Genomic DNA, 57,671 nt, shown 5'->3' with positions numbered 1-57,671 from the left:
GTGTCGCGCTTCAGGGACTGCAAATCGTCGCGCAGCTCCGACGCTCGCTGATATCGCCGGCCCTTATCCTTCTCCAGCGCCTTCCCAGTGACTGCCTCAAACTCTGAGGGCAGTTCATGGTTCAGCGCCAGCGGCGACATTGGCTTCTTGTCGAGAATTGCCGCCAGTGTGAGCACGGAATTTGAAGCCGTGAATGGCCTCTGCCCCGTCGCCATCTCGTACAGCACCACACCAAACGAGAACAGGTCCGAGCGAGCGTCCAACTCCTCGTTCCGTACCTGTTCCGGCGACATGTACGCCGAAGTCCCTGCAATGATCTCTGGATTCGTGATCACCACGTCTCCGCTCGGCAACTTCGTTCTCAGGATCTCGACGCCATCAGGCCCAACCTTCTCCAGTTCGAGGTCGCGCACCGCGACCGGCTTCGCCAATCCAAAATCCAGGATTTTCGCCTGCCCCCGTTCATTCACAATGATGTTCGCCGGCTTGACGTCCCGGTGAACGATTCCCTTCGCGTGCGCGGCATCGAGGGCATCCGCTACTTGCACTCCGATATCCAGGATCTTCTCGAGTTGCAGCGGATGTCCGCCTTGAATCATTCGATCAAGGCTCAGCCCCTCCAACATTTCCATCACAATGTACGGGCGGCCCTCGTGCACTGCGAAGTCGTACACGGTACAGATACCCGGATGATTCAATGCTGAAGCGGCCTGTGCCTCGCGATTGAATCGCTCCAGAGCTTTGCTGTCATTGGCTAGATTGGCAGGAAGAAATTTCAGCGCCACCCGGCGGCCCAAAGTCTCGTCTTCGGCCTCATACACCACACCCATCCCGCCGCCACCCAGCTTCCGCAGGACGCGATAATGGGAAATCGTCTGGCCAATCACGACTCGGCCCCCCGGGTATTAAACGCGAATGTTAGCCCCACCGCAAAGACCGGTCAAACGAGGCTTGATGCTGTTCTGATCTCTTGCTTTTCTTGCTGTTGTTTTTGTCTTTTAGAGCAGAATTTCTCTGTGCCTCTGTGCCTCTGTGGTGAGATCTTCGCCTAAAACAAAACCGGCACCCCAAAAGGAGTACCGGTCTAAACCTGAAAGCGACTTACCGCTTTGGCCGATACGTATCCGTGCTCGTTCCGTAGAACACTTCCGCGGCTTCCATCACGGTCTCTGAAAGCGTAGGATGCGGATGGATCGTGAGCCCGATGTCCTTTGCCGTCGCGCCCATCTCGATCCCCAGCACACCCTCCGCAATCATGTCCCCCGCTCCCGGCCCGGTGATTCCGACGCCAAGTACGCGCTCCGACTTCGGATCGATGATCAGCTTCGTCACACCTTCCGTCCGATCCAGCGTTACCGCGCGTCCCGAAGCCGCCCACGGGAACTTTGCAATCGAAACCTCGCGGCCTTCCTTCTCCGCCTGCGTCTGCGTCAGGCCAGCCCATGCGATCTCCGGGTCCGTGAATACTACTGCCGGAATCGCGTACGGCTCGAACGCGACTTTGTGCCCGGCAATGTGCTCCACTGCCGTTCGACCCTCGTGCATGGCCTTGTGTGCCAACATCGGCTCGCCCGCAACATCGCCAATCGCGTAGATCGAAGGATCGGTGGTCTGTAGTTGCTTGTTGATCTTGATGAACTTGCCGTCGAGTTGAACTTTCGTGTTCTCCAGTCCCGGCACCTGCGAATTCGGCGTGCGGCCAACAGACACCAGCACGCGGTCGTACGTCTTCTCCTTCTCCTTCACATCGCCATCGAAGGTGACGTGTACGCCGTTCTTCTCTTCCTTCATCGACGCGACCTTGGTGTTCACCATGATCGCCTCAAACTGCTTCTCCAGTCGCTTGTGCAGCGGCAACACGAGATCGCGATCCGCGCCAGGCAACAATCCCGATAACATTTCAACCACCGAGACTTTTGACCCGAGCGCAGCGTAGACGGACCCAAGTTCCAATCCAATATACCCGCCGCCGACGACTAGCAAGCTCTTCGGCACGTCCGGGAGGTTTAATGCCCCGCTTGAATCCCACACCCGCGCGCTCTTCGGAAAGGTCGGAATCACCGCCGGCCGCGAACCGGTCGCTATGACGATCTTGTCGAACGTCAGGTTCTCCGAACCGCCCGCCGTCTTCTCCACCTTCAGCGTGTTCGAATTGACGAAGCTCGCGGTTCCCTGGATGTAGGTTACCTTGCGCATCTTCGCGATCTGCCCAAGACCGCCGGTCAGCTTGTTCACAACGTTCTCTTTGAAGGTGCGCAGGCGAGTGACATCGATTTTCGGAGCTCCGAAATCGATGCCCATGTTCGAAATGTGCTTCGCTTCTTCGATCATCGCCGCTACGTGCAGCAACGCCTTCGACGGAATGCATCCGCGATAAAGACAAACTCCCCCCGGATTCTTCTCCGGATCGATCAGCGTGACCTGCATTCCAAGGTCAGCCGCAAGAAAAGCGGCGGCGTACCCACCCGGCCCGCCGCCCATGACTGCAACCTTCAGATTCGTATTTGCCATGTAGTTTTCTCGAAATGGGTACCGGGTGCCAGGTGCCGGGTACCGGGTACGTTCTTCCCGGTACCTGGAACCCGGTACCCTTATCCCGTATTTCCCGCTATCCCTGTACCGAAAGTAAGAACGGCTGCTCCAGCGCTTCCACCACCCAGCGCAGGAACCGTGCCGCGTCCGCGCCATCGATCAACCTGTGATCGTACGAGAGCGAGAGCGGCAGCATCAATCTGGGCTCAAACTTGTCATTCACCCAACAAGGCTCAATCCGCGAACGCGACATCCCGAGGATCGCAACTTCCGGATGGTTCACGATCGGCGTGAAGTACGTTCCGCCGATGCCGCCCAGATTCGTAATCGTGAACGTGCCGCCTTCCATCTCTTCTGGCTTCAACGTCTTGTTCTTCGCCTTCACTGAAAGTTGCGAAAGCTCGGCCGCCAACTCGGTGATGTTCTTCTCATCGACGTTCCGAATCACCGGCACCAGCAGTCCGCGATCCGTATCGACCGCCACGCCAAGATGTATGTAGCGCTTATAAACAATCTCTTCACCCGCCATGTCGACCGAGGCGTTGAACTGCGGGAACACCTTCAGCGCCGAAGCGACTACCTTCAGCGCAATCGCTGTCACCGTCATCTTGCCGCCGGCAAGTTCCGCGCGCGACGAGTACTTCTTCCGCAGCTCTTCCAATTCGGTGATGTCGGCTTTGTCGTGCTGCGTAACGTGCGGAATCGTCGTCCATGCTTCCGCGAGGTGCTCGGCCGTCTTCCGCCGGATCGCCCGCATCGGGACCTTCTCGACCGGTCCCCACTTGCTGAAGTCCGGCAACTTCACCGCCGGACGCACACCCGGCACCGCGACTCCCGCGGCCGCCGCCGTGATCACCGCTTTCGCGTGATTCTTGACGTCGGCCTCGGAGATCCTGCCGTTCGGCCCCGTTCCCTGCACGTTGTAGATATCGACACCGATCTCGCGCGCCAGCCGACGAACCGAAGGCGACGCCGGCACAGGCGGACGATGCTCCGCCCCCGCACTCTTCACCACCTGCGACGCTACAATTGCATGCGCCGGTTCCTGCCGCGTATCGCGCGGGAACGCCTGCGCTTCGGTTTTTCCCTCGGCCGCACGCGCAATGTTGTAACTCGCGCGCGCCATCTCCGCGCTGCTCGTGTCCTGTGCGGCTCGATCCTCTACCTTCTTTTCAGCCGGCGGTGTGGTCGTCGCAGCACCCTCTCGCAATGTCAGGATGACCTGCCCAACCTTCGCCTTCTGCCCCTCACGAACCAGAACTTCCTTCACGGTCCCAGACACTGTCGACGGCACTTCCACCACAGCCTTATCCGTCTCCAGTTCGATCAACGTCTGCCCGTCGCTGATTGTGTCACCCGGCTTTACGGCAACGCGAACCACATCTCCCTGAACAATGTTCTCGCCCAGTTCCGGCAACTTGAACTCAAGCGCCGTGGCTCCTTTGCCACCGCTAGCCGGAACCGCCGGCGCAATCGCCTCCGGCCTCGGCTCTGTTTTTGTAGGCCCAGCCTCTGCTTTTGCAGGCTCAGCTGCCCTCGGCCGGGCACCCACAGGCTCAGTCCGCGGGATATCTTTCTTCGGTCCCGCTTTGTTCTCTTCTACCGCCGCCCCGGCCTCATCTCCCTCAACTGTGAAAATCGTTTGGCCCACTTTCAACTTCTGGCCCGCCTTCACCGCAATTTCCTTAACGGTGCCCACAACCGACGACGGCACTTCGATCACCGCCTTATCGGTTTCTAACTCGATCACCGGCTGTCCCTCGGAAACATTGTCCCCGGGCTTGACCATCACTCTTACCAAATCGCCCTGCTCAATGTTCTCGCCCAGTTCCGGTAACTTGAATTCAATTGCCACTGAGGTTCCTTTCACTAGGACACCACCGGGTGCGGCTTCTCGGGATTGATCCCAACATCCTGGATTGCTTTCTTCACTACGTCAGCCTTCACCTTGCCGTCCCTCATCAGCGCCGAAAGTGTCGCCAGCACAATGTGCTTCGCATCCACCTCGAAGAAGTCTCGCAGAGCGGCGCGCGACTCGCTCCGCCCAAAGCCGTCCGTCCCGAGCGAAATCATCTTTCCCGGCACCCACTTTGAAATCGACTCCGGCAGCATCTTCACATAGTCAGATGCCGCGACAACCACGCCGTCATCTCCGCCCAGGATCTGCGTCACATATGGCAACCGCTCTTTCTCCCCCGGATGCAGCATGTTCCAGCGCTCGGTCGAAATCCCGTCGATGTACAGGCATTTATAGCTGGTCACACTGTAAATGTCCGCAGCCACCCCGTACTTCTCTTCCAGGATCTTCTGTGCCTCCATCACCGACTGCATCATCGCACCGCTGCCCAGCAACTTCGCCCGCAGCTTCGCATCCTTTTTTTCGGATTTCTGGAACAGGTACATCCCTTTCAGAATGCCTTCGCGCGAACCGTCGGGCATCGCCGGCATCTCCCAGGGCTCGTTCATCACCGTCAGGTAATAGAAGACCGGCTCCTGCTCCACATACATCCGCCGAATGCCATCCTGGATGATCACCGCCAGCTCATATGCAAACGCCGGATCGTATGCAACCAGGTTCGGCACCGGATACGCCAGCAGGTGACTGTTGCCGTCCTGGTGCTGTAGTCCTTCGCCGTTCAGCGTCGTGCGTCCCGACGTTCCGCCCAGCATGAAGCCGCGGCAGCGCATATCGCCCGCCGCCCACACCAGGTCGCCCACCCGCTGCATCCCGAACATCGAGTAATAAATAAAGAACGGAATCGTATTGATCCCGTGGTTGGCATATGAAGTGCCGGCGGCAATGAACGACGACATCGATCCCGCTTCCGTAATGCCTTCTTCCAGGATCTGCCCGTCCTTCGACTCCTTGTAATAAAGAAGCGTGTCCATGTCGACCGGCTCGTAAAGCTGGCCGACGCTCGAATAAATTCCCACCTGCCGGAACATCGCTTCCATGCCGAACGTGCGCGCTTCGTCGGGAACGATCGGCACCACCAGCTTTCCGACTTGCGGGTCGCGTAGCATCTTCGATAGCATGCGCACGAACACCATCGTCGTCGAAACCTTGCGTCCCTCCGTCCCCTTGTAGAACTCCTCGAATACCTCTTCGCTCACTGGCTCCAGCTTCGGCGCCACAACCTTTCGCGCCGGCATGTACCCGCCCAGTTGCTTCCGCCGATCCTGCATGTACTGGATTTCCAGGCTGTCTTCCGGCGGCCGATAGAACGGAGCACCGTGCAGCTCTTCGTCCTTAATCGGAATCCCAAATCGCGAGCGGAACAGCGCCAGCTCTTCGTCATTGATCTTCTTCTGCTGGTGCGTGATGTTCTTGCCTTCGCCGCTCTCGCCCAGCCCGTAACCTTTAATCGTCTTGGCGAGAATCACCGTCGGCGATCCCTTGTGATCTGTAGCCGCCTTGTACGCCGCATAGACCTTGAGTGGGTCGTGTCCACCCAGTCGCATCTTCTCTAGTTGCTCGTCGCTGAGGTGCTCCACCATCTTCAGCAGTCGAGGATCGGTGCCGAAGAAGTTCTCGCGGAAGTAGGCGCCGCTCTCGACAAAGTATTTCTGATATTGTCCGTCGCAGACCTCGCCCATGCGCTTCACCAGCAGGCCCTCGCGATCCTTCGCCAGCAGCGCATCCCAATCGCTGCCCCAGATGACCTTGATCACATTCCAGCCGGTTCCGCGGAAGCTCGCTTCCAGTTCCTGGATGATTTTGCCGTTGCCGCGCACCGGCCCATCCAGCCGTTGAAGGTTGCAGTTGATAACAAAGATGAGGTTGTCGAGCTTCTCCCGTGCCGCCAGCGAAATCGCGCCCAGCGCCTCAGGTTCATCCGTCTCGCCGTCGCCGAGGAACGCCCAGACTTTCCCGCTCGTTCCCTTCTTCAGGCCGCGATTCTCGAGATAGCGGTTGAACCGCGCCTGGTAGATCGCCTGGATCGGCCCCAGTCCCATCGAAACCGTCGGGAACTCCCAGAAATCCGGCATCAGCCAAGGGTGCGGATATGACGACAACCCACCACCCTGAGCCAGTTCGCGACGGAAATTCTCCAACTTTTCCTTCGAGAGCCGACCTTCCAGGAACGCCCGCGAGTACATACCCGGCGACGCGTGTCCCTGGAAATAAACCAGGTCGCGATCGCCATCCTCAGTTTTCGCTCGGAAAAAATGATTGAAGCCGACTTCGTAGAGAGTTGCCGCGGAGGCATAAGTGGAAATGTGGCCGCCAATGCCCTCGGATTTCTTGTTCGCCCGCATCACCATCGCCAGCGCGTTCCATCGAACCAGGCTCTTGATGCGGCGTTCCAGCTCCTGGCTTCCCGGAAACGGTGGCTGCTTATCGGGCGGAATCGTGTTCGTATACGGCGTTGTCGCCGTAAACGGCATCCGGAAGCCGCTCTGGGCCGTATGCAATTCCAACTGCTGCAGCAGACGCCCGGCGCGCTCGGCGCCCTCATTCTGCAGGACGTAATCTAACGAATCCAGCCACTCACGGGTCTCCACCACCTCAAGACCCACGGCCTCGTTCCCATTACTGCCATCAGACTTGTTCACTCAATCAACCTCACCCAAGGTAGACCAAACAGACTATCTTAAATTATCGGACCGGTTTTTGCGCACCCGTTCCCGACTCCTAACTCCCTGCCAGCCTTATGGATGCACACTTCTCGGAGCACCGGCTCTTCGCCGGCCGTGCCCGTGTGTATGAAAGGTATTTCTCTTTGTTGATGCCCCGAAACCCACTCCGGTCGCATCTTTCTGATGCCAAAGTAACTCTATTCGGAGCGCCGACGCCCCGTCGGCCCAAAGCGACGCGAGGCGTCGTCCACGATAGTTCTCAAGTGAACGGTTAGTCTCTTACTGATTTCTGGTTCCCCCATTCAACTTCTTCACCAGCTCCGCCACATTCTCCGCAAAGTGCCGAACCGTAGCGACTCCCTCTTCGTCGTTCAACGCCTCGCCCGGCAGCCGCCCAAAAACCATGTTCCAGTAGCTCGATCCCGGCACGATCATGTCATTAATAAGGAAGAACATCAGCATCTCCTGCAGCGTCAGTGTCTGGCCGCCTCTCCGTGCCACCGCCACCGGGCCGCCAACTTTCCCCGTCAGATACTTGTCGCTGTTCCGTGAGACATATCCAATTCGCTGCAGGGCGCACATCACATCCCCGCGCGCCGTGCCGAAATACACCGGCGTCCCCACAATGAACCCTTGCGATCCGCGCAGCTTCCGAATGATCTCGTTCAGCCCATCATCCAGCCCGCACTCGCCCGTCTTCGCGCACTTCAGGCACGCAATGCACGACTCAATCTTCATCCCCGCCAGCGAAACGACCTCCGCCTCGACCCCATGCTCTTCAATGACCTTCGCGCACTCCCGCATCAACAGCGCCGTATTGCCGTTCTCTTTCGGACTCCCACTGATAAGCAGTACTTTCACCCCGCGCCTCCAAGTACATCGCCGTTTCCTCTTCAACTTACGCTGTGGAATACCGCGTGAAAAGAAACTTCATTCACTCACGGGCTCTACCTTCGAGTGGCATTTCAGCGCGAGAGCGGGCTGTTCGGCTGGAGGGTACCGTCTCGTGGGTACCCCGCATCTGCCGCGGTTAGCAGATGTGGGTCTGTCCGATCTCTTTCCTCACCACAAATTCGCCGCCACAGGAACCTGCGCCCGATCGACCAGCGCGATCGCATTCTCCTTGCACACCGCCCGGCAAACGCCGCACCCATAGCACCAGCGCTGATCGATCACCGCTTTCTTATTCGACGCGCTCCACGTCAGCGCGCCAAACTGGCACTGACGCATACATTCACGACACCCGTTGCACACATCCGGATCAATCTGTCCGACGTACTCTGCTCGAAACATCATCGGCATATTTCGAGACAGCGTGAACCGCATCGCCCAGCAATCCGAACGATCGCAGTTGCAGACGCCGCCGATGAACGGCGTCCCGAACGTCCAGATCGTGTGCGCCAATCCCTCCCGCTCATGTCTGCGAAAAGCCTCCAGTGCCTCTTCCCGCGTCAGCGTTTCCGCGCCCGACGTATACGGCCCACCATCGAATCCTTCAACAACTGTACCCAGAATCTCGGCCAGGCCGGTCTCCGGTGACACACTGATTCCGTAGCAATATCGCTTCTCCTTGCCCAATGTGTTGTAGCGGCAATAACACGCAACGCGCACAATCGAGTTCGTCAGGTTGAAAATCTTCTCGACATCCTCGATCGGCACCACCTGCCCGTAGTGCATCTTCTTCTGCTTCCGCGTGATCATGAACACGAACCACTCGCGCACGAATTTCGGAAGCTTCTGCAAACTCTCAGCTTTCCCGACCGCTTTCCCCACTGCCTCCGGATTCTCGTACATCATCTTGAGCAGGTTCCTCCGCTCGACATCACTCGCAAGATCCGCGGAGTAGTTCTTTGCTTCGAGATACCACTTTTTACCTTCTCCATGCTTCAGGCAGAATTCGCACATACTAGGCCTCCTGGCTGCTGCAACGCACAACAAAATATGGCCTGAGCCTGTTAGCCCTGGTTTTCGGTTGATGAATGTTTTCGAAGACAGCGAGCCCTGAGCCCTTAACCGTGGGGACATCCTTCTTATATATGCCGCCGATTTTGCATTTTCATTTCTCGGAAGACAAGCAGACCGGTCACCTTGACGGGTGATAACCGGAATTGAGTGTTGTTACGAGTCCGGCGTTCGGGCGAAGCTCCGCTCGCGCCCTAGTTGTAATGCAGCAGGTAGCCCGGCTCGAGCGGCAGTTTGCCGTCGATCTTCAGCACTGTTACGGAGCTGTTGATGGAGTAGAGATCAACGACGCCGATCGCATTCGGCATGCTGTTCACGGTTTTGATGACTTCGTCGTCCGTGGCGACGACGATGAAAGTCTTCTTGGCATTAGCAAGGAACGCCGGCAACTGCTCCAGCGCCTGGTTAAGAAGCTTGGTGCCGAAGATTTTTGTTTCACTCGAGCCCGGTGCTTTTATTACGAAAACTATCTCTTTACCGTCCGCCCATTTCGCTGGCGCCGTCTTCAACGCCTTTACAACCTCCACAGATTGCACGCCTTTCAGCGCCGATGACCTCGCGACCACTAATGCCACCTCCTTCGCCCATGCCGCGCCGGACAAACCGGCGAGCACAAGCGCGAAGGCGAACATTTTTGTAAGTCTTGAGGCGGCAATAGTCATGAATTTCCCGCAATGGTACAGCGACCCGGGGAGGGTAACGCAAGTTACAACCGTAATGCCTCAAATTGTTTAGACCTCTGTTATTGTCACCCTATTATGCGGAACAAGGTGTGCTTCGCTGTTTTCCTGACAGCGCTCGCAATCATTCCCTGCTTCGGCGCTGACGCGCAATCTACGCTACCCGTCCACTCAAGGTCTGCAGCCGCTCTCCGGTTCTATCGTCAAGGCATCGAGTTGCAAGGCAATCTCCGGCTCGACGAAGCGATGCGCAAATTTCGCTCGGCAGTAAAGGCGGACCCCGACTTCGCGATGGCCTGGGCAATGATCGCCATCTCCGACTCTTCACCCGCAGCTGCCGCACGCGCGCGCGAGAAGGTCAGCGAACTGGCGCCCAAAGCCTCAGAAGGCGAGCAGTTGATGATTCGCTGGGTCGTCGCTCGTGGTGGCTCCAACATGATCGCGGCTATCTCCGCCGCCAATGACCTCGTCTCCAGGTATCCCGGAGACAAGTTCGTCCTCTACGAGGTTGGCTCGTGGTACGGCACCGCGTTGAACCAGTGGGAGCGTGTTGCCGTCCTGCAGGAGAAAGCCCTGGCGCTCGATCCCAATTACGCACCGGCCCTGAACGAAGCCGGCTACGCTTACGCCTACCAGCACAAGTTCGTCCAGGCTATCGCAGCCATGAGGCGATACGCCGATGTCATCCCCAACGAACCGAACCCGCAGGACTCCTACGCCGAAATCCTGCGCCTGTCTGGACACTACGAAGAGGCCCTCACCCACTACCGCGAGGCCCTCAAAATTCTTCCAACCTTCTATTCCTCTCAGCAGGGCTTGGGCGACACCTACGCCCTGATGGGCGATCAGGAACGCGCCCGCGCCGAATATGCTAAGTGTTCCGGCGGGCAGATCGAGCCGAGTGTTTCGATTGTCTGCCGACAGATGGCGGCCTACAGCTACATTCGCGAGAACAATCTCGACGCCGCCAACAAAGAGCTTGAGACCTTCATCGCCGCAATGCACAAGGAAGGCCAGATAGCATTCGCCGTCAACGCCATCCTCGCCGAAGCATTCATGGCCAAAGATGTGTCATCTGCATTCACCAGTTTCGACCGAGCTATCGTCGAACTTCACGAGGATCACAACATGCCGCAGGCGCAGCAGGACGAACTGCTTGCACGCATCATGGCTCACAAGGTACGAGTTGCTGTTCTGGCCGGTGACACCGCCCTCGCCAAGCGCTCCATCACCGAACTGGAAGCCTTCAAGGAGTCTCCTGACCCCTTGATCCAGGCTGCATGGAAAGGCGGTAACGGCGCCTGGCTCTACTTTCAGAAAAAGTACGAAGACGCCATCTCTGAACTGCAGGATGATGCCGGGAATCCCTTTTCTCAGCTCATGCTGCTGAAAGCCTGCCAGGCGGCCGGCAATGACAAGGCAGCATCAGAATTGAAGGACTCTATTCTTACTCTGCACCGCCTCGACATTGACCTCTGGCTCGCGCAACAAGCCGTCAGGAGCTAGTCGCATCCAACTTCGGTACCCCAATGTCTGCGCGTCTGTCGCAGGTGGGGTCATTTACCTGCTCCGATCTCAGATTTTCCGCACCCACAAAGAAGGAGGGGACTGTCTCCAGTCCCCGTCGTTGTTAGCCGCCCGGGATCGGCGAATGGGGTTGAGGCAGCTCACAATTCCGAAAAGTTTTGAGCTACTTGTCTCACATATCCGGAGCAATCTCGCGCTCAACCACCTTCAGTAGCGTCGGCAATCGCTCATCCCAGTATTGCCAGGAATGCGCTCCCGGAAACTCGTGATACTCGAACGCAATCTTCCTCTGACCGAGAATCGCGACGAGTCTTCGGTTCGGTTCGGCAAACGTCACATCCTCGCTTCCGCAATCGATATACAAATAAGGTGTGCTTTGCGGATCGGCATTAGCCGCTTCGCGATATACGTCGTTCTCCGCTCGCGTTTTACTGTTCGCCGGTCCAAATGTCTGTGCCAGGCTCGCCTTCAGATCCGTTCTCTGCTCCAGTTCCGGCAACGCCGCGTTGAACGCCCCGCTGATGCTTCCCGCCATCTTGTAAATTCCGGGATGCTTCAGAGCCAAGTTCACCGCCGCATAACCACCCATCGAGAGCCCAGCAATCGCCCGCCGATGCGGTGCGCGAATCGCTCTCCAATGATGCTCAACTTCCTGTATGACATCTTTGACTATGTACTCTTCGAACTTGTCCCGCGGAACCGTCGCCGAATCGACATACCACGAATTGCCCGCATCCGGCATAACGATGATGATCGGCGCATTTTCCGCGTAATGCGTCAGGTTCGTCAGCGTGCTCCAGTTCTGGTAATCGCCGCTAAATCCATGGAGCAGGTAAAGCACCGGATAATATCGATCCGACTCAAAATATCCCTTCGGAAGAAAGATCCGATAGTGCATCTGCCGACCCAGCGAGTCGCTCTGGAACACGCGATCCTGCATCCGCGACTCGGACGCAATCGCCTGACTCGGTTCCAAACTCGCGGTGCTCTCCTCCTGCGCAAATACACTCCCAGCAAGTCCCATCACCAGAACTGCTACAATCGCTGCTCGATTCCTCATCGCAAATCTCAGTGCTCCTTCGTGGTTGGCTGTTGCAAGATCGAATCACACATACTGTCCCGCACGCGACAATACCACGACCGCGATTACCAGGATCGCAACTCCCGTTATCTGCAACCGAACCGGAGTCTTACCGGCATTCTTCCACTCGCCGGTAAGCCAACCCATTACGCTCGCCACAATGACGATCAGGGACATAAAGAATGGCCATCCGAGAACGGGTCCAAGTTCCCCAAGCTTGTTGCTCGCGACACCATACATAATTGTGCTGACAAACCAGAACAGCGCCATCACCAGCGCAAGAACCCAGTACGAACTGCTGCCCGAAACCGAAAAGTTTCCGCCGGTGTGATTTTTTCGCATCAGGTAAACGCAATACAGAACGTTCGGAACCGCCCCGGCGACCATCAACGGAAACCACACTGCATTGATCGTCCAGTTATGACTCGCCCCGGCTGAACTGGCCGCGCTGCTGAGCGCGCCACCGAATGCAACGCCGAAGTTCATCGCCGCCGCACCAAGCCCACTGAGAATCGCGCAGGCCAATCCCGTTCCGAAAGACATCTTGCTGTGGCGCTCAGTTCCAGCGGTTTTCTCTCGCTTCTTCCCTGCAATGGCACAAACCGCCACTCCCGCTACCACGAGGATCACGCCTGCGATGACACCTAGTCCCGCAGGAGTAAAGATCTTGTCCGGATGCAATTGGATCAGCGGAATCAAGCTGCCGATCGCCGCCGAAAGCCCGAGCACGATCGCAAACGCCAGCGCCACGCCAATCGAGTCAACCGCCAACCCGAATAGTACCTGCGCAATCCCCCACGCGAACCCGCACAACGCAACCAGCGTGACCGCTCGCGCTCCCGCCTGCGCATACACCGTCCCGAGACTCGGCACCGTGAGATATGCGGCCAGCGGCGGCAGAAGGAGCAGCGCGTAGACGCTCCACACCGCCCATGTGTTTTCCCACGCCCACTTTTTCGTGAACTTCATCGGGATAGTGAAGTTGGCGTTCATCACCCCAGCGACGATCAACAACAAAATGCCAGCCGTTGCATCCGGCATGGGAATCCTCCTTAGCGAGCTAACTGGCCTTAGCATACATATCGAGCAGAACCTCGCTTGTCATTTACGTCGAGGGCGGAATCACCGTTTCCACTCGCAATGTCAGCGTCTCGAACGGTTGCAGCGACAACTCGATATCCCCACCATCGCGGATTGGGATTTCTTCAAGTTTGTCTTCGAGCGCAGTGGCCCTCCATACGTGAGCAAACTTGAAGTAATCACTACGAATCCACACGTGGGGACAAACAGTACCCGATGTCTCCTGCAGGCGCAGCACTGTGCCCTTTCCATCCTCAGCCATTTTCCAGGTTGAGATGGCGACTTTCGGATTGTCAATTTCTACTAATCCAGCCTCTGTGAGTGGCAATTGCGATGGTCCAATACTCGCGGGTAATTCCGTGGTCTCCAGCGGCGTCATGGCCTCTGTGCCGAAACGCTCGGCTTCCACCGGTTTCGGACTCGTGCCACTGGTGATCACGTATCTGAAAGTGTAATCACCGCCCTGCCACGCCGGGAAATTCGTTCCCCAGTAATTGTTCATCAGCCATGAGAACACCGTGCTGCTTTTCGGCTTGAATTCTGCCGGCCAGTTGCCACGAACGATGTCACCGAATGCAACCAGCGGTGCATCGACCGGAACGATAGTCATGGAAACTCCGGCATCACTGACGTTCGCCCAATGCCGCGCCACGTACCACTCCCGGCTACCACCCGGTAATTCATCCTTTGCCGGATTCACCCACCCGATCTGGTTCCCATAAGTGAAGGAAGGAGTCACGATCTCCGCCGGAAACGCAATATAAGCGGACTCGCGTGTCAGTACGCGATTCTTGTGCAGGTCGTAGCGGATCTCGATCTTCTTCGCATTGTTATAAAGCGTAATCTCAGTACGAATTCGAGGCGTGTTCACCGAAGATGATTCGAGTGTAGCAACGATTCCAAACGGCGTCTGTTTAACATCAACAAGCTTGCCGTGTTCTGCCGGATGGACCGTAAGCTTCGGCGGGTTCAATCCCGCGCCAAAACGGTACAGACTGTTGTTCGGAATATCGTCTCCGCCCGTAACGTAGAGATAGCTGCCAAACTTGTACGGACTCTTCTGGTCGACGAGTTCCTTACCAAGCTGCTTGTCGAAAATGCTGGTGATCGCGCCCGACGCAGCATCGAGCGCCACACGATAATACCGATTCTCCAGCACATTCCGATCTGTGACAGTCCCGACCTCCGCCGGTTTCTGCTCTTCTGGCCTGAACGAATACAGCTTGTAACCCAACGCGGGAACATCACTGGCCTGGAAGCGAACTCGCTTGTATCCCTTGCCGAATCCCGGCAACTCGATTCCCTTCCCGACAAACAGGACTTGGTAAGGCACGGCGTTGTTCGTTGTATTGTCGAAAATCTCCATCCCATCCTGAAGATCGACATCAACCATTCCACTACGTTCCCAACCCAATGGATTGAAGACCATCAGCGAATTCTGCGGCGGCGACAGGAACCCGCCCAGTTGCGCGAAGCTCCTCTGGATCGATTCATCGATCTCTTTCTTCGCCTCCCGCACCCGCGATTCCTTCAGTGCTATCTGCTCTTCGCTCTGCTTGTTCTCCGGTTGCGAGGTCGCACCGACGTAGGTCCATGTGTGTTCGTCATAAAGCAACTCGTTTTCCCACGCCCTCTTCAGCAGCGAGCGATCCGGCCGCAGGATCGGGGAGAAGATTGTCGGCAGCACCGACATCTTCTCCGCCGTCAGAATTCTCTCCTGGTTCGCACGATGCATCGCCGTGTACTTCGCGTCCGACCCGTAGCCGTCTTCCCAGTACGGACCGAAGTCGCCGCGGTAGACAGGGAATTTCCCGCCGGCCTCCTTCTCTATCTGCGACATCGCGCTCTGCACCGTCCCGAATTCCAGGTGCGGATATGCATACTGCGCGTTCCACGTCGCGGGTAACTCCGCCTGCTCTTTCGCGAAGGGCGTGTTCTCCAATTGCGAGCCAAAGATGATGGTACTGTTCGCCGTGTAATCCGGACGTGTGTACGCCTGCAGGAAAACCGGGAGCGAATCCTCAACTGCCTCCATCCGCCACGGCCCGCCGAACAACGTATGCATCTGCAGATACGCGCGCGAATACCACATCAGGACGCGTCCGCCGTCCGGCCCTTCCCAGTAGAACGGAGACTTCTCGTTCCACCGCCCGAGTAGCATGATCGGCGCCCGCCAGCTATTGCTCGCACCCAGGAAGTACTTGATCCCCGCATCATGCAGAACTGACGCAAACGCCCACGTATACGAAGGCACGTCCACCGTCTGCGCCGCTTCCGGTTGTGGCAGATCGTGCTTCAACGCAAGCTGATGGCTGTCATAGAACGTACGAATCAGCCCTTCGAGCGACGCATTGCCAGTGTGCTGATTCGCAAATTCCGGCGGAATCACGACGTCGCCTTTGCGCACCGACTCAAAGAATCGCTGCTGCGCCTCCGGCGATCGCCCGGCGATGTATTGTTTCGCTACCCACGACCCATCGAGCGTCCAGCGAAAATCCGGTACTTTCTGGATCACATTCATCGCGTCATCCACCGACTGCGACTGCAACTCCGCCACTTTCGCGACGTAGTCGGTAAATCCGATATCGAGATGCTCGTGCGGAACGATGAACACCGTCCACTTCTTCGCCGGAGTTACCTCCGCACGCACAGTTCGGCTCAAACCCGAACCGCTCACGTGCACCGTTGCGGTGGTCTTCCCTATCCACTCCGGAATCAGGAACGCAAGCTTCCTTTCACCGAATTCTTCGTTGGCGCGCACTTCCTGTCGTATCTTGGTTTTCCCGATCGCCAGGGTTACCGTGCTGTCCGCGGGAAGCGCCCCGAAATCGGCGAACACATTCACTAACTCCTTCAACCCGTCCTTCTGCTGATAGAAGATCGTCGGCTCGATCAGTGCCGAAAAGTGACCGCGATCGTATTTCCCGGAAGGCGCATTCGTGAGTTCCAGCGCGTCATAAACAATCCCCGTATGTCCCGGCGCTATTGCTCCCAGGGAGTTTTGTTTCGTTGGCGGATCATCCATTGCTGTAAGGACAAGCTCGTTCTCGCCCTGCTTCAGCCAGTTCGCGGGAATCGAAATCGCCTTCGTATCTGCTGACGTTTGTGGAACGAACGTCCCTTCCCAGTCTCCGGCGGCGAAATCCAGTTTCGGATGGAAGTAAAAGAACCCTGCATGCCCATTTACACTCAGCTTCAGGTATGAGAGTCTCGGCGTCTCGTACAGCATCGCGATCTTCAGGAGATACACTCCGCGCGGCTCGGCCTTCAGGTTGAACCGAATCGTGAACGGATGAAGCCTTCCCCCCGTCATCCCGTTCGCCGGGCCTGGCTGGAAGCGCAGCCAGTCCTGGTCGGTGCTCTTGCCGACGATGTAGACAGGATCGTTCTTCGGGTTGGCGTAATCGATGCCCTGGCTGCGAAACTCGCCGGAAGAGTCGTTGAACTCGCCGACGCGCCACACCAGTTGCGAGCCTGATTCTTGCGCGCCTGCGCGCAATGAGAACGACGAGAGAACAACCGCGACTGCCAACAAAGCCCAGCTCTTTGGAGTCTTCATATATCGCTTCAACTTCTCGGAAATCAGAAGTTCGTACGAACGGAAGCCTTGACGGTCGCGCACTTTCCTTCTGACGACCCATGCGGGCGAATCGTGTACTCGCCCACCACTGCGGGAATGATAAACGTCTCCGCGTAATGGACAACCAGCGGCGGGAATGCGCCGGTCGGGCTCTCAACGACGGCTTCCCTTCCTTCACACAGGTTCAGCACGTTGACGCCTCCATTCGTGGAGTGCAGAACCGGCTTGGTAAACCAATGCCGTCGCGTCTCAATGAACTCGCGTTCGTGCAGACCCGTGCGTTCTTCGCACCAGCCGTCGCCTTGCTCCACTGGCTCAACCTGGTTAACGAGGTTCGTTCGAACCCACTCGGTAGTGCGATCCCACTGGAGATTTTGCAGCGCGTGCTCGAGATGAATCGGTCGCGGCAGTCCGTCAAGCCCCATGCGTCCCCAATCCCACATTTTGAACGTGAAGATGTACGGAGTCGCACTAATCTCCAGCACCATGCTGTTCTTGCCTGAGCAGTGCGGTGTTCCGGCGGGAATAAGAAAATGGTCGTGCTTCTTCGCTGGCCACTTGTTCACGTACTTCTCGGCGTCGAAGTCTATCCCGCCCCACTGCGCGTCGCGCAAATCTGCCGTCATCTGCTTCCGATCGATCCCTTCCTTCAACCCGAGATAAACGGTCGCATCTTCTTTGGCGTCGAGCAGGTAATAGCTTTCGTCCTGCGTGTAGTGAATTCCAAAGTTGTCCTGGATGTATTCCGTCAACGGATGCACCTGGAACGACAGGTTGCCGCCGTCCATTGTGTCGAGAAAATCGAACCGGATCGGGAATTCAGTGCCGAAGCGCGCGTGCACCGCATCGCCAAGCAACTCGCGCGGATGACGGAATACGACATCAATCGACGGGATTTCAACTGCAACGTCGCCGAAACCCAGCATGAGGCTGTTCTCTTCCGGAACGCAATCGAAGCACCAGGCGTAATTTTCGGCCTCGCGCGGAAGATCGCAGACCTCTTTCATCCACTGCCCACCCCATGGACCGGGGTCGAAGAACGGCACCACTCGAAAAGGCTGGTGCGCCGCTATCTTCAGGCCGTGCAACACCTCGGCGCCCGAAATCATCTTCGGCGTCGTGCGATCGTCCGTATCCAACAGAAAATCGATTTGCGGCAGAAGCGACTTCTTTAGCCGGTCGGCGACGCGCCAGTCAACGAAATATCCGCGCTTATACTTCAGCGACGCACGCTCGTCGGAGTTGTTGAGGCCGAGATTTGAAATCTCCCCCGCGCGCTGGCGCAACTGGATCTCCCACCGCGCCATATCGCAATAAACCAGCATGTCCCAATTCTCGGCGATGAAACCTGCGCCGGTACCGATGACCAGCACCAGTCCGGCTGCCTGGTCCAGTTTCGACCGCGCACTGGCAACTTCACCTTCGTCGAAAAAATCGGAGATTACAAAATGGTTCAGGAACCCGAAGACAGGGTCGTCCCCGAGATCGTGCTCGGTTACCACGCGGATCGCATCTTCCTGCAGATAGCATTGCCTGGCGCGAATCACTTGTAAGGGGCTCAGCGCCCGCGCCAGTTCCCGCTCAATCTCCTCTTCGAAACAGCCGGGATAACACTCGGCACAAACGATGAACCGCCCGGGCCGAACTCTCGACTTGAGCCGCTGCGCAATTGCCGCCCAACCAACTTCACAGCCCTCTCTCGAATTGGAAACCCGCACTACGGGATGCTTATCGTAATTCGACTTGGACATTTCCCCTCGGAACTCCGCGTTCGCACGTGCGAAGAAACATCACTTTCGTCCAGCGAACCATCTTCGTGAAGGAATTGGCCGGCGACGGCATCTTCACCGCCGCCGGCTTCCGATCCACTTAGAAGATGACCTTCAGCGACAACTGCGTCTGACGCGCCGTTCCGTTTCCGATCATGCCCTGCGAGGCGCCCGCTACGGTCGATGAGACTACGCCGAACTTGTCGTTGGGAACGCAGTTGCCCGGGGCAAAGCTCTTGCAGATGCCACCGTCAGGACTGCTGAAATTCGGATGGTTCAGAATGTTGAACAGGTCGACCCGGAACTGGAGCTTCGCTTTCTCCCTGATCGGGAAGTTCTTCATGCCCGACCAGTCCCACTGGAAAAATGCAGGGCCGCGAAGGTAATTGCGAGGAACGTTTCCAAGGTTCTCACCAGGCGTTCCGTCGTACCCGGGTGGTGGGGTGAATGCAGCGGTGCTGTACATCCCGTTTTGCCAAGTGCCGCCAGGCGCGATGGGATTCTGACCCGGGACGAGATTCGGACGCTCCGCATTGCCAAAGAAGCCGCCGACCAGGGTGACGTTCACCGGAAGCCCCGAGCGAGTCTGGATGACGTTGGATGTCTGCCATCCGCCCAGTACTCCGCGCATCAACATGTTGCGGTCCTTCAGTTCCGGCAAGTTGTAGACCATGCTGGCGGTCAGGTTATGACGTACATCGATGTCACCGCTGCCCCAATCCGAATTGGGATCGAATGGATTGGAGAAACTGCCGCCGGGAGCGAACACGTTCACCAGGTCGTCGAATTCGTGAGACCAGGTGTAGTTCGCTTCTAGCTGTAGATTTCCGAGGTTGTGCCGCAATTGCACCTGCAAGGCGTTGTACCTGGAAGACAGAATGTCATCGAGAAAGGCCTCATTCGCGAACTCCGAATGCGGGCGCGCCTGTGTAAACGGGTTTGCCGGATTCAGGTTGATCTGAGCGAACGAGACACCAGCCTGCATATGCTGCGTCTTGTTGCCGGTGTAATTGATCGTCAGGACCGTATCCTTCGCGACCTCTTGCTGGATTCCGAACATCCAGTTGGTTGAGTAAGGGTCTTTCGGGTTCCGCGGGAATGCATAGACGTTCTGTGTTCCGGCTACCAGCGGGGGGTTTGGCGACGGATACGCAACCGAGAAAGTCGGGTTTGGGTAGAATCCAATTGCGTGGAAGAGGTCGGCGTTATAGCTGGCGAGGTCAGGGATATTCGATGTCAAGTTGAAGCTGAGGTACATCGGCATATAGAAGAGACCGCCGTATCCGTGAATTACGGTCTTGCCGGTGCCGAATGGATCGAAGGAGAACCCCAGGCGCGGCGCGAAATCCGACTTCGGCGCGTTGTAAGGAGCCTGGGTATTTGGAAGAATCGTCTGGGTTGCAGGATCGAAGTTAGCAATCTGGTTCTTCCGTTCGCGCCAAACGGTGTTGTAGTCGTAGCGCAGACCAATATTCAGCGTCAGCTTACGCGTCACGCGCCAATCGTCCTGGACATAGAAATCCCAGTTGGAATTCCTGATTCCGACAGAACCGGGGAAGCCGATCTTCTGCAGGACGAACGGAACATTGTTTTCGAGATCGCTAAAACTACCGAAGCTGTAAGTCTGTTGCGGCCGGAGTGACTCGTTGAAGCGGTTGAGACGAATCTGCGCGCCGACCTTCAGCGAATGGGTTCCGATCACCTTGGTCACATTGTCGAACAACTCATACTGGGTGTACGGCGTGATTTGGTTGAACGAATTGGGACCGGGCAACGAACCGAGATCCGTGAAGAATCCCGAGAAGCCGACAAGCGGTGTTCCTGTGACAGCCGCATTCGGATCTGAAGTACTCGAGTTGGTATCGGAATAGAAGCGAGTCACCGAGAGGCTGAGCTGGTTCAGCAGTGTCGAGCTGAACGTGCGCGTATAGTCGATTTTCCCCAGTTGGTTGCGAAGCTTCTGGGGCGAAACCTGGCCAACGTTCGGGCCGGATGTGTAGACCGTCAAAGAATCGCTGATGTTGTAGCGGAAGAAGATTCGGTCGTTGTCCGACGCGTTGTAGTCGAGCCGGAGTGATCCAGTGTCTTCCCGCAGAGTGGTTGGTAAACTTACGGGTGCATAGACCAGTTCGGGAATGACATTGCCGTTGCCGTCCTTGACCTGACATGGGACGGGCGCCGGGTCGCCCATGCAGTTGACGGGAAGCGGCATCAACTGGCTCAGCAGGACCGGCTTCAGCAGGTTTGGCCCTCCATCAAAACCGGGCGTGCCGAAATTCGGCACGAAGTCAGCAAGATTGGAACGAGCATGCTGGCTGAGGGTTTCGTTGAAAGGCAGAATACGGTTAATCGTCTGCCGCACGCCCTCATAGTTCGCGAAGAAGAAGAATTTGTTCTTCACGATCGGGCCGCCAACGTTGCCGCCAAACTGGTTCAACCGCAGCGGTTGCTGTTTCGCGCCAGTATCGAAATAGTCTCGCGCATCCAGCGCGTTGTTGCGGAAGAACTCAAACAGCGTTCCGTGAAATTCGTTGGTGCCGGCCTTGGTGATGATATTCATCTGCGGACCGAGCGAGTGGCCGGTCTCCGCCGTGTAGCCGCTGTTGTTGAAATCAATCTCCTGGATGCTGTCGAGGCTGGAACGTGTCACGCGGGCAGCCTCTTGACCCTCTGTCGCGAGGAACCCGTTAATGTCACCACGCGTTGCACTCTGGCCGTCCACGGTGACATTCAGCCCGGTGAAGATGTTCTCAATACCGTTGACACTTCCCTGGAAGAAGCCTGTCGAGTTAATCGACCCAGGTGCAATGTTGAGGAAGCTGCTTACGTCTCTGCCGTTGATCGGCAGGTTGGAAACCTGCTCGGCATTGAGCGTCGTGCCCGAGGTACTCGACGCCGTGTCGACCGTTGTTGCCGTTCCCGTGACCACCACGTTTGTGGTCGCGGCCGCTACCGCCATCGTCAACTTCACGTGCACGGTGGCACCCACGTTCAAAACGATCTGCTGGCTTTTCGACTCCGTGAACCCGCTCGACGTCGCCGAGATAACGTAATTGCCGAACGGGAGTGCGGATGCCACGAAATTACCGTCGCTGTCGGTGTGCAGAGTTTTCGTCAGGCCAGTTCCGATATTCGTAACCGTAACTGCGGCGTTTGTCACCACCGCGCCTGACGGATCATGGACTGTTCCAGCAATTGTGCCGGTATCGAACTGCGCGAAAACTGGCAATGTGAACAAGAAGCAGAACAAGCTCAGAACGGCGGCGAGGCGCAATATTCGTATTGAGCCTCGAAGCTGCGCATTTTGTTTCGTGTGCATCATTTCTCGTCTCATTTCCCTTCCAGGGCATAGAACGGATCGCACCTGGAACCCCGGCTGCATGCTAGTGCTCCGCATGTGCGAAGTCAATCTTTTTTTGTTGCTTTTATAGCCTAAACGATCTTAATTTCTTTCTTTATGCCCCTCCGCGGGGGAGTTCATTGGAACTGATGAGGCCGCTCTGCGCCACCGAAGGACGAACCTCATTTTCGGCTGTCTTTGTGGCTGGTTCGGAATGAATCAAATATGGCTGCTTGAGAGCACAAGTGTATTCTGGCCGTGCTTCACACGTCTGGAACAGAACGCTGCTTTTGTCGGCAGATCTCGTACTACTATTCGGAGCATTTAATGAAGGCACTCGCCATAGACTTTGGAGGAACACACGCAACTTGCGGTCTCGTAGATGACCGTCAGATTCTCGCCCACGAAACCATCGACACCGATCGCGCAAAGAGTCTGATTGCTGTTCTGCCCAGAATTGCAGATACTTTCCGCTCTCTCCTGAAATCTGCTTCCCTCGATTTCAAAGACTGTGCGGGGATTGGCGTCGGAATGGCGGCTCTGATCGACGGCCGAATCGGCCAGGTATTGTCGACGAACGAAAAATATCCTGACGCGCTCGGCTTTGACCTGAACGGCTGGAGCCACGACACCTTCGACATTCCTCTGCGTCTCGAGAATGACGCGCGCATGGCCCTGCTCGGGGAGGTTTATGCCGGCGCCGCTCGCGGTTACGAAGATGCAGTGATGATGACACTCGGAACCGGAATCGGCGGGGTCGCCATGATTGAAGGTAAACTGCTGCGCGGAAAGCACGGGCAGGCTGGCTGCCTCGGCGGTCACATTCCGGCGGTCTTCAACGGCCGCGCGTGCAACTGCGGCGCAATTGGATGTGCGGAAGCCGAAGCCGCAGGATGGTCGTTACCGTTTGTCGTCAAGGATTGGCCGGGAATTTCGGGAAGCGCACTGGCGCAACATCCCGTGGTCGGATTCAAAGAGCTTTTCGAAGAAGCAAACCTGGGCGACAAAATTGCCACTGCAATTCGTGACCGTTGCCTGAATATCTGGGCCGCCGACGCTGTAGGATTAGTTCATTCGTTTGATCCCGAGATCATCGTCATTGGCGGCGGAGTGATGAAGAGTGCCGACATCATCATCCCGTATGTCGAAACGTACGTGCAGAAGCATGCATGGACGCCGTGGGGCAAAGTGAAAGTACGCGCGGCCGAACTGGGAAACAATGCGGCCCTGCTTGGCGCCATACCTTTGCTGAGCGAGAGCTAGTCCCAAGCGGAAAGTCGAGAGTCCAGGCTCGATCTCGCGGGCTTTCGACTTTAGCTCCTTTGGTCCGACTGATTTATCGCGGAATGTAGTCCAGCGGACGGTCTGTCACCGTCCCGACCAGGAAACAACCTATAACAACCAGCACTAGCACGATCAAAACAGGAAACATACCCTCCCCCAATTGTTGGCAACAATAGAAAGAATCCTTGCGGCCAACAAGGTGTCGAAGGTGTCTGGCACCATCTGGGTTACCTTGAAGCACCCATTGACGGGGGTAACATCCGAAACTGGGACGCTGGTTCCGCCAGATGTGCCGCTCCTCTCCTGAGTGTCTCGCGAAGGTTCCCGGACAAACGACGGTTCCTGGCGCGAATAGCACCTCTGGAGCCCCGACCGCATCCCACTTCTTATGACAATTCCGAAGCGCGAAAGCGAGTTTGAGAGTGGTCCGCCAAGGCGTCCAGCCACGCCGGGGGAACCGGAGGAGCGGACCGACACCGGTGCCGTACGTGCAGGTGACAAGGCATGGAAGAGCCGCTTTCCCGGATGGGAAACTTACGATGGTTGTCCGCGGGAGGCTCGCGTCGAGCACGGTGAGGACCCCACGCACGACTTCCGGTACGACACCAACCTCAACCCAAGTTCAGTGGTTCCCCGGCACCTTGGCCCAGTTGTTTACGTACTCGGCGCGGTACTCGGATTCTTGCTGCTGGTGTTCGTTGGCCTTCTGATGTTTTACCATTTCATGGCGCCAGGCCCACGCTCGCCGGAGGGAACAAAAAGGCTGATCCCCTCTGTCTCGACCAATGTCGCGGCAGTGCGCATAGCCGGCAAAGTTATGTTCTGAGGCAACGAGCAAGCGATCCACTCAGGAGATTTTCCTTTTGCAAGCCACGAGGTGAGTTAGTTTACGTCAGAACGTAAACATTCCTCGCAGGTCATCCAACCGCTCGTTCCGCGAGTTCAATGACGGCAGATTCCAATTCCATTGAATGAACTTCAGAATGGAAGTGTGATCCGCGACGTTGTGGTACACGATTCCCTTCTTCGCATACCGTGAGACCAGGATCATCGGCACTCGGATCCCGAGCCCTTGCGAGTCGATCTGCGGCGGCGCGACGTGGTCGTACCAACCACCACCCTCATCCCAGATCGCGATGATCGCCGTACTGTTCCATTCACTGGAACCCTGCACCTGTTTTACGAATTGATCGAACCAGGTCGCAGCTGCCGTAATCGAACTCGACCCCGGGTGTCCACTGTGAGCCGGCGCCATCTGGATGAAAGAAACCGAGGGAATCTCGCCACTCTGCAATTGCGCGTAGAAGACGGACAGGTCCTGGATGTGCGATCCATTTTGCGTGCTCGTGAAATATTGAAACGGATTTTCCTGCGGAACGTAATTGCCGCACTGGCCGTACGCTTCCTGGAACCAAGTCCAGCCAACTTTATGCTGGCTCATCTCGTCGCCCACGTTCGGCGAAGTGTTGGGCGTTGCCGCGGCGTCCGGTTGCGTACAAGGCCCATAAACCGGGTACGTGCTGTAGTAAATATCGTTGTCGGTTGCCGAAACCATGTAAAACATCTGCGCCGGAGCGCTAGTCAGCGCTGACGAGAAGTAATGGTCCGCCAGCGCGTACTGGCTGGCGTAGTTGTAAAAAACATCGACGCCGGAAACGGTCTGATCGTAGTACTGCATCGCCTGCTCGCCTTCAGCAGCAGCAAAGCCGTCCATGGCCCCATTGTTGTATGACGCGACATACGCTTCATGACCGTGCGGCATGTCCGTGGAATTGGGGTCCGTACGCAGCGTGGGCGTCACCACATTCCCATTCGCATCAGTCTCCGACCAGCCCGGCGACCCCGAATTGGCGACTTCGATCATTTGACCGCTCGGTGGCGTGTAATGGCCGAACAGGTGATCGAACGAGCTGTTCTGGAATACGACTACTATCACGTGCTTGATAGGCGAATTAGTGGCGACATTGGGGTCACCTCCGCCAAACGCATTCCCTGAGCCGCCGCTCTGAACGTCCAGGGGACCGCGGCAAGAGGAGCACAGGAGAGTAAAGACCGCGAAAGCAGCACTGAGAAGGCCTGACCGTAGATTTCTATTCATTATCTTCAAGGAAAATCCCGCAGTTCTAATTCGGGCAAAGGGCAACGCCGCATCATCACAGGACCACCTACGAGAGATGCGGGTAAGAAGCTGCGGTTTGCTAGGCGATCGAAATTTTCGAACAACGACTCAGGAATGCGAAAGGTACTACTCAAACCGAGAACCGGGATTCTCACTTTGCGCCAATTGGCACAGCCCACGCAATTTGTAAGCCAGTACAATTACCCTGTAGTCTGAAGTGGCATCCAACCAGCTTAGCAGCGCTATTACTTCGAAATTGTTGATGAACGAGGCGAACTGATGAAGAAACTTGCCCTGACTGCCGTTTTGCTCATGATGAGCGTCGCTCTAGTCGGACAGAACTTACCCCTGCAACCTGCTCCGCCCATGGATGTCCATCTCGGGAACATGCTCACTCAACTGGAGCGTGCCGCCCTCGATGCCAACGGTGCCCTGGGCCGCTTGCGCATCGACAAATGGAAGACCAATTCCGACCAGAAGCAGCAGGCACAGGCGAACAGGGACTCGCTGCAGAAAAATCTTGCGTATGCAATTCCCGAACTGACAAGCAAGATCCGTCAGAATCCGCAGGATTTAAATGCCAATTTCAAGCTATATCGGAACTTGAACGCGCTCTATGACGTGCTCTCCAACGTCGCGGAATCAGCTGGTGCTTTCGGTCCCAAGGATCAATACGAGATGTTGACCCAACCATTGTCTGCGATCGATCAGGTGAGACATGACTTGGGCGACCGTCTCGACCAGTTGACCGCGCAAAATCAATCCGAATTGGTCCAACTCCGCAGTCAGGTACAGGCAATTCGACATGCAGAGGTTTCCGCCCCCCCCAAGAAGATCATCATCGACGACAACGCTCCCCCAAAGACCAGAAAAACAAAACCCAGAAAAGTGGTACCGAAGCCGCCCGCCAAGCCTCAGCATTGAGCCGTGTTGGCACCTTAGTAACAGTGATTTTCCGGTCATCGAGGCCCAAATCAGGGAACTTAGCCAGTGCCTGTGGAGTCTATAGCAGTGGATGTCCGCAGGGGCATATAGATCAGCAAGTTAGCGACCTGTTGTTTCGCCGGCATCCAGAGGCTTATTGGCGAGAATAGAAGCGTTACAACTGGAAGTTGTTTGCTCAGGTGGATCGGTTCTAAGATGGGGGTAGCACGGTGAAAGCCGTAGCTGGAGCAACCTCAGTGAGTGAACTCGCCGGCGCCATCGGTGTACACACCGAAGAGGCCTCGATCATCGCCGAACTGCAAGCGGGATCGGAGGAGGCCTACGCCTGGTTAATCGCTCAATATCATCAGCCGATTTACAGCTTGGTCTACCGAATTCTCGACGACCCGGCTGACGCGCCTGACACGACCCAGGAAGTTTTCCTCAAGGTATTCCGGGGAATAAATCGCTTCCATGGTGAATCAAGCCTGAAGACCTGGATTTACCGTATCGCCGTTCATGAGGCTTCAAATCGCCGCCGCTGGTGGTTCCGGCACAAGGTTCGTGAGACCTCGATCGAACCTGCGGCAGAGCGCCAGGCTGACGAACAGGGTGCGCTGGCAATCCGTGATACCTTGACCGACGGCTCCGAATCGCCATTGGATACCGTGCTTCACGAAGAAGTGCGTAGCCGCGTGGAAGCGGAACTGAAGCAGTTGCCCGAGCCGTACCGCACGACCGTCGTCCTGCGCGATATCGAGGAGATGTCGTACGAGCAGATCGCCGAAGTGCTGAATGTTTCGCTCGGTACCGTCAAGTCGCGGCTGGTTCGTGGTCGCGATGCTCTGCGCCGGCGGTTAGAACGCTACGCCCGCGAGATCGGGCCTGAGTTGGGATTGAAGGTTGGTGTAAAGAAAGTCGAGGCCGAACCCGGGAACCGCGCCACCTCGGTTGCCAAGGTGATCGGGAGGTCACAGTAAAGCTATGACGTGTTCCGAAGCAAAGCCCCAGTTTTCGTCATACATGGACCACTCCATCAGCGGCAAGCGGATGCATGAAATCTCCGAGCATCTGAATAGCTGCAGGGCCTGCCGTTCGGAGTTCACTCTGCTGTGCAATACGCAGAAATTGGTTTCAGGCCTCGGACGCAGGCAACCGCCGCGTGATCTTGCGTTGAAACTTCGCGTGATGATCTCGCAAGAACTCGCGCAAAGCCGGAAGAAGCCCTTCGAAGGTCTGCGCTTGCGGTTCGAAAATACCTTCAACGCTTTCATGGTGCCGGCCACTGCTGGAATGATCAGCGCCATCATCATCTTCGGTCTGCTGATCGGAGTGCTTTATCCTGCCCAGATCAGCCGGGCGAACAACGATGTTCCGACCCTGCTCTATACCCCGCCGGAACTGACGTTCTCGCCGTTCGGCCTGGAGATGAACGGAATCAATGCCGACTCGTTGGTCGTCGAAGCCTACGTTGACGCCAACGGCAGAGTTCAGGATTACCGGATATTGTCAGCTCCAGAGGACGCGAAAGATCTCGTTCCCGAGCTGAACAAAATGTTGATTTTTACTACCTTCCGCCCGGCAACAGCATTCGGCAAGCCCACAAACGGGCGCGCTGTCCTGTCGTTCGCGAAGGTGAACGTTAGAGGGTGAACTGTAGCCGCTTGTTCCGCATGCTGAATATGCGGGACTAACCTCGTCCTTGCCTTGCAGTCCCGACCTGCTTTGACTGGGAATCGGCACCTGGGAACTGGGAACTGGTTTACGTTCTGCCCGCAATTCCGTAGACTGTGAAGGGTAAGTCCCGACCTTTTCCATGAAACTGCTGAAGGCCCTTTCGGGGATTCTCTCCCGCTCCCTCTTTGCCGCAACGATTCTTTGCTGCTCGACCCTCGTCTTCGCGCAAGAAACTCCGCGCCTTACTCTCGACACCGACTCGAGCATTTTCACCGTGCTTGCGGGAATGAATGCCTGCGGCTTCGACGAAGATCTGTCGACTTCCCTGCCGCTGAGAAACCAGATTCGCAACGACATAAGAGCCAACATCGAAAAGTCGGTCGCCGCCCAGGACGCTCTCTCGCAGTTGTGCCAGTTCTACAATGACCACCGCCAACCGACAGCCGCGCGCAATCTCGCTCAGTACGTTTCGCTTGCGCTCAATCTCGATGATCCGCCGGCGCTCAGCCCGAAGCTCAAAGAAGCTGACATGCCGCCTGATGCGGTTTATGTACTGGGTGCCATCCCATTGCTGCAGAATTTCTATATCACCGCGGAACTCGGTAACATCTGGAAACGGCACGAACCTGACTACAACGCACTCATCGAGCAGTACCACAGGCAAGTCGCGGGCATGCTGTTTTCCACCGACATCTATCTCAAGCGCCAGTTAAGTTCTTATGTCGGACGCAGCTTTGTCGTCTATTTGGAGCCGATGGGCGCGCCCGGACAGGTAAACGCACGGAATTACGGCGACGACTACTTCATGGTCGTCACGCCCGGCACCAACGGAATCAAGATTGACCAGATTCGCCACACCTATCTGCATTACATTCTCGACCCGCTCATTCTCAAGCGCGCTAACCAGGTGAAGCGGATTTCGCCCATCCTCGAAACCGTCGCAAACTCGCCCCTCGACGACAGCTATAAGAAGGATGCATCTCTGTTGATCACCGAGAGCATCATTCGTGCAGTCGAAGCGCGGCTCATCGGCGGCCCCAAAGGGCCGGAGGAACCGCGACAGGCGGCAGTGCAGAAAGCAATGAGCGAGGGCTTTGTGCTCACGCGGTACTTCTATGACTGCCTCGTGAAGTTCGAAAAAGATCCGGCCGGCCTTAACGATTCTTATGGAATCTGGCTGATGCAGATGGACGTGTCATCGGAAGTCAAGCGCGCCCGCGGGATTGCATGGGCCAGGACTTCGACCGAAGAAGTCGTGCATGCCGGGCCTCGGCGTATCCCACTCGTCGACCAGGCCGAGCGTCTCTTGGCCTCGGGGGATGTGACCGGCGCTGAGAAACTGGCGCATGAGTCGCTCGACGCGCATCAAGACACCGATCGAGCACTTTTCCTTCTGGCGCGCGCCTCGCTGACAACGAAAAAAGCCGAGGATGCAAAATCGTATTTCACGCAAACGATCGAAGCGACTTCGAACCCGCGGTTGAAAGCTTGGTCGCACATTTATCTCGGACGGATTTTGGATCTCAGCAATGAGCGTGCTGAAGCATTGAAGCACTACAAGGCCGCCCTCGACTCCGGCGACAATAGTCCAGATATCAAGCACGCCGCTGAAAACGGATTGAAAGAGCAGTTCAGGCCGCCACAAGCTCAGAACTAATTTCATTAAGAACGGATGCGAATCAACGCCTCCGTGGAGACATAACATGACTCAAGTTCGCAATCTCGTCACCCTCCCCGCTGTATTGTTGCTTGCCGCCGGTATGGCGCTGGCACAGAGCAACACGCAGTCCAACCAGAACTCCCAACCGGCAGCTCAGGGCCAGCAGCAGCAACAGCCGGCAGCAGGACAGGCCGCCGCTGTACCTCCCGGAAAGCGTCAGCCGCAAGCCAAGACCAAAGAGGAATTCAACGCTTACGCGGCGATCGTGCAGATGACCGATCCCGCCGCGCTGGAAAAAGCCGCCGATGACTTTGTTGCCAAGTACCCGGACAGCGAGTTGAAAGCTGCGGTCTATCAGCGAGCCATGGCGACTTATCAGCAGGCCGGGAACGAAGACAAGATTCTTGAAATGGGGCGCAAATCGCTGAGCTACAACCCGGATGATCCGACCGTCCTGGTCAGCATCGGCGAACTCATCGCAAGCCGTACTCGCGAGACCGACCTGGACAAGGATCAGCGCCTCGCTGAGGCGACGAAAGACGCAAAGCATGCGCTCGAAACCGTCACCGACTTCCCCGCTCCACCGACCATGCCCGCTGATCAGGTAACCAAAATCAAGAATGAAATCCGAGGCAGCGCGTACTCCATCATGGGTATGGCTGACTACACTAACAAGAACTACGCCAGTTCGGCCGACAACTTCAAGCAATCCATCGAAGTAACCAAGGGCGATCCCGACCCAACCGTCTATCTCCGCTACACTCTGGCTCTGGACAAAGCTGCGCGATATCCCGAAGCCTTAGAAGCCGCGAACCAGACTCTGGCAATACCCGGTGCGGCTCCCCAAGTAACACAGTTGGCGACCCAGGAAAAGATCCGCCTCCAGAAACTGGTCAATGCACCTAAGCCTGCTGCTGCTCCGACACCGAGTTCTCCGCAGCCCGAACCCGTACAACCGCAGTAAGGCGAGTTAACTTCCTCGCGGCCGGTCCAAAGCCGGCCGCGAGCACCCGCAACGTGATGACAGCACCCGCCCTCAATGCGCTCGAGACGAAGCTCGGCCATAGCTTCAAGAATCGCGCACTGCTCGAACAGGCTCTGACGCACAGTTCTCATGCTCGGGAAAATCAGGGCATGGGCCCTGACAATGAGCAGATGGAGTTCGTAGGCGACGCCGTTCTGGGTCTGGTGACCAGCTTGGAACTCTTCCGTCGCTTCCCCGAGCATCAGGAGGGGCATCTCTCGAAGCTCAAAGCGCACCTGGTGAGCACCGAGCATCTCGTACGCGCGGCCAAGCGTCTCGGTATCGGGCAATACCTTCGTTTAGGCCGTGGCGAAGAAAAGAGCGGCGGACGCGCCAAGGCCACCCTACTCGCCGACTCGCTCGAAGCCATTCTCGCCGCGCTCTATCTGGATGCCGGTCTTCCTGTCGCGGAGAAATTCATCCTCAACCGCATCCTCGCGCCGGAATTTCGGCGCTTGGAAAGGCATCCGGACGAAGCTCCGAGCGTCGCCGATTACAAATCCCGCTTGCAGGAATTCGTCCACGCCACCGGTCGTCCTCAGCCCGTCTATGCACTCTTGAAGGAACATGGTCCGGCTCACCGGCGTACATTTACTGTGGAGGCTCGCGTGCAATCACGAACCGGTGACGTCGAATTCTCCGCCAGCGGACGAGGATCTACCAAGAAGCGCGCCGAGCAGAACGCAGCTCATCGCGTCCTGACGCATTTTGAGGCGCAGCGGCAGGCAGAAACACAGGCCACGCCAGCGTGAACGAAACCGGCAATCAATTCGCCCCGGAAACGCAACCGACGGCATCCCCATCTGCCGACGTCGAAGCACCGACCCTACCCGAAACCGCCGCACCGGTTTCGGTCACCGAGCCCCCGCCCATTCCTGCCTCCGACCGAAACCACGAACCTGATACCGGGTGGGTCGGCACGGTTCAGTCCCTTCTCGTGACGGTCATCATCGCGGTGTTCGTGATTACCTTCATCGTGCAGGCATTCCAGATTCCCTCGGAATCGATGGAGAACACGCTGCTCATCGGCGATTACCTGCTGGTCGACAAGGCTCATTACGGTCCTGCCGGCATCTGGGACTGGCTGATTCCTTACCAGAAGATCAAGCGCGGCGACATTATCGTCTTCCGTTATCCCGTGAACCCTTCGCAGCACTTCGTCAAGCGAGTGATTGGAGTCCCTGGCGACCACATCCGCCTCATTGACAAGCAGGTATTCGTCAATGGCAAGCCGCTAAACGAACCCTACGCCATTCACAGCCAGAGCGTTGTCATTCCATTCCGCGACGATTTTCCCAACGGCGACCTTGGGCCAGAGCACCTTGGTGGCGCCTGGGCCCGCGAGTTGCTGCGCCTCACCGAGGATCATCAACTTATCGTTCCGCGGAACTGCTATTTCGCCATGGGAGACAATCGTGACGAGAGCTACGATAGCCGCTACTGGGGCTTCGTTCCTCGCGAAAACATCGTCGGCCGCCCGCTTCTCATTTACTGGTCGGTCCGCCAGCGCAATCCCGCCGATGTGTATACGGATGAGGGCACTGCAGATGATAAACTGGCAGGTCTGATATCCCGTATCGAGCGCGGTTGGCATTCTATGCGCTGGCACAGAATGTTCACTCTCGTTCGCTAACTTGTCGCTTAGGGGGCACTCGTTCGAGGCTTTGGCCTCTGAGGTCCTCCGCCGTTAAACTTTAGACCCTCTGGAGAATACGACCGCACGTGGCAAAAGACATCCTCGAGCCGAAGAAGAAGTCCAAGGTCAAACAGAAAGCAGTCGAACCGGAAAAGCCGCCCAAGCCGAAAGAAACCACGGCGGAGTTTATCCAGTCCATAGCTGCCCTGCTTGCTGTCGGCTTGTTCATCATCACCTTCTGCCTTCAGGCGTTCGAGATTCCTTCCAGTTCCATGGAGAACACGCTCCTTATCGGCGATCACGTCTTCGTTGACCGTGTCAACCTCGCTCCGCCGACACACTGGATCGACCACCTGATCCCCTATCGCAATCCCAAGCGCGGCGACATCGTCGTCTTCCTCTCGCCGTCAACTCCGGGCCTCTATGTCGTCAAACGCGTGATCGGCGTTCCCGGAGACCACATTCACCTTCAGAACAAAACCGTTTACCTGAACGGCCAACCCCTCGATGAGAAGTACGTTCGGCACATCGACCCGAACATCATCCCCTACCGCGATGACTTTCCCGCGGTCTCACCAGAGCCGGGGATGGATGTTACGCCGGAGTGGCAGCTCACGATGCCCTCGCACTTAGAGGGCGGCGATCTCGTCGTTCCGCCCGGTGAGTACTTTGGAATGGGTGACAATCGCGACGTAAGTCTCGATAGCCGTTACTGGGGATTCATTCCACGGGCGAATATAATCGGACGCCCCATGTTCATCTACTGGTCGTTTGAAGAGCCTGCCGGGCAATACGAACGAACCTCTCTCGGTGACCGAGTCTCATACATGTTCCACGTGATCTTCCATTTCTTTGACCAGACACGCTGGTCGCGGATGTTCCGAGTGGTGCATTAATGGCCAAGGTAGTTCGGCGGCACATCCCGGGATTGATCATCCTGGTGATTTTCCTCGCCTTGGTGCTCCCCCCGTTCGTCAACCTGGGACGCTATCGCGCCTACATTGCCGATGCCATGAGCCGCGCCCTCGAGCGTCCCGTCACGTTCGGCTCGATTAGCCTTCGCCTTCTCCCGCAGCCAGGCTTTGATCTCGAAAACTTCACTATCGGCGACGATCCCGCCTACAGCGCCGAGCCGATCCTTCGCGCCGACCAGGTTACCGCCTACCTCCGAATCAGTTCCCTCTGGCGGGGACGCCTGGAGTTGGCACGCCTCAGCCTCAGCTATCCCAGTCTTAACCTCGTTCGGCTGAACGACGGCAACTGGAACGTCGAGTCGCTTCTCTATCACGCGTCGAAAACCGCTGCCGCCCCGACGACCGCCATCCGACCCCAGTCGCGTCCGCGTTTTCCGTATATAGAAGCCAGCGATGGCCGGATTAATTTCAAGTACGGCCTTGAAAAGCAGGTCTTCGCCTTTACCGAAGCGAAATTTTCCGTCTGGAGTCCCGGCGAGAACGAACTGCGCCTGCGCCTGGAAGCAAAGCCCGTACGCACTGACATTCCCGTAGCCGATACCGGCCTCGTTCGCGCCGAGGGCACTCTTCGCCGCGCCGACCGGTTGCGGGACACCCAAGTCGACATGAGCGTCGGGGTCGAGCGCAGCCAGCTTGGCCAGCTAACCCGGCTCATCTTCGGCCGGGACCGCGGCTGGCGCGGAGCACTCGACCTCTCCGGCCACCTGACCGGAACCCCTGCCGATCTCAATTTTGTCACCGACACTTCGCTTCAGGATTTCCGCCGGTACGACATCATGCAAGGCGAAGCGCTCAACCTTCATTCGCGCTGCACAGGGCAGCTCAGCAGCATCCGCCAATCCGTCGACAATGTCCAATGCGTGATTCCAACCGGCGACGGTAACGTCACTCTGCAAGGCTCAATGCAGGGGTGGAAAGCCGATTCTTATGCCGTCGCACTCGATGCCGACAAAGTCCCCATGAACTGGGTGACGTCCGTAGCTCGTCATGCTAAGCGCGACCTTCCCAACGACCTCACTGCTGACGGTCTCGTATCCGGGAAGTTCGAACTCAGCAGGGATGCCAACTCCCCACAGCCTGTACTCACCGGCGCAGGCGAGACCACAGGTTTCGTTCTAAAATCATCGCTCCTCAACTCCGATCTCACGCTCGGCAAGATTCAACTGGCAACCGCCGAACCACCAAAGAAGAAATCGAAAACTCCCTTCGAGCCCCGCCTCGAAGTCGAACCGTTTGCCGTCGCCCTTGGGCTCGCAACACCGGCGATTGCCTCTGGATGGTTTTCCCGCGAGGGATATGACTTCACCGTGACCGGTGAGGGAGAGGTCGCTCGTATCTTGAATCTTGCCCGAACCGCCGGCGTCGGCGTGCCTCGAATCCAGTTGAAGGGCACAGCAACTCTGAACGCACATTTGGCCGGAGAGTGGAGGGGCTTCGTACAATCCAGCGCAACCGGCAATATGGCGGTGAAGAACCTCACCGCCGAGGTTCCCGGCATCGCCGCCCCAGTTAAGATCGCCTCCGCCGACGTCCTGCTTCAGCAGAACACGGTCACCCTGCGGAAAATGAATGCTGAGCTTGGCACGCTGAAGGCCACCGGAACCGCTACCTTTCCGCGGCACTGTGAAGACGACCAGCCCTGCGTCTCCCAGGTAGACCTGCAGGCCGACGACATCACCTTGGACGAAGTCAATCGCTTACTGAATCCTCGCCTGAAAAAGCGTCCGTGGTATCGACTGTTCGGTACCAGCGGCGAGCACTCGGTTCTTGCATCGTGGGATGCCGACGGCACGCTCGCCATCAAGCATCTCGTCGCCAAGTCTCTTTCTGCCGACAAGGTCAGCATGAATTTCGACCTGCATCATGGCAAGCTGGCCTTGAAGAATGTTCAGGCCCATGTCTTCGGGGGCACGGATATTGGGAACTGGAACGCCGACTTCACTGGCGACCAGCCACGCTACAGCGGCACAGGGACCGTCTCCGGCGTTTCTTTGGCCGATGTGGCTGCTCTGGGGAAGGATTCGTGGGGGACAGGGACGGTTAGCGGCACCTACGAAGTCAAACTGTCGGGTTGGCAGGCCTCGGACCTGTACGCCAGCGCGAAGGGGGGCTGCCGGTTCCAATGGCGCAACGGCACGCTCCGCCATCTCACCTTAGACGGTCGCACTCCCGCCGTCCGGTTTCCTCTCTGGGACGGAAGCTGCGAATGGTCCCCTGAAGGTTTCCGTGTTTCTGCAAGCAAAATGCGGACGGTTTCCGGCATCTATGAGGTTAGCGGAACCGTACAGCCGACGAAGGACCTGCAACTCGAGTTCATTCGAGCCGACGGTACCGCATATCAGGTCACTGGCACCCTGGAGAAACCGCGCGTGACCGCGACTCCCGCTGCCCGGACTGCCGAGGCTGCCCTGCATCGATGATGTCGAATCGCGACCGTTGCTTTCTTGCGTTAATTGTTCTGGCGACCTTTGCCCTCCTCGCCCAGGCCGACCGTCACAGCCCTGCTTATCTGAGCATGGACAGAAAAGTCGCCTCCATCGAGAGCAACGCCTCGAATCCGCCGTCGCACCCGCAAACAACCACGATTACACAGGATGAACTGAACGCTTACCTCAGCGAAGGCGGCATCGATATCCCCAAGGGCCTCTCGGATGTAAAAATCGAGTTCAGCCCCGGCACTGTGCACGCATCCTCACAGGTAGACTTCGACCACTTGTCCGAAGGCCACGGCGGCGGCAATCCGATTTTCTCCGCCCTTTTCTCCGGCACGCACGACGTCGAGGCCGATGCTCAAGCCAGCGGCTCCAACGGCCAGGGTACGGTCACGATTAAAACAGTAAAACTCGATGGCGTGTCTATTCCCAAGGCTGCCCTTGAATATCTTATCCAGCACTACGTCAAACCCAAGTACCCGAACGCCGGCATGACCTCGACCTTCTCCTTGCCCGACAACATCCAGAACGCCGTAGTACAGCAGTCGCAGGTGGCACTCACGCAAAAGTAAGCAACTAGCCATTACCTGTAAGCAGCAAGCACTGAGGTTTAGGTTTGCGACGGCCCAACGTAGCGCACCTTTGCCGTTGCTAATGGCTAATTGCTAATTGCTTAGTTCTGTTACTCTAGAACCAGAATCATGAACCCCCATTACGTCGATTATGCCTATGAGGCGGTAGCTTTCCTGTTCGCCATAAGCGTGCACGAATCGGCTCACGCGTGGATGGCAGCCAAGCGGGGCGATCCTACGGCAGCGATGTTGGGCCGGGTGACCCTCAACCCCATCAAGCACATCGACATTATTGGCACGATCGTTCTTCCCATTATTGCGCTCGTCAGCGGCTTTCCCATGATCGGATGGGCCAAGCCCACCCCCGTCAATCCGCGAAATTTCAAAAATGTAGTCGTGGACGACATACTCACGTCCGTTGCCGGTCCTGTCAGCAACTTCCTCGTCGTTATATTCGCCCTCATCGTCCTGTTCATTATCGGCATCATCGGCCGTGCCACTGCAGCCATAAGCGGCGAATCAGTCCTGACGCCTATCTCCATGATGTTCTTCTACCTGGCAGAGATTAACGTTCTGCTCGGCGTCTTCAACCTCATCCCGCTGCCCCCGCTGGACGGCAGCCACGTTCTGCGCCACGCGCTCTCCGGATCCGCCTTGCGCGCCTACGACACCGTTGGCACTATGGGTTTGTTCGTCCTCGTGTTCTTCGGCGACAAGCTTCTCTGGCTTTTGCTCGGACCTCCTCAGCAATTCGTGGCCGTTTCCGCCCAGCGTTTGTTAGGCTCTTAATGAAATGACTGTCTCGAAACCAAAAACCAAGGGCCGCATCCTCAGCGGCATGAGACCCACCGGTAAGCTTCACCTCGGCCACTACGTCGGCGCCCTGCAGAACTGGGTTCGCCTGCAGGAAAATTTCGACTGCTTCTACTTCGTTGCCGATTGGCACGCGCTTACCACCGACTACGCCGACACCACGCGCGTCAAGCAAAGCTCCATCGAAATCGTCACTGACTTTCTCGCCGCCGGTCTCGACCCCGAAAAGTCGACGCTCTTCATCCAGTCGCACGTTCCGCAGCACGCCGAGCTTCATCTGCTCTTCAGCATGGTCACGCCCCTCGGCTGGCTCGAACGCGTCCCCACGTACAAAGAGCAGCGCGAGAACATCAAGGACAAGGACCTCGGCACCTACGGCTTCCTCGGCTACCCGCTGCTGCAATCCGCCGACATCCTGATCTACCAGGCTGATTTCGTCCCCGTCGGAGAGGACCAGGTCCCGCACGTCGAACTCACGCGCGAAGTCGCGCGCCGCTTCAACCAGTTCTACACGCTCGACCAGCCGATCCAGCGCCACGCCTTCAAGTCGGCGACCGAATCGGTCACCATCAACACGCGGGAGGTTTTCCCCGAGCCGCAGCCGCTGCTCACACCAGCCGCGAAGCTCCCCGGAACCGACGGCCGCAAGATGTCGAAGTCGTACGGCAACTCCATCCTGCTGAGTGATCCCGAACCAGTCGTCCGCCAGAAATTGAAGACAATGGTGACCGACCCCGCTCGCGTCCGCCGCACCGATCCCGGCAATCCCGACGTCTGCCCCGTCGGCGACCTCCACAAGATTTTTAGTGACGCCGCCACGCTCGAATGGGTCAATGCAGGCTGTCGCAGCGCCGGAATCGGCTGCATCGAGTGCAAGAGCCGCGCTGCCGACAACTTGCTTAAGGTCCTTAATCCCATCCAGGAACGCCGCCGTCCTTATGAGGAAAAACCCAGGCTGGTTTGGGATATCCTTGAGGCCGGCTCTGCGAAAGCCCGGACCGTCGCCGAGCACACCATGGAGTTGGCGCGCAAGGCAGCCCACCTCTCGCACGAGTACGAGGCGCCCCAAGTCAATTCTGCCGAGGGATCGAAGTAGTGGCTGAAGTCGAGAACACAACGCACTCAGTGCCCGCGAACAGCTCCACCTCATCGCCAACGCCGGCGGGCGTGGCACAGGTTCCGAAGAAACCTGTCGACGAGAAAGAGCCGTTCCCGTTCGCTGTCACCGTCAGCCAAGTTTACGACGGCCCGCTCGACCTCCTGCTCGACCTCGTTCGCAAGCAGAACATCGACATCTACGACATCCCGATCGCGAAGATTACCGCGCAGTATCTCTACTACGTCGAGAACATGAAGCAGCTCGACGTCGATGTCGCCGCCGAGTTCATCTACATGGCCTCGCTGCTCATCCACATCAAGTCGAAGATGCTGCTCCCGCGCGATCCCGACGCGTCACCAGGTGAAGACCCGCGCACCGAACTCGTCGATCGCCTGCTCGAGCACGAACGCTTCAAGACCGCCGCGCAGATGCTCCTGCAAAAGCAGCAGATCGAAGATGCCGTCCTGAGCAATCCGGCACTGAAAGAATTTCGCGACGCCGAGGGCACAGAGCCCGAACTGGCCGCCGATGTCATCGATCTCGTAAAAACGTTCCAGCAGATCCTCGAGCGCGCCAAGGTTCGCCCGATGATCGACGTCAATGAAGAAACCGTCACCGTCGGCCAGATGATCGAATTCGTCCGTCGCCGCATGATGATCGAGGATCGCCCAGTGCGTTTGAGACAACTCTTGCGCAACCTGCACTCGCACCAGGCCCTGATCTGCGCGTTCCTCGCGCTGCTCGAACTGATCCGTCTGCAGGCGATCCTGGCACGCCAGGACAAAACTTTCGGCGACATCGTGCTCAAAAAGCACACCATGTTCGACTCGGTACTCGGTGACACCAGCACCGTCAAAGACGACTGGCGCTAGAAGTGGCTCCGTGTTTTGAAGGGGCACGGCTTCAGCCGTGCCGTTAAGTAGCGCGAATAGCGGGGGCTTTAGCCCCTGAGGTACATCACTCGAATGTCACTGAAGGCAAAGATCGAAGCAATCATCTACGCGGCCGAGGAACCCATCTCTCTCGCCGACATCACCGCGCTCGTCAAAGACATGGTGCTGGCCGAAGAAGCTGCCGAAGCCGCACGCACCGGCGCCACCGAACCGACAGAAGAAATCCCGGCTGAACCCGTCGGGGAACAAGAGTCTTCTCCAGAACCGGCCGAGAGCGTCGAACCCGATGCCACGGCTGAAGTCCCCGTCCCCGAACCTGCCAAGAAAAGGCGCGAGAAGAAGGAACCCACCGAAGACCAACGGGTGAAAGGGAAGGTTCGCGAAATCATCGACGCTCTCATCGCTGAGTACGACGCAGCCGATCGCGGCATGGAAATCCGCCAGGTCGCCGGTGGCTATCGCATGTCGACGAAGCCTGAGCACCACGACGTTGTGCGTGCCTTCGCCAAGAGCCTTAAGCCGCCCGTCCGCCTCTCGCTCGCCGCCCTCGAAACCCTCGCCGTGATCGCATACAAGCAGCCAGTCACGGTCCCCGAAATCAGCGAAATCCGCGGCGTCGAATCCGCCGGCGTGATCGGTACCCTGCTCGACCGCAAACTCATCACCACCGCCGGTCGCAAGCAGGTTATCGGACGCCCTATCCTCTACAAGACGACCAAGGAATTCCTGCTCCGCTTCGGACTCGACAACGTCTCCGAACTGCCCAGCATGGAAGAGTTCGAAAAGATCGCCAGCGACGGCCAGGGCGAACTCTTCACCCCACAATCTCCCCCCGAAGCCGCCCCGGCCGCAACCGAATCGGCTCCCATCGAAGGCAGCGGCGAGCCCGCCACCCTCGAACCCGGCGCCGAAGCCGCCAACGCCGGCGTCCCCGTCGCCGAACAAGCCTCGGAAGGCGTGGCTCCGACGACCGAATCTCCGATGACTTCCGAGTAATTATGGACCTCTACCCGTGGCCTTGAGGAATCATTGGTCATTTCGTCGTTTACCTTCGCGTCCTCCGCGGCCTTTGCGTTACTCCGTTGTAGTTCGATGGCACAATGACCCTGTGGCACTAATCGCCCGATGACAAAGGTCTCGGCCCCACCGGTACACGACTACCGCTCCCTAACCAGCTAAAATTCGTCTTGAAGTTCGAATTTCAAGAGGTTCCTCGTGAGCTCAAAAATTACCGAGTTTCCCAAACCGCCGAAGCCCCCCGAGACATCACAGAAGCTTCAGGGCCTCAACGACGAGCTTCGTCTTCTCGAAGCTCTGCTCACTGCCGGTGTCCAATTCGATCCGCGCATCCTCTCCGAATTCCGCGAAACCATGAACCGCGTCCGCACCACCGCCTGGGCGATGCAGCAGTATATCGAAACCACCGCAAACGATCGCGACCCCAAGAAGGTTCTCACCCTCCTCGCTGGCGAACGTGTCCGCGCCGCCTTTCAGATGTGCGAAGCGATTCGTGCCGACCTCAAAAACGACCAGGTCGAGTTCAAAAAGGGCCAACTCCTCGAACTCAATGAAGTCGTCCAGGAACTGGCCAAGGAACTGCAGAAGGTTGTGAGCGAGTTCTAAGCCTGCGGGAGGAAAAATCCGCGTACCGCCGCGCCGATCCGCGGTCACTCTTCCGTTTTCTCTTAGCACCCCTGAGTGTCCTTAGCGGTTTCCCGTTCTTCCCTTTGTCCTCTGCCCTTTGCCTTGTAGTTTTGCCGTTTGCCGTCCGCCTTCCTGTATGATTAAAAAGACTTATGGCCTTAGAACGTCTGCAGAAGATCCTGGCCTCCGCTGGCATAGCATCCCGCCGCAAGGCTGAGGAGCTCATCACCAGCGGACGCATTTCCGTCAACGGCGAGACCATCACTACTCTCGGCTCAAAAGCCGACCTCGCGACCGATGACATTCGTGTCGACGGAACCCGTGTCCAAGCCCCGCAGCAGCACGTCTACATCATGCTTTACAAGCCCCGGGAGTTCGTGACCACCGTCAGCGATCCCGAAGGCCGCCCCACCGTGATGGACCTCGTCCGCGACGTTCGCGAGCGCGTCTTTCCCATCGGTCGTCTCGATTACCATTCCGAGGGCTTGCTGCTCCTGACCAACGATGGCGAACTGATGCAGCTCCTCACGGCACCGACATCGCATGTCCCGAAAACCTATCTCGTGAAGGTCAGCGGCCAACCGTCCGAAGAAGAACTCAACAAGCTCCGCGCTGGCATCAAGCTCCCTGCCGAACCTTCGATGACCAAGGGCCGCGGCCGCCGCCGCCCAGGCGAGAGCCGCCGCTCCTTCGCTGTCACAACGCTTCCATCAAAAGTCGGCATTGTCCGCGAAGGCAATAATCCCTGGTATGAGATCACACTCACGGAGGGCCGCAACCGCCAGATCCGCCGTATGTTCGAAGAAATTGGACACCACGTCGAGAAGATCAAGCGTGTCCGCTACGGCCCACTGACGCTCAATGTCGAACCGGGCCAATGGCGCCTGCTCACTCCCCCGGAAGTTTCAAAGCTCCGCGCCTCACTCAGCAAACCACTGGAAATCCGTCCTCCTCGCAAAGAGGAGGAACTTGGTCCCCGCGACATCCGCAAACTCGCCGAGCGCGTGATCGGCAAGAGCAAGCAATTGCGTCCGCGACGCGAATGGCCCGAGCGCCCGCCCAAACGAGAATTCCGCGGCCGAGATCAGGAGCGCGCCGATGAGCGTCGGCCTAAAGAATTCGGTGCAGCCCGTCCACGTCGCCAATTCGGAGAAAATCGTCCGCCTCGCGAAGACCGTCCTTCCCGCCAAGGCCGCCCACAACGGGAAGGCAGATTCGATCGCGACCGCGGCCCCCGTCGTGACCGCGAGAGCCCTCGTCGTGAAGATCGCTTCCAGAAATCAGAAGTCCGTTTCCCGAAAGGCCCCCGGCGCGAAGGCAGCTTCCGTAGCGATGGTGGATCGAAACGCGAAGGCAGTTATGGGCGTGAAGGTCGACCCAAGCGCGAAGGTGGCTTCACTCGACCTCCTCGCGAAGGTGGTTCTACTCGCGGTCCTCGCCGTGAAGGCGGATCGCGCACCGAAGGCAAGGGCCCAGGCCGCTTCGGCAAACGTCCGGGCGGTTTCGATAAACGTCCCGGTGGTTTCGGAAAACGTTCTGGTGGTTTTGGCAAGAGTCCCAGGCCGGGTGGCCGGCGCGGTCCTAGAAACTCAGGAGATTAGCAAGGCATGGGTAAGTTCGAAAATCTCGTCCCGGAGCGCGTGCGTGCGCTTCCCGCATACGTTCCGGGCAAACCAATCAAGCAAGCCGAGGCGGAAAGCGGCGTAAAGATGATCAAACTCGCTTCCAACGAAAACCCTTTCGGACCATCTCCCAAGGCCGTCGACGCCATGCAGGCCGCCGCCGAGGGCGCAAATCTTTATGCCGATAATGACAACACTGCACTGAAGAATCGCCTCGCCGAAGTCCACGGTCTTCAGCCCGAGCAGGTGCTCGTCACGGCCGGTTCCACCCACCTGCTTGACCTTCTCGCGCGCACTCTTCTCGCCCCCGGCCTCAACGCCATCACCAGCGAACGCAGCTTCATCGTCTATCCCATCGTCACCGTCGCCGCTGGCGCTGAGTTCCGCACCGTGCCCATGCGCAACGATGCCTTTGACCTCGACGCCATCTCCGAAGCCATCGACGAAAACACGCGTCTCATCTTCCTCGCGAACCCGAATAATCCAACCGGCACCGTAGTCGACGCGAATGCACTCGACGCCTTTCTCGCCCGCATCCCCGACCACGTCGTCGTAGCTCTCGACGAAGCCTATTGCGATTTCGCCACCGACTTCGCCAGGCTCCGCGGTATCCCCTACTCGCATTCACTCGACTACGTGAAGCAGGGCCGCAACGTTGTCGTCCTGCGCACCTTTTCGAAGGCGCATGGTCTCGCCGGCGTCCGCGTCGGTTACGGCCTCGGCCCGGCGGAACTTCTCGGTTACACCGCGCGCCTGAAGACCGCGTTCGCCGTAAACTCCGTCGGTGAAGCCGGCGCGCTCGCAGCAATTGACGACTCCGCTCACATCAAGAAAGCAGTTGAGAATAATCGCGCCGGCGCGAAATACATCACCTCGGTCCTGCGTGAACTCGGCTATCAGCCCATCGAGACTTGGGCCAACTTTATTTGTTGTGAAATGCACGAGGACGCCAGCGCCGTTTCAAAGCGTTTGCAGAACGAGGGGATCATTGTGCGCCCGCTTACCGGATCCTGGGGTTGGCGCACCGCCATCCGCATCACTATCGGAACGCCAGAGCAGAACGAGAAACTCGCGAACGCCCTGAAGCGAATCACCGCGGGAACTACCGTCACGAAGTAAACGGACAAAGGGAAAAGGGCAGAACAGTTCGGCTGCTCAGCCCTTTTTGTTTTTTTCGATTTCCGCCTCGCCCTTTGTCCTCTTCCCTCCTACTTCAGAACCGTTTCATCTTCCAGCATCGGCAGCCTTGCCGCCCCGAACAACCCCGCGTCGCTCCCCATCAGCGCCCGCGTAATGATCGTTGTCTTCTTTGTAATCCCACCTTTCGCGTCCGGAGCAGTCGCGCGATACACAAATGAACGCGCTTTCACCTCTTCCAGCATGGTCGGCGCGAAAGCGTCCCACGCGCTCGCCACTCCACCGCCAATCACATACATGTTCAGGTTGAACGCATTCACCAGGTCGGCCACAGTGATCCCCAAGGCCCGCCCCACACGCCTGTAAATATCCTGGGCCACTGAATCTCCCTGCACCGCCGCCTGGTACACCACGCGCGAACTAAATTCCTTATCCGCCTCGATATCGCTCAGCAATATGCTCGTCGTTCCTGGCTTCAGGCTGGCAATCGCCTCCTTCGCCATACGCACAATCGCCGTTGCCGACGCATACTGCTCGATGCACCCGCGGCTCAAACATCCACACGGATGCCCTTCCGGCTCCACATTCATGTGTCCCACTTCGCCGGCCATTCCCGTCATGCCGTGCCAAATACGATTGTTCACTATAATTCCGCCGCCCACGCCCGTTCCGAGCGTCAGCATGCACATGCTCGGGTAATCACGCCCGGCACCCAGCCACTTTTCTCCCATCGCCGCCGCATTGGCGTCATTTTCCAGAATCACTTTCGCACTCAGCCGCCGCTCGATCTCGTCGCGCACCGGGTAGTTATCCCAACCCGGTAAGTTCGGTGACTTGTAGATCATTCCGGTGTCGAGATCGATCGCCCCGGGAATCCCAATCCCAATCCCGAGCAGTTCACCCTTGTCACGGTGCTTGGACACAACGCTTTGAATCGCATCTGTCATCTCGTCGATAACAAAGTCTCGCCCACGCGAAACCTGCGTCCCAGTCGTCACCTTCTCCAGTAACTTCCCGTTTTCGTCCACGGCGGCAATCCGAAGATTCGTGCCGCCAAGATCCACTCCAATCGCAAACGATGGCATAAGGTCTCTCTGAGATTTCTTCTCAATACAAGGCGGAAACATTGTATCGGATGAGTTGCTAGTGACAAGAAGTGGTTCAAAGTACAAGGCTCAAGTTGCAAGAAACTCAAGTTTGATCTTTTCTTGCGCCTTGTGCCTTGAACCTTGCACCTACTTCTGGCACTTCGGACAATAATGACTACTTCTCCCCCCCATCACGATCCGCTTGATCGGCGACTTGCACGTTAAGCACGGCTTTCCTTCGCGTTGATACACTCGATGCTGCAACTGGAAAAAGCCCTCTTCCCCATCGGCATCGACATAATCCGATACCGACGATCCACCAGCTGCAATCGCCTCCGCCAGGACTTCCTGAATCGCGTCGTACAGTCGCTCCAACTCTTTCTTCGTCAGCGAAGCCGTGCGCCTCCGCGGACGAATCCCCGCCCGAAACAGCGATTCATCCGCATAAATATTTCCAATCCCGCTCAGCAACGCCTGGTTCAGCAGCGCCGACTTGATCGGCGTCTTCCGTCCCTTGAACAGCTTCGCAAAGTGCTCGCGGTCCGCATTGATCGGCTCCGCCCCCCGCGCCTTGAAACTTGCCGCCGGAACCACCTGTAATTTCCCAAACATCCGCGGATCGACGAACCGCAACTCTTTCCCTGACGAAAGCTTGGCAATCAAGTGCGTATGCTTCTGGATCTCGCTTTCAGGCTGCGCGACCAGCATCTGCCCCGTCATTCCAAGATGAATCACCCACTGCGCCCGGGGCTTGTGATTGCGCTTCGTTTCCGTGAGATCGGCGACAATGTGCTTCCCCACACGCCGCACCCGCTCCAGACGTGCGCCCTCCAGCACCCGCGCAATCTCCTGCGCCGAAGACTTCAGCGGCTGCGTCCGCGACCCAATCCACACCGACTCGATCACGTCTCCCGCAACCCGCTTATTCAGCCCATTCGCAATGGTTTCCACTTCAGGAAGTTCAGGCATGGGGATATATTCTATCGGACGTTTGTGGCATCCTACGACAGCTAGGCCCCCGCCGTCGCAACGGAGAACTGAGAACGATCGGCTTTTGGCCTTCAATCGATCGATGCGAAAATCGTCTATCGTCAATCAGTTGTTCTCCACCCTCTCTTCACGTTAGAATTATCCGTACACAGCCTGTCCAGCGCTTTCCTTTTTCAATCCAGTAGAACTGGTTCTGTGTGCGAATCTGATAGCCCATCGCGGGCTGTCGTGTGCGGAGTCACGCGTGAAACTAGGCAGAACAGCAGTGGTGGTTGGCGCTCAGTGGGGAGACGAAGGTAAAGGCAAAATCGTCGACGTCCTCTCGGATAACTTCCGCGTCGTGGCGCGCTACGCAGGCGGTCACAACGCCGGACATACCGTCACTATTCGCGGCAAGAAGTTCATCCTCCAACTCACTCCCTGTGGCATCCTGCGCGAAGGTTGCAAAGCCGTCATCGGCAACGGCGTCGTCCTCGATCCCTTCGCCCTCATGAAAGAAGTTCGCGCCCTGCGCGAAGCCGGCATCCGGGTGGACGGCAACCTCTTCCTCTCCAACCGCGCCCACGTCATCCTCCCCTACCACCGGATGATCGAACTCGCCGCCGAGAACGCTCCCGGTCGCGTCAAGATCGGCACCACTTCGCGCGGCATCGGCCCCGCCTACGAAGACAAGATGGGCCGCCGTGGCCTTCGTGTCGCCGACCTGCTCGACAAGCAGTTGCTCAAGACGCACATCGCAAACGCCGTCCGCGAGAAAAACACCATCGTTCACGCGCTCTTCAATGCCGAACCTCTCGACGCCGACAAGATGTACGAGGAATACGCAAAGATTGCCGACGAGGTTGCGCCATACGTCGCCGACACCGCCCTTCTGCTGAACAAGTCCATCCGCAACGGCGACTCGGTCATGTTCGAAGGCGCCCAGGGCACCATGCTCGACATCGATCACGGAACCTATCCGTTCGTCACCTCGTCCAGCGCCACCTCTGGCGGGGCGGTGATCGGGACCGGCGTCCCGCCAACTTCCATCGGACTCGTCATTGGCGTCACCAAGGCATATTGCACCCGCGTCGGCAGCGGACCCTTCCCAACTGAACTCCACGACTCGCTTGGCGAAGCCATTCGCGCCAAGGGCAACGAATACGGCGCCGTCACCGGACGCCCGCGCCGCACCGGGTGGATTGACCTGCCGCTACTCCGCTACTCCAACATGATCAACGGCACTGGCTGGCTCGTCGTTACCAAACTCGACGTGCTCGATGAACTCGCCGAAATCCCAATCTGCGTTGGATATAAGATCAACGGCAAGAAATCGGAAGAGATTCCACCGCAGGACGCAGGCTACGCAAAAATCGAGCCAATTTACGAGAAATTCCCTGGATGGAAGACCGCAACCGCCGGCACCACCGAATACGAAAAACTCCCGCAAAGGGCGAAAGAGTACCTCGAATTCGTGCAGAAGGAATCCGGCGCAAAAATCGGTATGGTCTCCACCGGGCCCGATCGCGAACAGACGATATTCATTGAAGAGTTTTCCGCGCTGCTCGCCCAGGCGCGCCAAAAATCAGTGTGAGGTGAGGATGATCGTTCTGACAGTACAGTGGCTGGCCAACATTGGCGAAGAAGACAAGGTGAAAGAAACATTCCAGAAGCTCGCCGAGGCTTCGCGCAAGGAACCCGGCTGCCGTCTCTACCTGGTGCATCAGCACCGCGACAACCGCCGCCGCTTCTTTTTGTATGAACAGTACGAAAACGACGCGGCCCTGCAGGCCCACCGCGAATCACCGCACTTCCAAACCTTCGGCATGCAAGTCCTGCCCGAAATCGCAAAACGCATAGAGGGCGAGTTGTACAACGTCGTCTAGCTTTCGGCTCATCCCTTTGCCGTTTTGCGTTACGAAAGGCGCGATCACTCGCGCCTTCTGTTTTGCCTCGTACCTCGAACCTCGTACCTAAGTTTTATCCACCATCAGCACTCCGCCACTGGCATAGCTCTCGCGCGAAACCTCCACGAAGGTCACGACAATTCCCTCTCGCCGCGCTCCAGCCTCTTCCACCATGGCATCCGTAATGCGCGCCGCGATGTTCCTCTTCTGCTCCACCGTCCGCCCCTGCAACATCGTCACTTGAACTAATGGCATGACCGTTCCCTTCTTACCAAAAATAAAGCCGATTCACCACAGGGCCACAGAGCAACTAGGCATCAAAATCAAAACCTTTAGGTCCTGAGCCTTTATGAATCAGTCTCTCTGTGCCTCTGTGGTGAAACGGTTCGAACGAATTCATCGGCACAGCCTTTACTTTGCTAACTCATATCCCGCAAAGAAGAAGCTCAGTTCAAACCGCGCCGTGTCTTCCGCATCCGAACCATGCACCGCATTCCGCTCGATGTTCTCCGCGTGCTTTTTTCGAATCGTGCCCTCCTCGGCCTTCTCCGGATTCGTCGCGCCCATCAGCTTCCGCCAGTCCGCAATGGCATTTTCCTTCTCCAGCGCCATCACGATCACCGTCCCCGACGTCATGAACTGCACCAGCGAATCGAAAAACGGCTTTCCCACGTGCACAGCGTAGAATCCCGCCGCCTGCGCCTTTTTCAGGTGCAGCATCTTCATTCCAATGATCCGGAATCCATGCTCTTCGATCGCCTTGATGATGTCTCCCGACGCGTGCTTCGCCACCGCATCCGGTTTAATGATTGCCAACGTTCTCTGCAATGTCTTCAATCTAATTCTCTCCATTCCTGAGAAATCGTATCTGGGCACGACTTCAGTCGTGCCGTACTGCACTCTCGCCACCGTCATCCCGAGCGCAGCCGCGCAGTTATTGCGCGGCGGACTCGAGGCGACCCGCATTCTCTCTGTACTACGCAACGTTCTCGGTGACCCACATCTGCGCGTCTTTCGCAGATGTGGGTCTTTTCCCGATCACTGTCCAGCGTCTACTTCTTCGCCGCCATAGCGTTCATCAGCGTCTCGCCAATTACCGCCGGCGACTTCGCTACCGCAATACCTGCGGCTTCCAGAGCCTTGATCTTCTCTGCCGCCGTTCCCTTCCCACCCGAGATGATCGCGCCCGCGTGTCCCATGCGACGTCCCGGAGGCGCCGTTTGCCCGGCGATGAAAGAGACCACCGGCTTCCGCACGTTCTTCTTCACGTACTCCGCCGCTGTCTCCTCGGCGTTGCCGCCAATCTCGCCGATCATGATGATCGCTTCCGTCTCCGGATCCTCATTGAACAACCGCAGCGCATCGACGAAGTTCGTGCCGATGATCGGGTCGCCGCCAATGCCAATCGCCGTCGACTGCCCGATGCCCGCCTGCGTCAACTGATGCACGGCCTCATACGTCAGCGTCCCAGAGCGCGAAACGATTCCGACGTTCCCTTCCTTGTGAATCCGCGCCGGCATGATCCCGATCTTGCACTTCCCCGGCGAAATGATCCCCGGGCAATTCGGCCCGATCAGCCGCGTCTTCTTGCCTTCCATGTAGCGCCAAACGCTCACCATATCTCGCGTCGGCACGCCTTCCGTGATGCACACCACCACTGGCAATTCTGCATCCACGGCTTCCATGATGGCGTCGGCGGCAAACGGCGGCGGAACAAAAATTACGCTGGCATTCGCGCCCGTCTCTTTTACGGCATCGGCGACCGTATTGAAAATCGGCCAGCCCTCATGCGTGGTTCCGCCCTTCCCGGGAGTCACGCCGCCTACAACCTTCGTTCCGTACTCCGCGCATGCTTTCGCGTGGAACGTACCTTCTTTGCCGGTCAGTCCCTGCACAATCAGCCGAGTACTTTTATCTACCAGTACGCTCATTATTTCCTCCCGCCTGCAGCAGCAACCACTTTCTCGGCTGCATCTTTCATCGTCTCTGCAACGATGAAGTTCAATCCGCTCTCTTTCAGAATTTCGCGGCCCTTCTCTACGTTCGTTCCCTCGAGCCGCAGCACGATCGGCAACTGGATATTCGTCTGCCGCGCCGCCTGTACCACGCCCGTCGCCAGCGTGTCTACACGAAGGATGCCTCCGAAAATATTGATCAGCACCGCTTTCACGTTCTTGTCGCTCAGCAGGATCTCAAACGCATGCGTCACCTGGTCGGCATTCGCGCCGCCGCCGACATCGAGGAAGTTCGCCGGCATACCGCCCGCAAACTTTATGATGTCCATCGTCGCCATCGCCAGGCCCGCGCCATTCACCATGCAACCGACGTTGCCATCCAGTTTGATGTAGTTGAGCCCGTACTTACTCGCCTCAACCTCAAGCGGAGCCTCTTCCGTCAGGTCCCGCAGGTCGCGCAAGTCCGAATGCCGGAACAGCGCGTTGTCGTCGAAGTTCACCTTCGCATCCAGCGCAAACACTCGCCCATCGGTCGTCGTAATGAAAGGATTGATCTCGAACAGCGACGAATCCGTATCTTCGTACGCTTTGTATAGCGCCAGCATGAACTTAACTGCCGGCCCGATGAACTTTGCGTCAAGCCCCAACCGGAACGCGATCTTTCTTGCCTGGAACGCCTGGAAGCCGATCGCCGGATCGATGTACTCCTTGATGATCGCGTCAGGGTTCTCCGCCGCGACCTGTTCGATCTCCATTCCGCCCGCCGCAGACGCCATGAACACCGGCCGCGACACCGCGCGATCGAGCAGGATACCCAGATACAGCTCCTTTGCGATCGGCAGCGTCTCTTCAATCAGCAGCCGCTGAACTTTCTTACCCTCGGGCCCCGTCTGGTGCGTCACCAGCGTCATCCCGAGCATCTTCTCGGCCAGGGCGCCGGCCTCTTCCGGGCTCTTCGCAATCTTCACACCGCCGCCCTTGCCGCGCCCGCCGGCATGAATCTGCGCCTTTACCACCGCGCCGCTCGCGCCGCCGCTGATCAGGTCCTTCGCTACGCGTTCAGCTTCCTCGCGCGTCACAACCATTTCACCGCGAGGAACCGCTACGCCATATTTCGACAGAATGGCTTTTGCCTGGTACTCATGAATCTTCATAAATTGTGCTCGGATTCTCCGGTCCCATTGTGTTGAAAGAACCGGTACTGTTCCCTGTTCGTTCTGACCGCAGTAGGAAAACATTTGATTCTATATGCCGGAGCGCACAACGGGCAACGAATCGAGACGACTAAAGTGTGCTGCCTCTCAGAAATCTGGCATTATCCGCGCGACTCCCCCTAAATCCGCGGTTCAGTTTTGCCGTTTTTCCCTTTGCCGCTTTGCCGTTTATCATGAAGTCTCATGCTTCCCGAGACTCTCCACAAACTCGTCACCCGCCGCGCGAATCTCACCCGCGAGGAAGCCCGCGATGTGATGGGTTCCATTCTCCGCGGCGAGGCCACCGACGCCCAGATCGGCGCCTTTCTCGTCGCACTCAGCATGAAGGGTGAAACCGTGGAAGAGATCGTCGGCTTCGCGCAGGCAATTCGCGCCGCCGCAACGCCGTTGCCTTTATATAAGGATCACGCTCTCGACGTCAGCGGCACCGAACGCGACGCCCTCATCGACACCTGCGGCACCGGCGGAGACGCCAGCGGCACCTTCAACGTTTCCACCGCGACAGCGCTCGTGGTGGCCGGCGCCGGTGTTCGCGTCGCCAAGCACGGAAATCGCAGCGTCACCTCTCAGTGCGGTTCCGCCGACGTCATCGAAGCCCTCGGCGTCCGGCTCGACATCCCGATCCCGCGCGTCGCCGCCTGCCTCGAGAAAATCGGCATCGCTTTTCTCTTCGCCCCGGCCATGCACGCTGCCATGAAGTACGTCCAACCAGCGCGCCGCGAACTCCGCCTGCGAACCGTCTTCAACCTGCTCGGCCCGCTTACCAATCCCGCCAACGCCTCCGCGCAGGTCGTCGGGGTCTACTCCGAATCTCTCGTGGAAAAACTCGCACAAGCGCTCGCCGAACTCGGCCTTGAACGCGCCCTCGTGGTTCACGGCGAAGACGGCCTCGACGAAATCACCATCTCCGGCCCGACAAAGATCGCTGAGCTTCGTGACGGCCGCGTACGCGTCTACGAAGTCACTCCCGAAGAATTCGGACTCTGCCGCGCACCGCTCTCCGCCATCTCCGGCGGAGACGCCGCCACCAACGCCGTCATCATCCGCGAAATCCTCGCCGGCGCCGCATCCCCCCGCCGCGATATCGTCCTGCTCAACGCCGCCGCCTCGCTCGTCTCTGCTGGCAAAGCCAATACCATCGCAGAAGGCGTTCCCCTAGCCACCGAATCCATCAAATCCGGCGCCGCCCGCGAAAAGCTCGAGGCTCTCGTAGCCTTCACAAGCCAGAAATAATGGGTGGACCAGACCTTCAGACCTGCCTTCGGGGACCTCGCAAGGAGGGTCTTAGCCGTGAAGTCCTCTACTTCAGATACAAATCCGCTACCTTCAACGCCTCCGCATCCGGATCCAGGTCCGTCCGATTCGCCAGCACAATCACCGTCAGCCCGTCTTTCGGAAACCGCTGAATAGTCGTCCGAAACCCCGTCGTCCCACCATCGTGATACTGCCGCTCGTGCCTTTTATACGGATCCAAAAACCACCCGAACCCGTACTCAAGCATCGTCTCGTCTTTTCGTTTCCGTCCTTCCGCGACCGCCACCGGCGTCAGTGCCTCGCGCATCTCCGCTTCGCTCAGCAGCTTGTGCTCGCGAAGCCCCTTATCCCACTTCGCCATTTCTCTAATCGACGTGTAGATCCCACCATCCCCCAGCACCGCCGAGGTCGGACTCTGATCGCCAAGCGCGAATTTCCCCGTAGCTTTGTCCTTGTTGTATCCAAACGCACGGTTCGGGACCTCGTTCACGCCATTCACGAACGCGACCGTCTTCTTCATCCCCAGCGGCTTGAAAATCCGCTCACGCACAAAATCCTCGTAAGGCTGCCCCGAAACCTTCTCTATTACCATCGCGAGCACCGCGTACCCGGAATTGCTGTACTCCCACTTCGTTCCCGGCGGAAAACTCGTCCCGGTTTGCTGCTCCATAATCTTCAGCACGTCTTTGTCGAGCAGCTGCGGAACCTGATCCATCGGAGTGTTTTCTCCCATTTGCTTCAGATAAATCTCGCCATAATCCTTCAGCCCCGAAGTGTGGTTCAACAACTCGCGAATCGTGATGTCACGCCCATACTGCGGAAACTCTGAAAATATCTTCGTCAGCGTCTCGTCGTACTGCAGCTTGCCATCGTGCACCAGCAGCATGATCGCCATCGCCGTGAACTGTTTCGTCACCGACGCCAGCCGGAAATCCGTATCCGGCGTGATCCGCGTCCCTTTCTCCAGGTCTGCCACCCCATACCCCTTGGCAAAAACCAGTTTTCCATCCCGAATCACCCCAACCGCCATCCCCGGCCCCTGATCTTTCACAAGCGGTCGAAAAATCGCATCAATCTGCTCCTTGCTCACCTGCCCCAATGCACACGTCGACAGGACAATCAACGTCACTATCAACCGACCTAATTGCCTTTTCATTGTTCTCCCCGATAAAAAGGAATGCCCCGCTGTCACAGACACCGGGGCTGAACGTTTCGTTCCGTATTGTTCTTCCGATCTTCCGATGATCCGATCCTCCGATTTCAGCTCTTCGGTTTCCCCGATCTTCGGTTCTTCGGTTGCTTTTCAGTTTTGCCGTTTTTACCTTTGCCGTTGCTTCCCTGACTTCCGTGCCCCACGTCTGCCGCAGTCAGCAGACGTGGGTCTGTTCATGCCTTCAGAACCCCATCGCCGCTCTCGGGTCCGCCGGCGTATGCATCTGGTACTCGTGCGGAGGCTCCTCGCCCGCCAGCCACCTCACGAAATAATCCCAACGCCGCCGAACCATGTACGCTTCATTGCCGAACCCATGATTCCGGTTCGGCAGCATGATCAAGTCGAAATCCTTGTTGGCCTTGATCAGCGCATCAACCACCAGCAGGGTGTTGTTCGGCGGAACGTTCGTGTCCCCTGTTCCGTGCGCCAGCAGCAGATGCCCTTTCAGGTTCTTCGCGATATCTTCGTTCGCCTGGTTGTCGTAATTGGTCGTGCCATCCGGATTCTTCTTCAGTAGCCCCTGCCACTTCTCCGCCCAGTCGTCCTCGTACACGCGATTGTCATGATTCCCCGCCTCCGAAATTCCTACCTTGAAGAAATCCGGATACCGGAACATCGCGTCCGCTGTTGCGAACCCACCGCCCGAGTGCCCATAAATTCCCGCGCGCTCGAGATCGATGTACGGATACTTCGCCGCCAGTTGTTTCATCGCCGCAATCTGGTCCGGAAGCGTGTTGTCGCCCATGTTCTCGTAATAGAAGTCATGGAACTTCTTCGACCGCCCCGGATTCCCCATCCCATCCACCTCGATCACGATGAATCCCAATTCCGCCAGCGCCTGGCAGTCGCCTCGCGCCGGAACAAATGCCCGCGTCCCCACGCTGCCGCCCTGCGGCCCCGGATAAATGTGATTGATGATCGGATATTTCTTATTCGGATCGAGCTTTGTCGGCTGGAACATCAATCCATATAGGTCGGTCACGCCATCGCGCGCCTTCACCGTGATCGGGGTCGGCGGCTTCCACCCCGTCGCCACCAGCTTCGAAATATCCGCCTTCTCGACCGTCGCGATCGTCTTCCCATCCTCGTCGCGCAGCAACGTCACCTGCGGCACATCCGGCTTTGAATACGTGTCGGCGAAATACTTCCCTGACTTCGACATCACTACATCGTGGTTCGCGTTCTCCGGCGTCAGCAGCTTCTGATTCTTCCCATCGAACCCGATGCGGTACAACTGCGGGAAATATGGGTTCACCCCTTTTTGCTTTCCGAGGCCGAGGTAATAAATCTCCCGGTTCTTCTCATCCACTCGCAGCACCTGCGCTGCCTGTCCCTCGCCCGTCGTGATCTGGTTCTTCAACTTGCCGTTCAGATCGTACAGATAAAGCTGACCCCAGTTGTCTCGCTCCGAGTACCAGATGAACTCATTCGACTCCGGCAGGTACCGCCAGTTCACCGCGCCATTGCCCGACTCGAAATACGTCGGAGACGTCTCTTCGTACACGTCGCGCACCTTCCCCGTCGCCGCGTCCGCGATTCGCAGATTCTCCTGCTTGTGGTCGCGCGACGTCGAAACGAATGCAATCGTCTTCGAGTCCGGACTCCACTGCACATCCTCCCACTTCGACCCGCGACAGATCAGGTGGTCGCACAGCGTCCCGCGATGCTGGTCCGGCGGCATCTGCAACCGCACCACCTTCGCCGGATTCACATCGATGATTACCCGCTCGATCATCGTCACATCCTTGTCCCCCGGCAGCGGATACTTCCACGCGTCCAGCTTCGGATGCCCCACCGTCGTGCTCACCAGGTACATCTCGCCATCTTTGCGCTGGTCCTGCTGGAACGTCGCAATCTTCTTCGAATCCGGCGACCACACCACGATCGGCCTGTCGCTTCGAATCCATCCCGCGTTGTCCGTCGCGTAGCCGAAATCCGTCACACCATCCGTCGTAAGCTGCGTTTCTTTACCTGTCGCCGCATCCCGCACCCACAAGTTCCAGTTGCGAATGAACGCCGCCAGCTTCTTATCCGGCGAGAGGACTTCGTTCCGAATCTGCTCAGCGTTCACTGGCTCGCACTTCGTCCCCTGCACGTCACACCTGTAGCTCTTCGGCCCCACCCGAAACGTCACCGACTGCGCATCTTCCGCCAGTTCACCCATCGGCAACTTCTCCGCGTTCTGCGTCTTTCCCGAAGCCTCCGACAACGCCGCCGCAACCTTCGCCTGGTCGAACGCCGGCGTCTTCTTTCCCTGCGCATCGACGATCACGAACTGGAACCCCTCCGGCGTGTTCTCCCGATACCAGAACCGGTCATCCTGCAACCACGTCGGCCGCACGATCCCATACACCAGCGGCGCTGTCTCATACGGCATGAACTTCTCCGCATGCGCATAATCTTCCGCTGTGACTTTCGTTGTGGGCTGCTGCGCCACCACCATCAACGCAGTCGAGAGAAACGCAACCACGAACGCAAACCTGAAGACAAACCTGTACGACGGCAACTTACCCATGCTGAACAACTCCATAATGTCTGGATTTGCTGACCGCCCATTCTACTCTGCTGGTGCAACACGCCCGACCTCACACTTCACGAACTCGTCATCCCGAGCGGAGCGTAGTCCAGGGACCTGCATTCCTCTACCACCGCTGACTCCTCCCAACTCTCCGACTCATCTCCGCATCTTCCTTCCAAGGAGAAGAAGAATGTCGCTGCTTCAGTCCGCCGTTTCCCTCGTCGTTGATCGCCTGCCCGAAACCATCGAGCCTAAAACTCACGCCATTCTCGACTATGCCATGGCCGGAGCCTACATCACCGCCGGAGCGCTGTTCTGGAAACGCCACCGTCGTGCCGCCATCGGCTCAATGCTCTGCGGAGCGACAATCGCCGTGACGTCCATGCTCACCGACTACCACGGCGGAATCTACGACACCGTCGACTACGACACTCACGGCAAGATCGACGCCGGGATCGCCGGCATCGCCACTGCCATTCCCAGCGCGATGTTCTTCCGCAAGGATCCCCAGGCAAAGTTCTTTCTGCTCGCCGGAATCGCCGGAACCGCGATCACCGCCCTCACCAACTACACGAGCAGCAAACGCCATCCGGCCGAAACCTGGCGCGAACGCACCGTCGCCTGAGCGACACTTGGGTGCCCCATCCTGGCTTCGTTGCCAGGGTGGGGTTTCGACTTTAATCCGTGTCCGCCCGCGAAATCCGCAGTTCCGTTTTGCCGTTTTTCCCTTCGCCGTTTTGTCGTCGTATATTACTCGCCAGCAATATCGCCGCTACCCGATTTGTGTTACGCGACCGCGGCCATTGGGTTAGCATCTACAAGGTATGGGCAATGCCTTCAAGACATTCTTGCTTCTAACCGGCCTGACTCTGTTCCTGCTGTTCATCGGACAGATCCTCGGCGGAGACCGCGGCATGGTCATCGCGCTCGTCTTCGCGGCCGTGCTTAACTTCGTCTCTTATTTCTTCTCCGACAAGATCGCGATCATGAGTTCCGGCGCGAAGCCTGTCACGCGCGAACAACTCCCGCGCATCTACGAGATCGTCGAGCGCCTCTGCGCCAAGACCGGCCTGCCGATGCCGAAGCTCTACGTCATTCCGACGCAGTCGCCGAACGCATTCGCCACAGGTCGCAACCCGCAGCACGCTTCTGTCGCCGTCACCCAGGGAATCCTTCAAATCCTGAATGACGACGAGATGGAAGGCGTTCTCGCTCACGAGCTCGGACACGTGCGCAACCGCGACATCCTCATCAGTTCAGTCGCGGCCACCATCGCCGGAGCCATCACCATGCTCGCTCGCATGGCGTTCTGGTTCGGCGGCGGCGACGACGAGCGTCGTGGCAGTCCCATCGCTGCCATTGCCATGATGATCCTCGCGCCGTTCGCGGCCATGCTCATCCAGTTGGCGATCTCGCGCTCGCGTGAGTACGGCGCCGACGAAACCGGCGCGCACTTCACCGGCAATCCGCACGCGCTCGCCAGCGCGCTGCAGAAACTCGAACAGTGGTCGCAGCGCGTCCCCATGGCGGCCTCGCCCAGCACCGCGCACCTGTACATCATCAAGCCGCTGCTCGGCATGAACTTCGGCAACCTGTTCTCCACGCATCCGCCAACCTCGGAGCGCATCGCTCGGCTGACCGGGATGGAAGCGGGACAGGCTTTCAAGTACTGATGGGAAAACAGTTCCCAGTTCTCGGTTCCCAGTTCTCGGTTCTCAGTTCTCCCACCCCCTATTCCTGGTCCCCTTTGGTTTCAACAGTTACGGAAATTTTCCCGGTAACTGACTGAGAGCGAAGAACTTAAATCTAAAAATCCAGTTATCTCCTTTGCTTTTAGGAATTTGCGCTCAAGAAATGTCGATTCTGGTGCTAGTTATCGGACATTCTTGAGAAGAAGTTCTCCGTTCTCCG

The 57,671-nt window shown here is 57.8% G+C and carries 46 protein-coding genes (1 of these 46 running past the window's edge); 25 read left to right on the top strand and 21 right to left on the bottom strand.

From position 1 onward, the window contains the following. The 7 genes from ROO76_19080 to ROO76_19050 form a co-directional block, all read right to left on the bottom strand. On the bottom strand, positions 1 to 887 hold the 5' portion of the coding sequence (locus ROO76_19080; GenBank protein MDT8070277.1) for a protein kinase. It extends 1,597 nt beyond the left edge of the window; the window shows 887 of its 2,484 coding nt (coding positions 1–887); its start codon is at positions 885 to 887; its stop codon lies beyond the left edge, outside the window. 214 nt (positions 888 to 1,101) lie between these two features. Next, the gene (gene lpdA, locus ROO76_19075) at positions 1,102 to 2,511 is read right to left on the bottom strand and encodes a dihydrolipoyl dehydrogenase (GenBank protein ID MDT8070276.1); all 1,410 of its coding nucleotides are present in this window, start codon (positions 2,509 to 2,511) and stop codon (positions 1,102 to 1,104) included. Positions 2,512 to 2,608: 97 nt separating this feature from the next. Further along, on the bottom strand, positions 2,609 to 4,387 hold the full coding sequence (gene aceF, locus ROO76_19070; protein ID MDT8070275.1) for a dihydrolipoyllysine-residue acetyltransferase: 1,779 nt from the start codon (positions 4,385 to 4,387) through the stop codon (positions 2,609 to 2,611). 14 nt (positions 4,388 to 4,401) lie between these two features. Then, complete coding sequence (gene aceE / locus ROO76_19065) at positions 4,402 to 7,089, bottom strand: pyruvate dehydrogenase (acetyl-transferring), homodimeric type (protein ID MDT8070274.1); 2,688 nt, start codon at positions 7,087 to 7,089, stop codon at positions 4,402 to 4,404. 303 nt (positions 7,090 to 7,392) lie between these two features. Next, on the bottom strand, positions 7,393 to 7,974 hold the full coding sequence (locus tag ROO76_19060) for a flavodoxin family protein (GenBank protein MDT8070273.1): 582 nt from the start codon (positions 7,972 to 7,974) through the stop codon (positions 7,393 to 7,395). Between the two features lie 201 nt (positions 7,975 to 8,175). Beyond that, positions 8,176 to 9,018 carry a 4Fe-4S binding protein gene (locus ROO76_19055; GenBank protein MDT8070272.1) on the bottom strand — a complete coding sequence of 281 codons (843 nt, stop codon included), beginning with the start codon at positions 9,016 to 9,018 and terminating at the stop codon, positions 8,176 to 8,178. Between the two features lie 251 nt (positions 9,019 to 9,269). Next, positions 9,270 to 9,737 carry a hypothetical protein gene (locus tag ROO76_19050; protein MDT8070271.1) on the bottom strand — a complete coding sequence of 156 codons (468 nt, stop codon included), beginning with the start codon at positions 9,735 to 9,737 and terminating at the stop codon, positions 9,270 to 9,272. Positions 9,738 to 9,833: 96 nt separating this feature from the next. Between ROO76_19050 and ROO76_19045 the strand changes: the two genes are divergently transcribed. Then, on the top strand, positions 9,834 to 11,261 hold the full coding sequence (locus ROO76_19045; GenBank protein MDT8070270.1) for a tetratricopeptide repeat protein: 1,428 nt from the start codon (positions 9,834 to 9,836) through the stop codon (positions 11,259 to 11,261). 193 nt (positions 11,262 to 11,454) lie between these two features. Here ROO76_19045 and ROO76_19040 read toward each other — a convergent pair whose 3' ends face one another. The 5 genes from ROO76_19040 to ROO76_19020 all read right to left on the bottom strand — a co-directional run bounded on the left by ROO76_19040 (position 11,455) and on the right by ROO76_19020 (position 22,114). Beyond that, a complete protein-coding gene (locus ROO76_19040) occupies positions 11,455 to 12,342 on the bottom strand; it encodes an alpha/beta hydrolase family protein (protein ID MDT8070269.1) in 888 nt (295 codons plus the stop codon). Positions 12,343 to 12,387: 45 nt separating this feature from the next. Further along, positions 12,388 to 13,404 (bottom strand): L-rhamnose/proton symporter RhaT, encoded by a 1,017-nt coding sequence (locus ROO76_19035; GenBank protein MDT8070268.1) that lies wholly within the window; start codon positions 13,402 to 13,404, stop codon positions 12,388 to 12,390. 64 nt (positions 13,405 to 13,468) lie between these two features. Continuing rightward, a complete protein-coding gene (locus tag ROO76_19030) occupies positions 13,469 to 17,002 on the bottom strand; it encodes a polysaccharide lyase family protein (GenBank protein MDT8070267.1) in 3,534 nt (1,177 codons plus the stop codon). A gap of 23 nt (positions 17,003 to 17,025) precedes the next feature. Next, entirely contained in the window at positions 17,026 to 18,774 is a 1,749-nt protein-coding gene (locus tag ROO76_19025; protein ID MDT8070266.1) for a class I mannose-6-phosphate isomerase, read from the bottom strand. A 118-nt stretch (positions 18,775 to 18,892) separates the two neighbouring features. Then, positions 18,893 to 22,114 carry a carboxypeptidase regulatory-like domain-containing protein gene (locus ROO76_19020; GenBank protein ID MDT8070265.1) on the bottom strand — a complete coding sequence of 1,074 codons (3,222 nt, stop codon included), beginning with the start codon at positions 22,112 to 22,114 and terminating at the stop codon, positions 18,893 to 18,895. Positions 22,115 to 22,459: 345 nt separating this feature from the next. On the opposite strand from ROO76_19020, the gene ROO76_19015 reads away from it, so the two are divergent. Next, positions 22,460 to 23,395 carry an ROK family protein gene (locus tag ROO76_19015; GenBank protein MDT8070264.1) on the top strand — a complete coding sequence of 312 codons (936 nt, stop codon included), beginning with the start codon at positions 22,460 to 22,462 and terminating at the stop codon, positions 23,393 to 23,395. A gap of 409 nt (positions 23,396 to 23,804) precedes the next feature. Further along, the gene (locus ROO76_19010) at positions 23,805 to 24,242 is read left to right on the top strand and encodes a hypothetical protein (GenBank protein ID MDT8070263.1); all 438 of its coding nucleotides are present in this window, start codon (positions 23,805 to 23,807) and stop codon (positions 24,240 to 24,242) included. A 66-nt stretch (positions 24,243 to 24,308) separates the two neighbouring features. Here the strand turns inward: ROO76_19010 and ROO76_19005 are convergent, their stop codons facing one another. Beyond that, positions 24,309 to 25,514 (bottom strand): alkaline phosphatase family protein, encoded by a 1,206-nt coding sequence (locus ROO76_19005; protein MDT8070262.1) that lies wholly within the window; start codon positions 25,512 to 25,514, stop codon positions 24,309 to 24,311. Between the two features lie 300 nt (positions 25,515 to 25,814). Between ROO76_19005 and ROO76_19000 the strand changes: the two genes are divergently transcribed. From ROO76_19000 to hisC, 17 genes are all read left to right on the top strand, one after another. Beyond that, positions 25,815 to 26,459: a hypothetical protein gene (locus tag ROO76_19000; protein ID MDT8070261.1), complete on the top strand. Its 645-nt coding sequence runs from the start codon at positions 25,815 to 25,817 to the stop codon at positions 26,457 to 26,459. A 257-nt stretch (positions 26,460 to 26,716) separates the two neighbouring features. Beyond that, positions 26,717 to 27,439, top strand: coding sequence for a sigma-70 family RNA polymerase sigma factor (locus ROO76_18995; protein ID MDT8070260.1), 723 nt, complete (start codon positions 26,717 to 26,719; stop codon positions 27,437 to 27,439). A gap of 4 nt (positions 27,440 to 27,443) precedes the next feature. Then, on the top strand, positions 27,444 to 28,112 hold the full coding sequence (locus ROO76_18990) for a zf-HC2 domain-containing protein (GenBank protein MDT8070259.1): 669 nt from the start codon (positions 27,444 to 27,446) through the stop codon (positions 28,110 to 28,112). Positions 28,113 to 28,275: 163 nt separating this feature from the next. Then, positions 28,276 to 29,793: a hypothetical protein gene (locus ROO76_18985; protein ID MDT8070258.1), complete on the top strand. Its 1,518-nt coding sequence runs from the start codon at positions 28,276 to 28,278 to the stop codon at positions 29,791 to 29,793. 46 nt (positions 29,794 to 29,839) lie between these two features. Beyond that, positions 29,840 to 30,760 (top strand): hypothetical protein, encoded by a 921-nt coding sequence (locus tag ROO76_18980; GenBank protein ID MDT8070257.1) that lies wholly within the window; start codon positions 29,840 to 29,842, stop codon positions 30,758 to 30,760. 56 nt (positions 30,761 to 30,816) lie between these two features. Further along, positions 30,817 to 31,572: a ribonuclease III gene (gene rnc, locus ROO76_18975; protein MDT8070256.1), complete on the top strand. Its 756-nt coding sequence runs from the start codon at positions 30,817 to 30,819 to the stop codon at positions 31,570 to 31,572. Further along, positions 31,569 to 32,453 carry a signal peptidase I gene (gene lepB, locus ROO76_18970; GenBank protein ID MDT8070255.1) on the top strand — a complete coding sequence of 295 codons (885 nt, stop codon included), beginning with the start codon at positions 31,569 to 31,571 and terminating at the stop codon, positions 32,451 to 32,453. Before rnc ends, lepB (ROO76_18970) begins: the two co-directional genes overlap by 4 nt. Before the next feature lie 89 nt (positions 32,454 to 32,542). Continuing rightward, positions 32,543 to 33,352 (top strand): signal peptidase I, encoded by an 810-nt coding sequence (gene lepB / locus ROO76_18965; GenBank protein ID MDT8070254.1) that lies wholly within the window; start codon positions 32,543 to 32,545, stop codon positions 33,350 to 33,352. Continuing rightward, complete coding sequence (locus tag ROO76_18960; protein ID MDT8070253.1) at positions 33,352 to 35,850, top strand: AsmA family protein; 2,499 nt, start codon at positions 33,352 to 33,354, stop codon at positions 35,848 to 35,850. The genes lepB (ROO76_18965) and ROO76_18960 overlap by 1 nt, the downstream gene beginning before the upstream one ends. Beyond that, a complete protein-coding gene (locus ROO76_18955) occupies positions 35,847 to 36,434 on the top strand; it encodes a hypothetical protein (protein MDT8070252.1) in 588 nt (195 codons plus the stop codon). The genes ROO76_18960 and ROO76_18955 overlap by 4 nt, the downstream gene beginning before the upstream one ends. A 129-nt stretch (positions 36,435 to 36,563) precedes the next feature. Continuing rightward, entirely contained in the window at positions 36,564 to 37,223 is a 660-nt protein-coding gene (locus ROO76_18950) for a site-2 protease family protein (GenBank protein MDT8070251.1), read from the top strand. A 4-nt stretch (positions 37,224 to 37,227) separates the two neighbouring features. Beyond that, entirely contained in the window at positions 37,228 to 38,343 is a 1,116-nt protein-coding gene (gene trpS, locus ROO76_18945) for a tryptophan--tRNA ligase (GenBank protein ID MDT8070250.1), read from the top strand. Then, positions 38,343 to 39,218: a segregation/condensation protein A gene (locus ROO76_18940; protein MDT8070249.1), complete on the top strand. Its 876-nt coding sequence runs from the start codon at positions 38,343 to 38,345 to the stop codon at positions 39,216 to 39,218. The genes trpS and ROO76_18940 overlap by 1 nt, the downstream gene beginning before the upstream one ends. Before the next feature lie 93 nt (positions 39,219 to 39,311). Next, complete coding sequence (gene scpB / locus ROO76_18935; protein ID MDT8070248.1) at positions 39,312 to 40,235, top strand: SMC-Scp complex subunit ScpB; 924 nt, start codon at positions 39,312 to 39,314, stop codon at positions 40,233 to 40,235. Positions 40,236 to 40,454: 219 nt separating this feature from the next. After that, positions 40,455 to 40,862, top strand: a complete 408-nt coding sequence (locus tag ROO76_18930; GenBank protein ID MDT8070247.1) for a hypothetical protein — start codon at positions 40,455 to 40,457, stop codon at positions 40,860 to 40,862. A 173-nt stretch (positions 40,863 to 41,035) separates the two neighbouring features. Beyond that, positions 41,036 to 42,484 carry a pseudouridine synthase gene (locus tag ROO76_18925; GenBank protein ID MDT8070246.1) on the top strand — a complete coding sequence of 483 codons (1,449 nt, stop codon included), beginning with the start codon at positions 41,036 to 41,038 and terminating at the stop codon, positions 42,482 to 42,484. Positions 42,485 to 42,490: 6 nt separating this feature from the next. Then, positions 42,491 to 43,624, top strand: a complete 1,134-nt coding sequence (gene hisC, locus ROO76_18920; GenBank protein MDT8070245.1) for a histidinol-phosphate transaminase — start codon at positions 42,491 to 42,493, stop codon at positions 43,622 to 43,624. An 89-nt stretch (positions 43,625 to 43,713) separates the two neighbouring features. Here the strand turns inward: hisC and ROO76_18915 are convergent, their stop codons facing one another. Further along, entirely contained in the window at positions 43,714 to 44,727 is a 1,014-nt protein-coding gene (locus ROO76_18915; protein ID MDT8070244.1) for an ROK family protein, read from the bottom strand. A 150-nt stretch (positions 44,728 to 44,877) separates the two neighbouring features. Beyond that, a complete protein-coding gene (locus tag ROO76_18910; protein MDT8070243.1) occupies positions 44,878 to 45,699 on the bottom strand; it encodes a DNA-formamidopyrimidine glycosylase in 822 nt (273 codons plus the stop codon). Between the two features lie 265 nt (positions 45,700 to 45,964). On the opposite strand from ROO76_18910, the gene ROO76_18905 reads away from it, so the two are divergent. Both ROO76_18905 and ROO76_18900 read left to right on the top strand, forming a co-directional pair. Beyond that, positions 45,965 to 47,293, top strand: a complete 1,329-nt coding sequence (locus tag ROO76_18905) for an adenylosuccinate synthase (protein ID MDT8070242.1) — start codon at positions 45,965 to 45,967, stop codon at positions 47,291 to 47,293. A 7-nt stretch (positions 47,294 to 47,300) separates the two neighbouring features. Beyond that, complete coding sequence (locus ROO76_18900; GenBank protein ID MDT8070241.1) at positions 47,301 to 47,585, top strand: putative quinol monooxygenase; 285 nt, start codon at positions 47,301 to 47,303, stop codon at positions 47,583 to 47,585. An 87-nt stretch (positions 47,586 to 47,672) separates the two neighbouring features. Here ROO76_18900 and ROO76_18895 read toward each other — a convergent pair whose 3' ends face one another. The 4 genes from ROO76_18895 to sucC form a co-directional block, all read right to left on the bottom strand. Beyond that, complete coding sequence (locus ROO76_18895; GenBank protein MDT8070240.1) at positions 47,673 to 47,861, bottom strand: 2-hydroxymuconate tautomerase; 189 nt, start codon at positions 47,859 to 47,861, stop codon at positions 47,673 to 47,675. A gap of 156 nt (positions 47,862 to 48,017) precedes the next feature. After that, positions 48,018 to 48,434: a nucleoside-diphosphate kinase gene (ndk, locus tag ROO76_18890; GenBank protein MDT8070239.1), complete on the bottom strand. Its 417-nt coding sequence runs from the start codon at positions 48,432 to 48,434 to the stop codon at positions 48,018 to 48,020. A 224-nt stretch (positions 48,435 to 48,658) separates the two neighbouring features. Next, positions 48,659 to 49,537, bottom strand: coding sequence for a succinate--CoA ligase subunit alpha (sucD, locus tag ROO76_18885; protein MDT8070238.1), 879 nt, complete (start codon positions 49,535 to 49,537; stop codon positions 48,659 to 48,661). Beyond that, positions 49,537 to 50,715 (bottom strand): ADP-forming succinate--CoA ligase subunit beta, encoded by a 1,179-nt coding sequence (gene sucC, locus ROO76_18880; protein ID MDT8070237.1) that lies wholly within the window; start codon positions 50,713 to 50,715, stop codon positions 49,537 to 49,539. Before sucC ends, sucD begins: the two co-directional genes overlap by 1 nt. A 243-nt stretch (positions 50,716 to 50,958) precedes the next feature. Between sucC and trpD the strand changes: the two genes are divergently transcribed. Further along, positions 50,959 to 52,008 carry an anthranilate phosphoribosyltransferase gene (gene trpD / locus ROO76_18875; protein ID MDT8070236.1) on the top strand — a complete coding sequence of 350 codons (1,050 nt, stop codon included), beginning with the start codon at positions 50,959 to 50,961 and terminating at the stop codon, positions 52,006 to 52,008. Positions 52,009 to 52,075: 67 nt separating this feature from the next. Here the strand turns inward: trpD and ROO76_18870 are convergent, their stop codons facing one another. Next, positions 52,076 to 53,185 carry a serine hydrolase domain-containing protein gene (locus ROO76_18870; protein MDT8070235.1) on the bottom strand — a complete coding sequence of 370 codons (1,110 nt, stop codon included), beginning with the start codon at positions 53,183 to 53,185 and terminating at the stop codon, positions 52,076 to 52,078. A 238-nt stretch (positions 53,186 to 53,423) separates the two neighbouring features. Then, positions 53,424 to 55,685, bottom strand: coding sequence for a DPP IV N-terminal domain-containing protein (locus tag ROO76_18865; GenBank protein ID MDT8070234.1), 2,262 nt, complete (start codon positions 55,683 to 55,685; stop codon positions 53,424 to 53,426). A gap of 265 nt (positions 55,686 to 55,950) precedes the next feature. Here ROO76_18865 and ROO76_18860 point away from each other — a divergent pair, with 265 nt between their 5' ends. Then, entirely contained in the window at positions 55,951 to 56,385 is a 435-nt protein-coding gene (locus ROO76_18860; protein MDT8070233.1) for a hypothetical protein, read from the top strand. A gap of 199 nt (positions 56,386 to 56,584) precedes the next feature. Continuing rightward, positions 56,585 to 57,433: a zinc metalloprotease HtpX gene (gene htpX, locus ROO76_18855; protein MDT8070232.1), complete on the top strand. Its 849-nt coding sequence runs from the start codon at positions 56,585 to 56,587 to the stop codon at positions 57,431 to 57,433. The last annotated feature ends 238 nt before the right edge of the window (positions 57,434 to 57,671 follow it).

The organism is Terriglobia bacterium, from assembly GCA_032252755.1.
In the GTDB taxonomy this organism is placed as follows: Bacteria; Acidobacteriota; Terriglobia; order Terriglobales; family Acidobacteriaceae; genus JAVUPY01.
The sequence above is the reverse complement of the archived record's forward strand: the minus strand, read 5'-3'. Positions and strand labels throughout refer to the sequence as shown.

What these genes read in the sequence shown, in the direction of transcription:
- ROO76_19050 (MDT8070271.1), bottom strand. Translation starts at nt 9,737, where the DNA reads ATGACTATTGCCGCCTCAAGACTTACAAAAATGTTCGCCTTCGCGCTT.
- ROO76_18870 (MDT8070235.1), bottom strand. Translation starts at nt 53,185, where the DNA reads ATGAAAAGGCAATTAGGTCGGTTGATAGTGACGTTGATTGTCCTGTCG.
- ROO76_18910 (MDT8070243.1), bottom strand. Translation starts at nt 45,699, where the DNA reads ATGCCTGAACTTCCTGAAGTGGAAACCATTGCGAATGGGCTGAATAAG.
- ROO76_18860 (MDT8070233.1), top strand. Translation starts at nt 55,951, where the DNA reads ATGTCGCTGCTTCAGTCCGCCGTTTCCCTCGTCGTTGATCGCCTGCCC.
- ROO76_19015 (MDT8070264.1), top strand. Translation starts at nt 22,460, where the DNA reads ATGAAGGCACTCGCCATAGACTTTGGAGGAACACACGCAACTTGCGGT.
- sucD (MDT8070238.1), bottom strand. Translation starts at nt 49,537, where the DNA reads ATGAGCGTACTGGTAGATAAAAGTACTCGGCTGATTGTGCAGGGACTG.
- ROO76_18915 (MDT8070244.1), bottom strand. Translation starts at nt 44,727, where the DNA reads ATGCCATCGTTTGCGATTGGAGTGGATCTTGGCGGCACGAATCTTCGG.
- ROO76_19000 (MDT8070261.1), top strand. Translation starts at nt 25,815, where the DNA reads ATGAAGAAACTTGCCCTGACTGCCGTTTTGCTCATGATGAGCGTCGCT.
- ROO76_19040 (MDT8070269.1), bottom strand. Translation starts at nt 12,342, where the DNA reads ATGAGGAATCGAGCAGCGATTGTAGCAGTTCTGGTGATGGGACTTGCT.
- ROO76_19020 (MDT8070265.1), bottom strand. Translation starts at nt 22,114, where the DNA reads ATGATGCACACGAAACAAAATGCGCAGCTTCGAGGCTCAATACGAATA.
- ROO76_19010 (MDT8070263.1), top strand. Translation starts at nt 23,805, where the DNA reads ATGACAATTCCGAAGCGCGAAAGCGAGTTTGAGAGTGGTCCGCCAAGG.
- ROO76_18960 (MDT8070253.1), top strand. Translation starts at nt 33,352, where the DNA reads ATGGCCAAGGTAGTTCGGCGGCACATCCCGGGATTGATCATCCTGGTG.
- ROO76_18985 (MDT8070258.1), top strand. Translation starts at nt 28,276, where the DNA reads ATGAAACTGCTGAAGGCCCTTTCGGGGATTCTCTCCCGCTCCCTCTTT.
- scpB (MDT8070248.1), top strand. Translation starts at nt 39,312, where the DNA reads ATGTCACTGAAGGCAAAGATCGAAGCAATCATCTACGCGGCCGAGGAA.
- ROO76_18950 (MDT8070251.1), top strand. Translation starts at nt 36,564, where the DNA reads ATGAACCCCCATTACGTCGATTATGCCTATGAGGCGGTAGCTTTCCTG.
- ROO76_18980 (MDT8070257.1), top strand. Translation starts at nt 29,840, where the DNA reads ATGACTCAAGTTCGCAATCTCGTCACCCTCCCCGCTGTATTGTTGCTT.
- ROO76_18925 (MDT8070246.1), top strand. Translation starts at nt 41,036, where the DNA reads ATGGCCTTAGAACGTCTGCAGAAGATCCTGGCCTCCGCTGGCATAGCA.
- ROO76_19030 (MDT8070267.1), bottom strand. Translation starts at nt 17,002, where the DNA reads ATGAAGACTCCAAAGAGCTGGGCTTTGTTGGCAGTCGCGGTTGTTCTC.
- ROO76_19025 (MDT8070266.1), bottom strand. Translation starts at nt 18,774, where the DNA reads ATGTCCAAGTCGAATTACGATAAGCATCCCGTAGTGCGGGTTTCCAAT.
- sucC (MDT8070237.1), bottom strand. Translation starts at nt 50,715, where the DNA reads ATGAAGATTCATGAGTACCAGGCAAAAGCCATTCTGTCGAAATATGGC.
- trpS (MDT8070250.1), top strand. Translation starts at nt 37,228, where the DNA reads ATGACTGTCTCGAAACCAAAAACCAAGGGCCGCATCCTCAGCGGCATG.
- ROO76_19035 (MDT8070268.1), bottom strand. Translation starts at nt 13,404, where the DNA reads ATGCCGGATGCAACGGCTGGCATTTTGTTGTTGATCGTCGCTGGGGTG.
- hisC (MDT8070245.1), top strand. Translation starts at nt 42,491, where the DNA reads ATGGGTAAGTTCGAAAATCTCGTCCCGGAGCGCGTGCGTGCGCTTCCC.
- ROO76_18955 (MDT8070252.1), top strand. Translation starts at nt 35,847, where the DNA reads ATGATGTCGAATCGCGACCGTTGCTTTCTTGCGTTAATTGTTCTGGCG.
- trpD (MDT8070236.1), top strand. Translation starts at nt 50,959, where the DNA reads ATGCTTCCCGAGACTCTCCACAAACTCGTCACCCGCCGCGCGAATCTC.
- htpX (MDT8070232.1), top strand. Translation starts at nt 56,585, where the DNA reads ATGGGCAATGCCTTCAAGACATTCTTGCTTCTAACCGGCCTGACTCTG.
- ROO76_18865 (MDT8070234.1), bottom strand. Translation starts at nt 55,685, where the DNA reads ATGGTGGTGGCGCAGCAGCCCACAACGAAAGTCACAGCGGAAGATTAT.
- lpdA (MDT8070276.1), bottom strand. Translation starts at nt 2,511, where the DNA reads ATGGCAAATACGAATCTGAAGGTTGCAGTCATGGGCGGCGGGCCGGGT.
- ROO76_18990 (MDT8070259.1), top strand. Translation starts at nt 27,444, where the DNA reads ATGACGTGTTCCGAAGCAAAGCCCCAGTTTTCGTCATACATGGACCAC.
- ROO76_19005 (MDT8070262.1), bottom strand. Translation starts at nt 25,514, where the DNA reads ATGAATAGAAATCTACGGTCAGGCCTTCTCAGTGCTGCTTTCGCGGTC.
- rnc (MDT8070256.1), top strand. Translation starts at nt 30,817, where the DNA reads ATGACAGCACCCGCCCTCAATGCGCTCGAGACGAAGCTCGGCCATAGC.
- ROO76_18900 (MDT8070241.1), top strand. Translation starts at nt 47,301, where the DNA reads ATGATCGTTCTGACAGTACAGTGGCTGGCCAACATTGGCGAAGAAGAC.
- ROO76_19045 (MDT8070270.1), top strand. Translation starts at nt 9,834, where the DNA reads ATGCGGAACAAGGTGTGCTTCGCTGTTTTCCTGACAGCGCTCGCAATC.
- ROO76_19055 (MDT8070272.1), bottom strand. Translation starts at nt 9,018, where the DNA reads ATGTGCGAATTCTGCCTGAAGCATGGAGAAGGTAAAAAGTGGTATCTC.
- ROO76_18895 (MDT8070240.1), bottom strand. Translation starts at nt 47,861, where the DNA reads ATGCCATTAGTTCAAGTGACGATGTTGCAGGGGCGGACGGTGGAGCAG.